Annotated in this window: 40 protein-coding genes, 2 tRNA genes and 2 pseudogenes (1 of these 44 running past the window's edge); 21 read left to right on the forward strand and 23 right to left on the reverse strand. The window is 41.6% G+C overall.

The genetic code is table 11. From position 1 onward, the window contains the following. Nucleotides 1-108 precede the first annotated feature (108 nt). The 4 genes and pseudogenes from AACX68_RS04395 to AACX68_RS04410 all read right to left on the reverse strand — a co-directional run bounded on the left by AACX68_RS04395 (nt 109) and on the right by AACX68_RS04410 (nt 2,830). On the reverse strand, nt 109-288 hold the full coding sequence (locus AACX68_RS04395) for a hypothetical protein (RefSeq protein ID WP_228858429.1): 180 nt from the start codon (nt 286-288) through the stop codon (nt 109-111). Between the two features lie 48 nt (nt 289-336). Beyond that, nucleotides 337-789 (reverse strand): hypothetical protein, encoded by a 453-nt coding sequence (locus tag AACX68_RS04400; RefSeq protein WP_228858430.1) that lies wholly within the window; start codon nt 787-789, stop codon nt 337-339. A 368-nt stretch (nt 790-1,157) separates the two neighbouring features. Next, nucleotides 1,158-1,304: pseudogene (locus tag AACX68_RS04405) on the reverse strand (IS1 family transposase); the annotation flags it as partial. A gap of 23 nt (nt 1,305-1,327) precedes the next feature. Beyond that, on the reverse strand, nt 1,328-2,830 hold the full coding sequence (locus tag AACX68_RS04410; RefSeq protein ID WP_255705270.1) for an 8-oxoguanine deaminase: 1,503 nt from the start codon (nt 2,828-2,830) through the stop codon (nt 1,328-1,330). 523 nt (nt 2,831-3,353) lie between these two features. Here AACX68_RS04410 and AACX68_RS04415 point away from each other — a divergent pair. Then, nucleotides 3,354-4,514 (forward strand): PrpF domain-containing protein, encoded by a 1,161-nt coding sequence (locus AACX68_RS04415; protein WP_228858431.1) that lies wholly within the window; start codon nt 3,354-3,356, stop codon nt 4,512-4,514. A 50-nt stretch (nt 4,515-4,564) separates the two neighbouring features. Here the strand turns inward: AACX68_RS04415 and AACX68_RS04420 are convergent, their stop codons facing one another. Then, the gene (locus AACX68_RS04420; RefSeq protein ID WP_228858432.1) at nt 4,565-5,335 is read right to left on the reverse strand and encodes an SDR family oxidoreductase; all 771 of its coding nucleotides are present in this window, start codon (nt 5,333-5,335) and stop codon (nt 4,565-4,567) included. A gap of 355 nt (nt 5,336-5,690) precedes the next feature. Between AACX68_RS04420 and AACX68_RS04425 the strand changes: the two genes are divergently transcribed. The 4 genes from AACX68_RS04425 to AACX68_RS04440 all read left to right on the forward strand — a co-directional run bounded on the left by AACX68_RS04425 (nt 5,691) and on the right by AACX68_RS04440 (nt 10,000). Then, nucleotides 5,691-7,685, forward strand: a complete 1,995-nt coding sequence (locus AACX68_RS04425; RefSeq protein ID WP_228858433.1) for a BCCT family transporter — start codon at nt 5,691-5,693, stop codon at nt 7,683-7,685. Between the two features lie 285 nt (nt 7,686-7,970). Beyond that, nucleotides 7,971-8,414 (forward strand): PTS sugar transporter subunit IIA, encoded by a 444-nt coding sequence (locus AACX68_RS04430; RefSeq protein WP_228858434.1) that lies wholly within the window; start codon nt 7,971-7,973, stop codon nt 8,412-8,414. 29 nt (nt 8,415-8,443) lie between these two features. After that, entirely contained in the window at nt 8,444-8,731 is a 288-nt protein-coding gene (locus AACX68_RS04435; protein ID WP_228858435.1) for a PTS sugar transporter subunit IIB, read from the forward strand. Nucleotides 8,732-8,743: 12 nt separating this feature from the next. Continuing rightward, a complete protein-coding gene (locus AACX68_RS04440; protein WP_228858436.1) occupies nt 8,744-10,000 on the forward strand; it encodes a PTS ascorbate transporter subunit IIC in 1,257 nt (418 codons plus the stop codon). A 156-nt stretch (nt 10,001-10,156) separates the two neighbouring features. Here AACX68_RS04440 and AACX68_RS04445 read toward each other — a convergent pair whose 3' ends face one another. The 5 genes from AACX68_RS04445 to AACX68_RS04465 all read right to left on the reverse strand — a co-directional run bounded on the left by AACX68_RS04445 (nt 10,157) and on the right by AACX68_RS04465 (nt 20,887). Next, a complete protein-coding gene (locus AACX68_RS04445) occupies nt 10,157-12,217 on the reverse strand; it encodes an SWIM zinc finger family protein (RefSeq protein WP_228858437.1) in 2,061 nt (686 codons plus the stop codon). Continuing rightward, the gene (locus AACX68_RS04450; RefSeq protein WP_228858438.1) at nt 12,214-13,365 is read right to left on the reverse strand and encodes a VWA domain-containing protein; all 1,152 of its coding nucleotides are present in this window, start codon (nt 13,363-13,365) and stop codon (nt 12,214-12,216) included. Before AACX68_RS04450 ends, AACX68_RS04445 begins: the two co-directional genes overlap by 4 nt. Next, the gene (locus AACX68_RS04455) at nt 13,362-15,932 is read right to left on the reverse strand and encodes a DUF5682 family protein (protein ID WP_228858466.1); all 2,571 of its coding nucleotides are present in this window, start codon (nt 15,930-15,932) and stop codon (nt 13,362-13,364) included. The genes AACX68_RS04450 and AACX68_RS04455 overlap by 4 nt, the downstream gene beginning before the upstream one ends. 66 nt (nt 15,933-15,998) lie before the next feature. After that, entirely contained in the window at nt 15,999-17,096 is a 1,098-nt protein-coding gene (locus AACX68_RS04460; RefSeq protein WP_228858439.1) for an ATP-binding protein, read from the reverse strand. Nucleotides 17,097-17,161: 65 nt separating this feature from the next. Beyond that, nucleotides 17,162-20,887 (reverse strand): DUF4132 domain-containing protein, encoded by a 3,726-nt coding sequence (locus AACX68_RS04465; RefSeq protein ID WP_228858440.1) that lies wholly within the window; start codon nt 20,885-20,887, stop codon nt 17,162-17,164. 349 nt (nt 20,888-21,236) lie between these two features. On the opposite strand from AACX68_RS04465, the gene AACX68_RS04470 reads away from it, so the two are divergent. Together AACX68_RS04470 and AACX68_RS04475 are read left to right on the forward strand one after the other, a co-directional pair. Next, complete coding sequence (locus tag AACX68_RS04470; RefSeq protein WP_228858441.1) at nt 21,237-21,332, forward strand: hypothetical protein; 96 nt, start codon at nt 21,237-21,239, stop codon at nt 21,330-21,332. 50 nt (nt 21,333-21,382) lie between these two features. Beyond that, nucleotides 21,383-21,835: a hypothetical protein gene (locus tag AACX68_RS04475; protein WP_228858442.1), complete on the forward strand. Its 453-nt coding sequence runs from the start codon at nt 21,383-21,385 to the stop codon at nt 21,833-21,835. Nucleotides 21,836-21,891: 56 nt separating this feature from the next. On the opposite strand, the gene AACX68_RS04480 is transcribed toward AACX68_RS04475, so the two are convergent. From AACX68_RS04480 to pgaA, 8 genes are all read right to left on the reverse strand, one after another. After that, nucleotides 21,892-22,869, reverse strand: a complete 978-nt coding sequence (locus AACX68_RS04480) for an EAL domain-containing protein (protein WP_339389277.1) — start codon at nt 22,867-22,869, stop codon at nt 21,892-21,894. A 347-nt stretch (nt 22,870-23,216) separates the two neighbouring features. Continuing rightward, complete coding sequence (locus AACX68_RS04485) at nt 23,217-23,702, reverse strand: OmpA family protein (protein ID WP_228858444.1); 486 nt, start codon at nt 23,700-23,702, stop codon at nt 23,217-23,219. After that, nucleotides 23,699-24,961 carry a diguanylate cyclase domain-containing protein gene (locus AACX68_RS04490; protein WP_228858445.1) on the reverse strand — a complete coding sequence of 421 codons (1,263 nt, stop codon included), beginning with the start codon at nt 24,959-24,961 and terminating at the stop codon, nt 23,699-23,701. Before AACX68_RS04490 ends, AACX68_RS04485 begins: the two co-directional genes overlap by 4 nt. Nucleotides 24,962-24,965: 4 nt before the next feature. Then, nucleotides 24,966-25,430 carry a YfiR family protein gene (locus AACX68_RS04495; protein ID WP_228858446.1) on the reverse strand — a complete coding sequence of 155 codons (465 nt, stop codon included), beginning with the start codon at nt 25,428-25,430 and terminating at the stop codon, nt 24,966-24,968. Nucleotides 25,431-25,831: 401 nt separating this feature from the next. Next, nucleotides 25,832-26,248, reverse strand: a complete 417-nt coding sequence (pgaD, locus tag AACX68_RS04500; RefSeq protein WP_228858447.1) for a poly-beta-1,6-N-acetyl-D-glucosamine biosynthesis protein PgaD — start codon at nt 26,246-26,248, stop codon at nt 25,832-25,834. After that, nucleotides 26,248-27,573, reverse strand: coding sequence for a poly-beta-1,6-N-acetyl-D-glucosamine synthase (gene pgaC / locus AACX68_RS04505; RefSeq protein ID WP_228858448.1), 1,326 nt, complete (start codon nt 27,571-27,573; stop codon nt 26,248-26,250). Before pgaC ends, pgaD begins: the two co-directional genes overlap by 1 nt. Beyond that, on the reverse strand, nt 27,566-29,602 hold the full coding sequence (gene pgaB / locus AACX68_RS04510; RefSeq protein WP_228858449.1) for a poly-beta-1,6-N-acetyl-D-glucosamine N-deacetylase PgaB: 2,037 nt from the start codon (nt 29,600-29,602) through the stop codon (nt 27,566-27,568). The genes pgaC and pgaB overlap by 8 nt, the downstream gene beginning before the upstream one ends. Nucleotides 29,603-29,612: 10 nt before the next feature. Next, nucleotides 29,613-32,114, reverse strand: coding sequence for a poly-beta-1,6 N-acetyl-D-glucosamine export porin PgaA (gene pgaA, locus AACX68_RS04515; RefSeq protein ID WP_228858450.1), 2,502 nt, complete (start codon nt 32,112-32,114; stop codon nt 29,613-29,615). Between the two features lie 760 nt (nt 32,115-32,874). Between pgaA and menF the strand changes: the two genes are divergently transcribed. The 7 genes from menF (at nt 32,875) to AACX68_RS04550 (ending at nt 40,761) form a co-directional block, all read left to right on the forward strand. Beyond that, nucleotides 32,875-34,185, forward strand: a complete 1,311-nt coding sequence (gene menF, locus AACX68_RS04520) for an isochorismate synthase MenF (RefSeq protein ID WP_228858451.1) — start codon at nt 32,875-32,877, stop codon at nt 34,183-34,185. 156 nt (nt 34,186-34,341) lie between these two features. Continuing rightward, nucleotides 34,342-36,051, forward strand: a complete 1,710-nt coding sequence (gene menD / locus AACX68_RS04525) for a 2-succinyl-5-enolpyruvyl-6-hydroxy-3-cyclohexene-1-carboxylic-acid synthase (protein WP_228858452.1) — start codon at nt 34,342-34,344, stop codon at nt 36,049-36,051. After that, nucleotides 36,048-36,836, forward strand: a complete 789-nt coding sequence (gene menH / locus AACX68_RS04530; RefSeq protein WP_228858467.1) for a 2-succinyl-6-hydroxy-2,4-cyclohexadiene-1-carboxylate synthase — start codon at nt 36,048-36,050, stop codon at nt 36,834-36,836. Before menD ends, menH begins: the two co-directional genes overlap by 4 nt. A 12-nt stretch (nt 36,837-36,848) precedes the next feature. Continuing rightward, nucleotides 36,849-37,706 carry a 1,4-dihydroxy-2-naphthoyl-CoA synthase gene (gene menB / locus AACX68_RS04535; protein WP_228858453.1) on the forward strand — a complete coding sequence of 286 codons (858 nt, stop codon included), beginning with the start codon at nt 36,849-36,851 and terminating at the stop codon, nt 37,704-37,706. Beyond that, entirely contained in the window at nt 37,706-38,701 is a 996-nt protein-coding gene (menC, locus tag AACX68_RS04540; RefSeq protein WP_228858454.1) for an o-succinylbenzoate synthase, read from the forward strand. The genes menB and menC overlap by 1 nt, the downstream gene beginning before the upstream one ends. Next, nucleotides 38,692-40,110 carry an o-succinylbenzoate--CoA ligase gene (gene menE, locus AACX68_RS04545; RefSeq protein WP_228858455.1) on the forward strand — a complete coding sequence of 473 codons (1,419 nt, stop codon included), beginning with the start codon at nt 38,692-38,694 and terminating at the stop codon, nt 40,108-40,110. The genes menC and menE overlap by 10 nt, the downstream gene beginning before the upstream one ends. Before the next feature lie 108 nt (nt 40,111-40,218). Beyond that, nucleotides 40,219-40,761, forward strand: a complete 543-nt coding sequence (locus tag AACX68_RS04550) for a YfaZ family outer membrane protein (RefSeq protein ID WP_228858456.1) — start codon at nt 40,219-40,221, stop codon at nt 40,759-40,761. Nucleotides 40,762-40,826: 65 nt separating this feature from the next. Here the strand turns inward: AACX68_RS04550 and tyrP are convergent, their stop codons facing one another. Next, nucleotides 40,827-42,032, reverse strand: a complete 1,206-nt coding sequence (gene tyrP, locus AACX68_RS04555) for a tyrosine transporter TyrP (protein ID WP_228858457.1) — start codon at nt 42,030-42,032, stop codon at nt 40,827-40,829. An 886-nt stretch (nt 42,033-42,918) separates the two neighbouring features. Here tyrP and AACX68_RS20095 point away from each other — a divergent pair. From AACX68_RS20095 to AACX68_RS04570, 3 genes and pseudogenes are all read left to right on the forward strand, one after another. Further along, nucleotides 42,919-43,113: a S24 family peptidase gene (locus tag AACX68_RS20095; protein WP_370630277.1), complete on the forward strand. Its 195-nt coding sequence runs from the start codon at nt 42,919-42,921 to the stop codon at nt 43,111-43,113. Nucleotides 43,114-43,297: 184 nt separating this feature from the next. Continuing rightward, the gene (locus AACX68_RS04565) at nt 43,298-44,449 is read left to right on the forward strand and encodes a type I restriction endonuclease (protein ID WP_228858458.1); all 1,152 of its coding nucleotides are present in this window, start codon (nt 43,298-43,300) and stop codon (nt 44,447-44,449) included. A gap of 25 nt (nt 44,450-44,474) precedes the next feature. Continuing rightward, a pseudogene (locus AACX68_RS04570) lies at nt 44,475-44,731 on the forward strand (tyrosine-type recombinase/integrase); the annotation flags it as partial. Between the two features lie 15 nt (nt 44,732-44,746). Here the strand turns inward: AACX68_RS04570 and AACX68_RS04575 are convergent. Both AACX68_RS04575 and AACX68_RS04580 read right to left on the reverse strand, forming a co-directional pair. Further along, nucleotides 44,747-44,822, reverse strand: a tRNA-Thr gene (locus AACX68_RS04575). Nucleotides 44,823-44,828: 6 nt separating this feature from the next. Then, nucleotides 44,829-44,916: transfer RNA gene (locus AACX68_RS04580), tRNA-Ser, on the reverse strand. Nucleotides 44,917-45,128: 212 nt separating this feature from the next. Between AACX68_RS04580 and rcsD the strand changes: the two genes are divergently transcribed. Next, complete coding sequence (gene rcsD / locus AACX68_RS04585; protein ID WP_228858459.1) at nt 45,129-47,828, forward strand: phosphotransferase RcsD; 2,700 nt, start codon at nt 45,129-45,131, stop codon at nt 47,826-47,828. Nucleotides 47,829-47,836: 8 nt separating this feature from the next. Continuing rightward, on the forward strand, nt 47,837-48,487 hold the full coding sequence (gene rcsB / locus AACX68_RS04590) for a response regulator transcription factor RcsB (RefSeq protein ID WP_099108352.1): 651 nt from the start codon (nt 47,837-47,839) through the stop codon (nt 48,485-48,487). 36 nt (nt 48,488-48,523) lie between these two features. Here rcsB and rcsC read toward each other — a convergent pair whose 3' ends face one another. Beyond that, a complete protein-coding gene (gene rcsC / locus AACX68_RS04595; RefSeq protein WP_228858460.1) occupies nt 48,524-51,376 on the reverse strand; it encodes a two-component system sensor histidine kinase RcsC in 2,853 nt (950 codons plus the stop codon). A 164-nt stretch (nt 51,377-51,540) separates the two neighbouring features. Next, entirely contained in the window at nt 51,541-54,180 is a 2,640-nt protein-coding gene (gyrA, locus tag AACX68_RS04600) for a DNA topoisomerase (ATP-hydrolyzing) subunit A (protein WP_228858461.1), read from the reverse strand. A gap of 209 nt (nt 54,181-54,389) precedes the next feature. Between gyrA and ubiG the strand changes: the two genes are divergently transcribed. Together ubiG and nrdA are read left to right on the forward strand one after the other, a co-directional pair. Then, a complete protein-coding gene (gene ubiG / locus AACX68_RS04605) occupies nt 54,390-55,124 on the forward strand; it encodes a bifunctional 2-polyprenyl-6-hydroxyphenol methylase/3-demethylubiquinol 3-O-methyltransferase UbiG (RefSeq protein ID WP_228858462.1) in 735 nt (244 codons plus the stop codon). A gap of 358 nt (nt 55,125-55,482) precedes the next feature. Continuing rightward, nucleotides 55,483-57,671: the 5' portion of a class 1a ribonucleoside-diphosphate reductase subunit alpha gene (gene nrdA / locus AACX68_RS04610; RefSeq protein WP_228858463.1), read on the forward strand. It continues 103 nt past the right edge of the window; 2,189 of the gene's 2,292 nt are visible here — the first part of the coding sequence; it begins with the start codon at nt 55,483-55,485; its stop codon lies beyond the right edge, outside the window.

Genomic DNA, 57,671 nt, shown 5'->3' on the forward strand with positions numbered 1-57,671 from the left:
GTATATGTGGCAACTCTTAGCGTGCGTTGAAGAATTTATGATTGCATTTTCATTAGGGCAACAACCGGGAATGAAAAAAATGAGTGTATCGTTATTATGAAAGCTTATTTATATGAAGATATAAATAGGCCAGATAATAAGAATAAGTTTAGCTAATTCTTTCCCTCCGATAGCCCCAAGTACCAAAGGAATAGCGAAAAGCCCCAAAGCCGCACGATTTTCTAACAGTTTTAATTTTATATCTATTTCCTGATCATGCTTTTTGATTTTATATCTGGATAATTTCATCACAATATCCGTTAGTGATTTTAGCGAAAAATATTATAGCATGGTTTATCAAAACTCTCTTTTTACAATAAGATACCCATTAAATCTAACAGCGCAATCATGATCATTCACTAATGCTGAAGCCAGAAAAACATTATGTTTGTGCTCTACATTTTCGTAGGTAAATTTTATGATAATATTTTTTGCATTATCTTCCCGAAAAGTATATGCATATTCACTTATGGTTGTAGGATCTTCACTATTTACTCCTTCAGATTTCTTTTCTTGTTCTCCATAATAGTTAGATAATGGTATTTCTACAGAGTTTGAATATAATAATTCCGATTTTGTTTTTTGCAGTATTATATCTTCTTTTTTAACTTTAAGGTCATTTAACATAAAGTTAGTCATATCAATTCCAACTGTATCATTAATGCTGATACAATTAACCGGTAACACTTTTGCGAAACTAGAAGTGCTGGTGAAAATTGATATTAGTGCGACAAATGGAAATAATTTCATTTTATAATAAGCTCCCTATCCCCAATTATACACCTGGAATATATATTAAGCCATTAAATATACTTTCCTTTAAGCTTTTTGTCATCAATGGTTAACATTACAACTTATATTATGGTTTATTTTGTATGTGCTTACTATATTCTTTTTTCTTGTAAATAATTGGTGTGATATTTTGAATTGTAACATTTTGAAGTTTATTTATTTTTTTCTTGTTAGAAGAAATATGGTGTATTAACACCAATGTTATTTTATTGCATAACCAGAAACAGCATAAAAATAACAACTTGATATTTATAAAGGGAATGAATAAACGATTATCTTGCTCAATCTATCGTGGTCGGTCTAGGAAAAAATTATGATTCGAATGGTTAGATTGCTTGTGAAATATCGTATTCACGCTCAATGAGCGTTACTATTACTTTGTCGTGTATTTCTTCGGTTTTGGAATAACCTATCGTTTTTTGATTCAGTCTCTTTATCCAGATACGGAGCGTGAGCTTAGTTCTCTCAATATAGGCCTCAATAAGTTTTTTATGGTTTAACCCTCAACCAGTTGGTAGGCAAGGCGGTTATGTTGCTCAATAATGACAGGAACATCCACGGTAGTTACTTTACCGTCTTCAACTACGATGCGGCCGTTGATGATGTTGTACGCTACTTTACCCGGGTTACAGAACACCAGCGCTGAGACCGGATCGTGCTGTGCGCCTGCAAGGCCAATGCCTTTGAGGCTAAACACAGCAATATCTGCCATCATACCCGGAGTCAGCGCACCTATATCATCACGGTTGAGGTTTTTTGCACCCCCAAGTGTTGCGATTTCCAGTGCTTCACGGGCAGTTAATGCTTCCGGGCCGAAACCTACGCGCTGTAATAGCAGCGCCTGACGTACTTCTGCCATCATATTTGAACTGTCGTTAGAGGCGGAGCCATCGACTCCCAGCCCCACATGCATTCCTGCGTCCAGCATATGCCGCACTGGTGCAATACCGGAGCCCAGACGCATGTTGGAACAAGGGCAGTGTGCTACGCCGGTGCCGGTACGGGCAAACAGCTTTATGCCGTAGTCGTCGAGTTTCACACAATGTGCGTGCCACACATCGTGACCAACCCACTCAAGATCTTCCACATACTGAGCCGGGGTTTTGTTGAAGTTTTTTTTGCTGTAATCGATATCACTGATGTTTTCTGCCAAGTGGGTATGCAGTGAAACGCCGTGCGCACGGGCAAGTTTTGCTGATTCACGCATTAATACTTCACTTACTGCAAACGGAGCGCAAGGTGCAACTACGATGCGGATCATCGCACCGCGCTTTGCGTCATGGAACTGCTCAATCACACGCTGGGTGTCTTTCAGGATAAATTTCTCATTCTCAACAAGGGAGTCTGGTGGCAGGCCGCCCTGTTTTTTCCCCATACTCATGCTGCCGCGGCAGGCGTGGAAACGCATCCCCATTTCCTGTGCCGCCTCAATACTGTGATCAAGTTTGATGCCGTTCGAATAGATATACTGGTGATCGCTGGAAGTGGTACAGCCAGAAAGCATCAATTCAGCCATCGCCGTTTTGGTTGCCACTTTCATCATCTCCGGAGTCAGTTTTTCCCAGATCGGATATAGTGCGGTCAGCCAGGTAAACAGCTCGCCATCTTGTGCCGATGGCACGACGCGGGTCAGGCTCTGGTACATATGATGGTGAGTATTAATCAGGCCCGGAATAACAATATGCCCTTTGAGATCGATAACTCTATCGGCTGTTTGCGGTACTTCGCTTTCCGTTCCGACAGCAACAATGATATTACCCTTAATAAAGACGCAACCTCTTTTAATTTCTCGCCTATCTTTATCCATGGTCACAACCATGTCAGCATTTTTCAGTAATAGCGTTTTTCCGGTTGTTGGTATCGCACCGGGGGATTTATCTCCGATAAAATATGACACCAGTCTTTCTTTTGCAGAGGCGGGAAGTGTTGTGAATAAGGGAACCAGCAGTGGGGCTTTTACTAATAGGCGACGTAGTTGGTCAGGTTCTTTATCCTTCATGACTACTCCTAATTTTAATAAGAGACATTAAATCTTATTGTTTAATAGTGAGATGCATATTCTTCTTATTTTAAAAATCAAACTTTGGTTGGGGAGTTTGTTATTCCTATATTCTATCACTCAAGATACATTGAGCTGTATATCATGTTTTTCAATAATCATACAACAATAAATTCGATGTTTTTAAATGGTTTTGATTTTATTGAAATATTTACTGTAAAAGTCGTTGATTTCAACAATGGTGGTTTTTTTATAAGATGTGTTTTTTAGCCATGTGCTTAACTCACTAAATATTAAACTGTTATCTGGTGTTATATGCATATATATTTATTGCATGTTGTTTCATTGAGGTTTTGTTTATTGTTAATGCAATATGATTTTCAATTTATTGATGGCTTTGCTATTTTTTCATCATTCAAGGTTTAAATAATTAAATTGAAAATGATGTCATGTCATTTTATTGCAATCCCACGTTTTTATGATTTTCAAGCCATGGTTTCAATTTATTGATAGTGATAGCTTTATGAAAAAATCATCTTTTCCAATTAAAATTCCACTCTATTATGTCAGGGGCGGGACGTCTACAGGTGTAGTTGTATTACAAAAATATTTACCAGAAAAAAGAGAATTAAAGGAAGAGATTCTTAGGCACATAATGGGTGTTCCTTTGCTAGGTACCGTTAAAGACAATACCCAATCACATGGATTAGGCCGAAGAGTGATTACCAGCAACAAAGCATTTATCATTGATATAGATGATAAATCTAAAAAAGTTATTAGTACGTTTGCCCAGCTTGAAAAAGATAGCAATACGGTATCATGGGAAGTTAATTGTGGAAATATGACTTCATCAATACCATTGGTGATAAGAGGTTTACCTGAAGAGAAATTGCTAATGCCTGATGGCAGGCTAAATATTTATAACACTAATACGCGTAAAAATATTTTATGTTCAATGGCTAATGTGTCTCCTGAATATCAATTAACATCTATCCCCGGTGTTATTGGGGATTTTCCGGAAGTTCATGTTTTATTTGAGTCTCCAGCCTGTTCAAAAACATCATCGATTTTTCCTACAGGAAATTTAATTGATATATTTAATAATATTCCTCTTACTTGTATCGATGTTGTTGTACCCATGATCATTATTAATGCAAAAGATTTAGGGATCACTGGTTATGAAAGTGTCAAGGAAATTGAAAATAATACATTATTACAAGAAAAAATTTTGGCAATAAGATCAGGGATGGGGAGTAAAATGGGCATTATTAAGAGTGATGGGGAATTAATGAATGAGAATGATTTAAAAAAATCTATAACTCAGCCAAAAATAGCGATTATTTCTCCACCTGTAAATGGAGGTGATATTAGCATCAGATATCTTACTCCCCAAAATGTTCATTCATCGGTTGCTGTTTCGGGTGGTTGTTGTTTAGCTGCTGCATGTTGTTTTTCTGGAACTATTGCCAGTGATATCCATTATTCCCGCAACGGTAGTGATAATGCTACGGTACGTATTGAACATCTGTCGGGGATATCTGAATTCAGTATTACTCTTGATGGTGAAAATATAGCGTATGCAGGTGCTCAAAGAAATGCCCAAATTTTAATGGAAGGTGAGTTTTTTATTTACAATCCGAGTAATGAATTAGAAAGAGTAATGAGAAATATGAATCACGGCTGATGAATTATCATCAACCGTAGGAGAATATGAATAATAAATTTTCAGAGCGATTATAACTGTTTCATATCTTCAAAAGTCGGTCCCTGAAAATAAATTGCACTGACATGGCAACTGCGGGGCTGGGTCAGAACAAATCGTATGGATTCCCATACCGAACGGCCATTCAACATTTGTTTACCCATTGTTGCGTGATCATCCAGAACTTCATCAAACCCATTAAGTTCAAAGTCGGGAGGGTATATCCCTGTCACGCGAATATTATCTTTACTTAACTGGTGTGAAATCGTGTTGCAGAAACCACTCATAGCATGTTTGGCTGCAAAAAAAGCCGGATGGGCGACAGAGCGAGTGAAGTTCGGGATACCACAAACTGATACCATCGCAATAATATCAGCCCCCTGAGACTGGCGCAGGCTTGGTAATAGCATTTTGGTCAATAACATGGAACCTGTCGCCCCAGAATTTATCGTGCTGATAATATCTTCATCACTATTATTCTCACTCAGATCACCCTCCAGCCACTGCGCAGCACTTAATATCAGTATATCGATGGGCTTACTGTCCTGTAGTAACTGATCGGCAAAATCGCGTACTGATTGTGCATCACTGGTATCGCACTGATAGCTTCTTGCGACTCCTCCTTCATTCTGAATAATTTCACAGGTCGCTTCAGCATTTTTTAATTGGCGAGCACAGAGGTCAACATGGGCACCCTCCCGTGCCAGCCAGACAGAAATAGCCTGCCCAAAATCACGTCCACCACCTGTAACTACAACTCGCTTGCCTTTTAACCCATTTGGTCTGTTTAACGCGTTTAACATGATGTTAACTTCCTTATGTTAGTTATTAACCTGAATGAGAAATCGTTGCACTATCAGTTAAATACTATTAATGAATTACACGAAAAATGAGGTTAATGTTTTTTGTTTTTAACTTATTAGCTATTGATGTTATTAATTTGTTAATGCCATTTTTTGTATAACTCTCTATAAGTACAGTTGGTCTGATTTTTATGTTAAGGTGATCGTGAACGTAAAAATTGAGTAAATTATGAACACAAGATATTTGCGTGATGGGTAACTCCTGATGGAGTTATTTTATTTTTTTGGAATTTCGACAAAATTTTTTTGAATGATATAGGAGATAGTGTCGGACACTAATTTTTGAAGGATGAGTATGAGTCAAGATAATACTGGACAGGTAGAAACGAAAACTTACATTAACCCACCAGTCTTTTTCTTCTCGGCATTTTTGATCATTGCATTGGTCGCATTTGCTGGTTTGAAACCAGAGCTTGCCGATAGGTGGTTTAAATCTTTGCAGCAAGACTTGTTTGTTAATGCTAGTTGGTTTTATATCCTTGCCGTTGCGTTGATTTTACTTTCAGTTACCTATCTGGGGTTATCCAGATACGGCAATATCAAGCTTGGCCCCGATCATGCTGAACCCGATTTCAGTTATTTTTCCTGGTTTGCCATGCTGTTTTCTGCGGGTATGGGTATCGGGCTGATGTTCTTTGGTGTTGCTGAGCCGGTGATGCACTATCTGTCACCACCGGTGGGTACTCCTGAAAGTATTGCCGCAGCTAAACAGGCGATGCAATTAACTTTCTTCCACTGGGGGCTACATGCCTGGGCGATCTATGCCATTGTGGCTTTAATTCTGGCATTTTTTAGTTATCGCCATGGATTGCCTTTAACCCTGCGTTCAGCGCTGTATCCGATTATTGGCGATAAAATTTATGGGCCGATTGGTCACACGGTAGATATTTTTGCCGTTATCGGGACGGTATTTGGTGTTGCGACATCTCTTGGGTACGGCGTTCTTCAGGTGAATGCAGGCCTTAACCATCTATTTGGCCTGCCTATTAATGAAACAGTGCAAGTTATACTGATCATTGCGATCACAGCTCTGGCGACTATTTCTGTTGTTTCCGGTCTGGATAAAGGCATCCGGATTTTATCCGAAGTGAATTTAGGTCTGGCTGTGCTCTTGCTTGTGTTGGTCGTTGCTTTGGGGCCCACTGTGCTGTTGTTGAAATCCTTTGTGGAAAACACAGGCGGATACTTTTCTGAAATTGTCAGCAAAACATTTAACTTGTATGCCTATGAACCTAAGTCCAGTAACTGGCTGGGGGGATGGACATTACTGTATTGGGGATGGTGGTTATCCTGGTCTCCGTTTGTTGGCATGTTTATCGCCAGAGTTTCCCGGGGACGGACAATCAGGGAATTTGTAACTGGTGTTCTGTTTGTACCCAGTGGTTTTACCTTGATGTGGATGACGGCATTCGGTAATAGTGCTATCGACCTGATCGCCAATAAGGGAGCCAAAGAATTAGCGGATGTCGTACAGACAGATGTTTCTCTGGCACTGTTTCATTTTCTGGAGTATTTCCCTCTGCCGACTGTTTTATCATTTATTGCAATGGTGATGGTGGTGATGTTTTTTGTCACTTCAGCAGATTCCGGGGCAATGGTAGTTGATACACTGGCATCCGGTGGTGCTCATCATACACCTGTCTGGCAACGAATTTTCTGGGCGGGGTTAATGGGCGTTGTGGCTATTTCCCTATTGGTTGCAGGAGGGTTATCGGCTCTGCAAACGGTAACCATTGCCAGTGCGCTTCCTTTTTCAATTGTGTTATTAATTTCGATATATGGCTTGCTTAAAGCATTGCGGATTGATGCCTATAAGAAAGATAGCCAACAGATGACGACGATAGCGCCTACGGCCAGCCGTAACCCGATACCGTGGCAGCGCAGGCTAAGAAATATTGTCTATTATCCTAAGCGATCACAGGTAAAACGTTTTATGAGCGAAGTTATCCAGCAGTCAATGAGTATGGTTGCCGGAGAGCTGGAAAAGCAAAATAAAGCGGTTTTGATTAATGATGAAGCTGAAGACCGCATTCATCTGGAAGTAGACTTTGGCGAAAATATTAGCTTCGTTTATGAAGTACGTTTACGGGGTTATATTCAGCCTGCATTTGCTCTTGCCGGTCTGGAAGATGAAGAAAGAATCGAAGAGCAAAAATATTATCGTGCGGAGGTCTACCTCAAAGAGGGCGGTCAGGATTACGACCTGATGGGATGGACGCAGGAGCAGATCATCCACGATATTTTGGATCAATACGAAAAACACATTCACTTTTTGCATTTAGTCCGTTAGCCAATAGTGGCTATTTATATGCATTAACATAACCTGCTAATCCCCGAATTTTAGATTCGGGGATTTTTTTACGTACCTCCCCATCGTTTCCCCATAATGTGATTTACTCCGTATTATTGTGATTTTTATTTCTTTCCGTCAGTAGGTTTGATTTGCACTGGCTATTCTTTTAATCATCGATGCCCTTTATGGAAATAACCGTCTGTTAACGAAATATACTGGATGGATTTCAAAATGCACTACAAAAAGGCAATTTGAAAGACGAAGAGTATACGGGGAAATTCAATGCTGAGAACCTTATTAACCCGCGATGTTATCCAATGGTTTCCTGATGTCAGAGATTGGCGCGAAGCCATTGAAATCGCCTGTCAGCCACTGATTAATAATGGTGCGATCCAACCTGGTTATGTCGAAGCGATTTATGAGTCCCATGAAAAATTTGGCCCTTATTACGTTGTGGGTTCAGGTATAGCAATACCACACGCCAGACCAGAACAGGGCGTTAATCGGCTTGCCCTGAGCCTGACATTAATAAAACAGGGTGTCAGATTTGGATCAGCAGAAAATGATCCGGTTAAATTATTGTTTGTATTTGCTACAACAAGTAATTACAGCCATATAGAAGTCATTGCTGAACTGGCTGGGTTATTTGATGATCAGGAAAAAATTAATCGATTAATGCAGGCCAGAAATCAGGATGAAGTTTTTTCTATTATTCAGGGGTATTAGCCACTATTTTTAGTTAACAGGAAAATAAGATGAATATAACCGTTGTTTGCGGTCATGGTTTGGGCACCAGCCTAATAATGGAAATGAGCATTAAAAGTATTTTGCAGGAATTAGGTGTTGAAGCCAGTGTCGGACATACAGATTTAGGCTCAGCAAAAGGAATAAAGTGCGATATTTTTGTTGCGACAAAAGATATTGCAGAACAACTGGCTGAGCAGCAGGTAAATGGAAAAGTTGTTGTATTAGAGAATATGCTCGATAAATCTGCAATGAAATTACGCTTGTCTGCGGCATTGCAAGATCTTGGCAGATTGTAACCGGAGACGCATATGGATTTTTTCCGCTTTCTGATGAATGACGTATTGGCAGAGCCTGTTGTTTTAGTCGGATTAATTTCCCTGATTGGTTTGGTATTGCAGAAAAAACCTGTGACCGAGTGTATTAAAGGTACAGTAAAAACCCTGCTCGGGTTTGTTATCCTGGGCGCTGGTGCGGGAGTTATCGTTTCTTCATTGAGTGGATTCGCTGTTATTTTTCAACATACTTTTGGTATTCAGGGTGTTGTGCCGAATAACGAAGCTATCGTATCAATCGCGCAGAAAAGTTTTGGCAAAGAGATGGCGATGATTATGTTTTTCGCAATGGTGATTAATATTCTGATTGCCCGCTTTACTCCGTGGAAATTCATATTTCTGACCGGCCATCACACATTATTTATGTCGATGATGGTGGCTGTTATTCTTTCTGTCGCCGGGATCCATGGTGTGGCACTTGTTGCGACGGGGTCAATTGTTGTTGGTGTTTCAATGGTCTTTTTTCCGGCAATTGCTCATCCTTATATGAAAAAAGTGACCGGTTCTGACGATGTAGCCATTGGGCACTTTTCCACGCTCTCTTATGTTCTGGCTGGGTTTATTGGCAGTAAACTGGGGAATAGGGAGCATTCTACAGAAGAAATGAACGTACCAAAGAGCCTGTTATTTTTGCGTGATACATCTGTTTCTATCTCTCTAACGATGGCGATTATCTTTCTTCTCACCTGCCTGTTTGCTGATCAGGAATTTGTGCGGCAGATCAGTGGTGGAAAAAACAGCATCATGTACTCTCTGATGCAATCGATCACATTTGCAGCAGGGGTTTATATCATTTTACAGGGAGTCAGGATGGTCATTGCCGAAATTGTGCCTGCATTTAAGGGCATATCCGACAAATTAGTCCCGAACTCCAAACCTGCACTGGATTGCCCGGTCGTTTTCCCTTATGCCCCCAATGCGGTACTGATTGGTTTCCTGAGCAGTTTTATTGCTGGAGTCATCGGCATGTTTTTACTTTATTGGCTGAATATGACGGTGATTATTCCCGGCGTTGTTCCTCACTTCTTTGTTGGCGCAACTGCGGGTGTTTTTGGTAATGCAACGGGAGGAAGAAGGGGAGCAATCCTCGGTGCTTTTGCTCAAGGCCTGTTAATTACATTCCTGCCGGTATTCCTGCTGCCTGTACTTGGCGATATCGGCATCGCCAATACCACATTTAGCGATGCTGATTTTAGTGCTGTGGGGATTTTACTGGGGCTGGTTGTTCGTTGATTTTGCCCGAACCTTTGGAAGTAATTTCTCTTTAATCAAAAGCCAGCCGGTAAAGGGAGTTAGCCTTTTTATCAAACCCGGCTGGTGATAATTGTATCTGTTAAAAAATTCAGCACGCTCCTTTCTTGCTTCAGAAGCTACATATTTCTGGATCTTCTATCTCAGCTGTATTGGTAACTGACTCTGTAACTGTTGTAATTGGTTACATAGCCATGTCAGCCGTAATAGTGATTCCGTTGCATCCTGTTTATTTAGTATTAGGTAATCACGCAAACAATTTGCCAGTAAGTCCATACCCAAATCTTCCGCAGTTTGTCGGCTAAGATCCAGCTGCTCTTTCTGTGAAATTGAAAGGGATTGCCTGCCTGTACAAGCTTGTGCTTCTAATACCGATAGAATTGGACGGCACAGTTTTTGCGATAATGTAGGATCTGAGTAATGTGCTGCGTTCTGTCGTTTTTTCTTTGCCATATATTCCTGGATATGACTGATAAATGTAGAGCGTTGTTTCTTACGTGGGTGAAAATCAAAATCAAGATAAAACCACGTGATATCATCACCTTTTTTTAGCCACAATGTAGTTGGGATAAGATCAATACGTTGTTCCCTTCGAGTGGGCTGCACACTGACTCCAATGATTTCCAACTCTTTTTTCGTAATATAGCGAAGCTCTTCAATGTGATTGTGTATTGCGTCTTCCCAGTAAAGCCGTAAGAAAGCGGAGTTACCCTTAGAATCATTTACTTCCCATATTATACATTGCTCAATTTCATACCAGACTAATGGCTGATAATTCTCTATATGCAGTAATAATGGCGAGAAAAAATCATCAGGTTGTCGTGAAAAATAATCTGGCAATTCATTCCAATCCTGTATACCAAAGTGAGTTCGTAAAGATTGATATTGCTTCAGATTGAAAGGCGTGTTCTGACTTGTGGCGTAACTGTCACCACTGGTCGCTAATTTTCCTTCATCCGATATTCTTGGGAAATGAAGTATGAAAGGTCGGCGCATAAGCTTATCAGCAGTTTGTTTCCAGACAGATAATGTTGACCAGACTCCATGACAGTTAAAGTGAGGATCGTGACGATTGGCTCTTGCCTGAGTACTTTGTAATAATTGTTTCTCTTCGTCGTTCCAGAAAGTAAAAGTTGCACCTAGTGCGCCACTGTTTGTTGTCCACCAGTCTGCACTGATAGGAATTAATGATAAGGTAGTATTTTTTTCATCATATTGTTTGCGTGGAATTCCGCGCAGTTTCATTAACTGGTCTGGTGCTGCGTGAGTCAGTTGATACAGATAAGCAGAAAGCTGGGCTAAAAAGTGTAAAATCCTTCCTTCGTCCATAGTGAAATGTTTATCTGCCAGCAGTTTTACTTGTCCGCTTAATCCTCTTAAATAAGAAGCTAACAATGGCAATCCTTCTGCTTTGGCAGACATGTTCAGTAGATGAAGTTGAGTGGCACTGCTACGACTGATATGGGATAAACCTTGTCGTAATAGTTCTTCTATGAACTGACTAATAATCGCTATGAGGTTTTTTTCATCCTTGCTGAGCGGCTGTTTTTCACTTGGTATAACATTTAACTCATCTGGCCATACCCAGGATTGCTGGTATTGTTTAAATAGTTTTACTACCGCAGCAAGATGAAGAGCCTTACGCTGGTTTTCAGGCAGAGAAGAAAGCATACCTTTATAACCGCTTTTCTTTAGGAAAATGATAGGTTCCTCAAACTCAGGCAGATAGATCTTCAGCTGGGAATCGATATCTTCTGTACGTATTTGTTTCTGATCTTGTTCCCATTGCTGTAACAAACGTATTGCCAGGCGGCAATTAACTTTACCTGTTAGTTTAATTAATTCCTCAGGGGAGAGGGAAAGTAATTCAGATATCAGCGACTCAGAAGATTGAAGTATAGTTTCATTTATCGGTTTTTCTTCTGATGCTTGTTCTGTACTGTTTGCTTGTAGCCACAGAACAGTTGCCAAAATATGTTTACAACAATCTGATGCGGGACAATTGCATTGTGCTTTTTGTATGCCCTGAGCATCTAAAACAACCTGTTGCCCATCGCTGTTAAAAATACCACCTTGCGGATCTATTAATGCAACTTTACCATTATCAACATCTTTACGTGCTCGCCGTAATAATCCCATGTTGGCGAAGACTGCCAAGGCATCTTCATCATAGTGGAGATAAATTGTCTGCCAACTCATTGCATCACCTCCGCGAGCCATTGTGCAAAGTGTTCCGGTGTTAACGCTGCGACGTGCATGCCCCTGTCTGCCAGTTTCTGAGCTATGGTTGAGTCATATGCAGGCATTGCTTCATCATCCAGAGCTGCGAGCCCTAGTAACTTAATTTGTTGGCTGTGCAGGCGCTGGGTACAATCCAGTAACCTAGCTAAGGAACCTCCTTCTTCGAAGTCGCTAATCAATGAAACAATAGTGCGTTTAGGGTTTTTGACTAATGTTTCACAATATTGCATCGCACCTGCAATATCAGTTCCTCCACCCAATTGCACAGTCATCAGTACTTCAACGGGATCATGGGCAAGATGGCTCAGATCAACAACCTGAGTATCAAATACCACTAGGGAAACGTTTATTGTAGGTAACGAGGCGAGAATGCTGGCACAAATTGCAGCATACATAATCGAGCTGGCCATTGAGCCGCTCTGATCGACACAGAGAATGACATCCCATGGCATATGCTGTTGCATCCGGGAATTGAAGTAAGGTGTTTCAATCAATAACTGTTTATTACTGGTATCATAATTTTTCAGGTTAGCGGCAATAGTTGCTCTCCAGTCAAAATTACGGCTGTTGGGGATAAGAGAACGACGAAAGCGATTTCTGCGTCCCGTCAGAGACTGGCGGAAGTTATTGCGTATCCGGTGTAGAATATCTTCCACTACTTGACGGATAATTTGCCTTACTGCTTCCCGGGTTTCTTCATTCATTTTCCCGCGTAGACTCATCAGCGCTTTTGCTAGTGCTTTTGTTGGTTCCATTGCTTTCAAAGCTTGTGGATCATTCAAAAAGCTATTGATTTCATAACGTTCTATTGCCTGTGATTGCATACGCTCGAACGTACTGTTCGGGAAAAGTTTACGGGCCTGATTGAGCCAGTTTACGGCGGCCAGTTGCGAAGCATCCAGTGAACCATGACGTCCTTGTCCCTGATGTAGCCCCCTGCGTTGATATTCTCTGCGATAGAGAAAATCGAGAGTTCGTTCGATTTTAAAATCTTCTGCATTAAATGAAGCTTGTCCCAGAGCATTATCCGCATATTGCCCGAGCACAAGGCGCCAGCGTTTTGCCTGCTGCTTTTTGTCATCAGGCATATCATCATGTTGGCTCATTTATATTTCCCTTTATCGGTATTAAACCATCCAAGCAATTGCTGTTCTGATAAACGGGTATGTAACTTCTGATTTAACCCAGTAGCTTCCAGCATCTCTTTCTCACTGAATTCGGTTTGCCATAGAGACAGTTCCTGTCTTGACAGACCGATTTCTCCAGCGATATAGCGAGACAATTCTTCATTTTGCTTTGGCGTTAGTTGGCTGAATGCAAAACGTAAATCGGGAAGTATTTGGATAAAACGTTGTTCATCCCACTGACTTAATAATCGATTTAAGTGATCAATTAATATTGGTGTTTTGATCACTAACTCAGGAGCAGTGCGCATAATGCCGACGAAATAGCCGATTGCTTTTTCAGGATCACTACCCGTACTGAAGGTTTTCTCTAGACTATCAGTCAGCAGATTTTCATCTATTTGATCGCCAAGATAACGCAGTGCATCAATTGCTCCTTTAAGCAGGGGAACTTCATCCAGTTTTCCATCCAGTCGGTTTAGTTGTTGGTAAAAATCGCTTTGATATGAATGGTTACTGTTTTGTATTTGGCTGATCATAGGCATAAATTCGATCAGTTCTCGCAATGATAAAAGAGCTTGCAGGTGGGTTTCCTGCTGTTGTTCATCACCCTGAGAGATTTGATCCAGACAGAAAAACGCCTGAGGTATAACCTGATATAACCTGTTCTCCAGTATGGATTGATCTGTAATATCAAAGAATGTTCGTCCACGCCATAAGTGTATTAACTGATGACCACAGGTGATTAGGGAGTCCAGACGAAAATCCTGTTGGATATACTTATCAAGTAATTGGAGAAGTATCGGAATACGTTGATGCAGCCCGATTATCACCGCTTGAGTCAGTAATGAGGTAACACTCTGGCTAGAGCGGCTTTGCCCCTGTTCTTCTAATCGCTTTTCCAGCATCAATAATTTGTCGAGTGCGATCGCTTCTAGCTGGCTGCCTTTTTCCGAAAGAGCAATAAGCTCACCTTCAACCGCTGGTGTCCATGCGTATTGCCACTCTTCAAATAAGAGATCAAGCTGATGCCCGGAGAGAAAATCAGGTCCGTTAGTCCGGTGAGCGAAATGGATCTCCAGGAATGCCAGTAAATGTAGAAAGCGGCTTCGTAAACGATGTTGTGGATTACGGTAGATATCCAGTTTGGTGATTTTTATCAGTGTGTCATCAAGTTTGAAACGAAAATTTTTCGCTTTTTCATAGGCTTCTGCGACTAAAGGTGGAGTGGTTGTACCCGTTGGGATAGAGCCAAGCAGATAACCAGAGAAGCATCTTTTGATTTCACTCCATAATTCATTCTGGCTGTCATCAAGACTACCTTTGATAAAGCTACTTTGTAATCCATCAAGTAAATCATAGCGTCCCGGACCTGCGTGACCTCTGAGTGCTGCCAGCCGCAGACTCTGCTCCGCGGCATGTTTTACGGTGAGATAGTTCGGGGGATTATCAAATGTTTTTTGCCGTATAGCTTCAGCAACATCAGTTAAAAATGCCACTCCCGTTTTATTGCGGTAAATTTGTGTTGGTTGATCTGGATATTGGTGATTGGCTTCTCTGTTCTGTCTTTGTTTAAGCAGGCTCTGCCAACTGCGCTGATAAAATGCGGGTGAAGGCATGCCTGAAGCATAGCCATTGAGTGCATCAAGACGATCAAAACTATAACGGATCAACCATGAGCTATCTTTCTCCCGCAACTTGAGCATCTTGTCGAATTGTTTTTGTCGGGCATCCGAAGGAATGAATTGTGTTTCAGAGAATTTCTCAAGTTCCTCCACAAGTGCCAATGTATGAAATCCACCTGTAACAACCAGAATTTTTGCATTAGGTTCATGCTGCTTAACTGTCAGGATATGCATCAGCATATGCGCTTCACGCTGTAACGATCTTTCTGCTTCCAGTACCTGAGGTTCATAATCCAGTCGGGCGAAAGCACACCAGATAAAAGTATCATAAAAGAGTTGTTGCCAGTCTGTGAGCGACTCTATTGAGCGTAGTTCAAACAGATGTTCCCAAACATCATCATGATCACGACAATGGCATTTTTTAGCTAACCGAGCGATAAATTGGCTATGTGCAAGGTAGCGCTCTTTCTGTAAGCTCCGGCTTTGAATATCGCGGTTATCTTCATCTTTCCATTGCGCCGCCCAAGGGAGATCTATGAATAGTAGTTTAGCTTGATGACTGTGCCCTATATGTAAAGCTTGCCACTCTGGTGAATATTCACAAAATGGAAAATACGCGGTGCAATGGCGTTTTTCTGTATTACCATTTTTATCAGCCGTTATTTGTTGTTCTGCCTGAGCCATGATAGCAACAGGAGGGCGGGTGTCTTTGTGTAACAACCCGGGAAGAAGAGAGTTAAAACTATCCGGTCCCTCAATGAGAATATAATCAGGTTTTACGGATTCAATCAGCGATACTACACCGTAGGCACAAGCAGGGCTGTGATGACGGATAGGTGCGAAATAGATATTCTGTTGTTGTAGTGATACCCATTTCTTTAGGGCGTTATCAATACGCTCAGGCAGATATGAAGGCAAAGGTATTGAAGAAATACTCACGATAATAATTCCTTTTGTTCACCAGAAGGCAGAGTATGCTCTGCCATTCTGTTACTGCCAAAATTCACGGGAAGCATTAAAAAATGCTCTCCAATCTTCATCCTGTTTGGCCCGTTCTCTTGCTATGTTATCCATGTAGTAACGCATCCGTTTGATATCATCAGGATTATCTTTTAAAACAACGCCGATCAACTGCCGGGCAATTGCGCCACCATTTAGTACATTATTTCCCAGATAGTGTGCTTCCAGAGCGCAGGCATAAGCGATATTTACTGCTTCCGCAGTAGACATAACAGCGTCTGGTGTTTTGATGTTGCCACCATCCTGAGTATTTCCTGAGCGTAATTCCTGAAAAGTGGTGACCAGTAATTCAATGACACTGGTGGGAATAGTTACAGAAGCAGCAAGATCACCTAGTTCTCTTTCTAATTGTGAATGGATGAGGGAAATTTCAAATGCTGGATCCTGAATTGGCTTCACGGTTTCAAAATTGAAACGACGTTTAAGTGCCGAAGACATTTCATGAACACCCCGATCGCGTAAGTTGGCTGTGCCAATCAGATTAAAGCCTTGTTTAGCGTTGATACGGGCACCTTCTCCCATTTCAGGTATCATTAGTTGTTTTTCGGACATCAGCGAAACTAACACATCCTGAATTTCCGGTGGGCAACGGGTGATTTCTTCAAAACGGACTATTTTTCCCTGTAACATGCCCTGATAAAGTGGTGAACCTATCAATGCTCTTTCTGTTGGCCCTTCCGCTAATAGTAATGCGTAATTCCACGAATATTTAATATGATCTTCTGTTGTTCCTGCAGTGCCTTGAATGGTTAATCCAGAGTCCCCACTAATTGCAGCAGCGAAGAGCTCGGATAACATGGATTTTGCTGTTCCCGGTTCGCCAACCAGCATTAGGCCTTGCTTTCCAAGCAGGGTTACAATGGCACGGTCTACCAACGCATCATCACCGAAAAATTTTGGTGTAATATTGAGTTCTTCATCACCAAGAATAAACTGACGCACTGCCCGAGGGGAGCGTAGCCAGCCTTGTGGTTTAGGATTATTTTTATCCGCTTTAGTTAGACGTTCCAATTCATCAGCAAAGTGAATTTCAGCACTTTCACGGATAATGTTTTGTTCAGGTAGCATTTTTTATCTATTTTTCCCTAAAATGATTCATTAATGGATGCCAATGAATGGCATCCCACTTATTATTACCAAGGAGTTTTCTTTTCCCATTCAGGGTCAAATCCTACACAGGATTCAGCCAGCTTCAGGTAATCTGAATAACTTTCTGCCAGTAAGATAGATGGAACATCTTTAAGCGTAATATTGTTTTTCTCCCAGTAATACAGGTGATTCTTGCTGAAACTTAAGCTAAACAATACCGCTGGGATATTTTCTTCAGGTACATAGCTACCACTGAATTCAATATTGACGTAGTAATTCAGGCTGGAGAAATGTTTATAATAATGATCGAATGAGCCTGCATCCTGTATTGGACCACGTTGATAGCCCATTTTTGTTAAAATACCACGCAGAGTGAAGGTATCAGTAACCCAGCCTTTACGATCTTCAATTTCGGTTTTTGTCAAATCCAGCTCAGGGACTTTGTTTTCCATTTGTGAGAAAAGGAACTTCACTTTGTAATCTTTGAAGTGAGCAAGCCACGCTTTGCGATCTTCTTCGCTGACTAATGCTGAATGTGCAAGCTGGATACTTGAATCATTTCGTAAAGAAATTTCATCATCGTCTAGATTCAGTAAGCAGCCGTCATCAGAAGGGCGGAATTGGTTGATGATCTCTCCATCTCTCACTTCTTGCCATACAAGTTGCTCGATTAATTTATGCATAACTGGATGAGTGAGAATATACTCCTGCCAATCACTGCTTTGCCATTGACGTTGAGCACACATGGCTTCATAGAGACGAGCCGTCTGTAATTCTATAACTTGTTTCAACTCTTTCTTGCTGGCAGTAAATAGTTTCTTCGTTTCTTTAATCTGTTCTTCACTCTCATTATTACGAGCAGCTGGCAGAGCTTTGATCTCTTTCCCTTCTGGATTAAACAAGGCTAATTTTTGTTTAGTATTCAGACGAGCAGTGAAAGTACGTTCTCCATATTCAAGTACCAGCGTACCTGTTTCGTTCAATCCTGCGCTTGGAATAGTTCTGTCAGCAAGTTCATCGGCACTCCAACCGTTACGCTCTGCGATTTGAGTGACTAATTCACGCGCTTTTTCCTGTATAGAACTAGTACGATAACGGCGAGAAAGTGACAGTAAAAGTTGAATAATCAGCGGGTCATTGCTGGTGGATATTGCAGTCAGAATGGCTTCAATCTGGGCACGACGCTGGTAATGATCACGCATGTAGTTACGTAAAACAGGGATTGCAACGTGCCCTTCAATATTGCAAATGAGGGCCAACATGCCTTTGTCACTGATTGCTGAGCCGCAATAACGTCGCAAAACTTCGTTTTTAATTTCTTCTATTACTTGCTCTAAGGTGAAATTTTCATATTTGCTGTAGTGCTCCGGGTAGCGCTTTACCCAAGACTTATAATTGTTTAAGCGTGATGGTGCTTCACGCTGCGCTTCATCCATAGCCTCCTCTAAGGATGGGCCTTTAACATCTTGAGCAACGAAGCTGTGTAAGATAAAACTGCCTATTTTTTGTTGGCTTTCGAGGGATAATAGATCGATATAACGCTGCAGTAGTGCATTGCCCGATGGCATTTTCAGTTTAACAGCAAGAACTACCCACCAATGGAAAATAGCGGGGTCGACGGGTTGTTTATTCTTCCAGGTGAGTGCTGGCAATGCATTGAAATTAAACCAACTTAGACTTGCAGGTGTTTTTCCTTTCAGCCCTTTTTGCGCTTCTTTTAATAATATCTCTGGTGACAGGTATCCAGAGATATCTTCACCAAATTCTTCTAATGCCGTAAGTAGTGCTGCACAAACAATTTCCCGTTTCTCTTTTTTTAGTAGTGCATAAAGATGGGGAATGGAAGCCGGATTTTTTATGCGAGTCAGCCACTCGATCGTTGTAATGCGGATTTCTTGCTTGGTCGATTTTAACCCTTCCTGAACTGTTTCATGAATATTTGTTATTCTTTCCAACAGTTGCTGGGCAGAAACTCGATGAGTTTTATTTTGACCTAAAGCTAATTCCATAATGCGAGGAATAAATTGTGTTGGTAATGCCGGATAGGTGGCGAGAACATCAATAGCACATGAAACTTCGAACATCCTATAACGGTTTTGACTTTTATTAGGCATTAAGCCTAATGCTTCAGCGATAAAATCCGGGTTTTGATAATAGAATGGCCATATTTTCTCAGGATGTGGAAAAAGGCGATGACCAACGGAGGATTCCAGACAAAATTCAGCAGTGGTTCTTGCGGAATTATTAAAATGACATTGTGCTAAGACGTCTTCGACATGGCGTAGTTCAAGATTAGCAATTATTCTTTCTGGTATACTTCCAGTAAAATGATAACCACTAAAACTCCGGTCATGCTCACTATTATGGGTAGCCAGACGAACAGCATGGAATAAAGTAAATTCAGGAAGGTTTGTGATTCTATTTTTATGCTTAATTACCTGAACTTCTTCTGAATTAAAATAACCTTTTTCACCATTGAGTTTATCGAGTAATGCACGGCACTTTTCATCGCTTAATTTACGCAAATCTTTATATTGTCGCTGAGCCCAGTTAGATGAATAATTAGAGGTTTTATTATCTTCTATTTCATATTCAGCTCTTTCTAATGCGTTAGCCAGCATCTCATGGAAATTAGTTACCAGAATTTCTCTGGCACTTTCTGGTAGTGGAGTGTCTTCCAATGGTGTAAAAGAGGGTAATTCTAACTTTTCCTGATTAATAGCTTCATCTATTACAGTAAAACGTAATAAAGCGCTTTCAATACCCTTGATAACAGATTTGCTTTTTTCGATTTTTAGCGCTTCTTCCAGAACATTGCGATTATCACCCTGACGTGCGAACAGGTCTGCGGCTTGTATGCGCTGTTTTGGGGTACCATTAAATAATGTATGGCTTAAATACTGCCTTACTATTTCAGACGGTAACGTATTCAGGATTGGCTCTGCAATTTTACGAACAGATTTATGTGTGCTAGTAGACAATAATACGATTACATCAGCAAAATGATCACGTAGTTCGTTATTATTATTTAGATAATTAACTAACTCGACTTGTCCATTTGCTGATAATTTTTCTACTAATATCTGGCGAACAAAATCTTGATGTTCGAAAATAAAATTTTTTAAATCAGTTATTTTATAAAGTCTATTCAGATTTTTCGTATGATTGTCTGCGATATCCTTGCGATCAAATATCGCAAATAGAGCGTTAGGGCCTGTCTTCTCTGTTCCTTCATTGATCATTTTAGCAATCAAAGCCATTGTCCACCCATTGCGTAATGCGATGTTAAGATTGCTGACATTTTCATAGGTGGTATGGAATGCATCGCCTAACAGATACAGTACCCATGATGGGAGTTCTGTTGTTGTCATTTTGATATTAATATCCTGACAAGCTGCAGCGATCACTTTAGCAAAACGGACAGTTTGTTCAGCAGTAAATTCTCCTCCGACTTTGGCATATAATTGATGACGGGCTTTGATTGATTGGGACATTACTTTGTCATACTGCCCAGTATTCACATTTCCGCTATACCACCAATCTAATGTTCCTGGTTTATTGAACAGAACAGCTGCTTTGATAGCATCTATCTTGTTTAATTCGTAAAGTACGTTAGGATCTCGACCTGTCAGAATATAATCAAGTGCTTTTTGGGGAAGTGTTTGCTCAAATGTAGCAAGAGGTAATAGAGCTTCTTGTAGATAGTTTTCTGTGGCAGAGGCGTCTTTTTTTCCAAAAATAGAAAGAATGTCGAAGAGTTTTTTTATCATGCCAGTTCCTTAAGCCGTGTATAGATAAACAGACCTATTTACCATGAAATAGAAAAAACGACAATTTTATTTTGTTGTTAACAAATTTATTACTTTTGTTGGCGTTAGCGTTAAGTAGATTTGATTTCTGAAAATCATATTTAACAACCTAATTGTATTATTTTATTTTTTGACTTTCAATTTTCTCAGTAATAAATTTTGAAATTATATTTTCAACTAATTAATTTATAAAACAGAAAAAGGATAAAATATGAATCAAAAAACACTTTGCCCATGCTGTGAAAGTGAGATTTCAGCTCTTCTGATGAATATACCCTTTGGTGATATTTGTAATTAGGAAGATAATCCGGTGCAACATAAACATCCTGACCTTGCCGGAGGTGCTAATTCTATGAGTTTAAATAAGGCCAAAAATGCCTTTAAACAAGGTGGAAGAGTAGAGTGATTTTATGTATTGTGATTTATAGTAAATTTGACGGAATAAAGAATGATAGAATGGAAAACTATAAAAAGTATACGATGGATAAAGCGGATAGAATGTTACAGCCTATCATTGGTGGTGAGCTTATCTTATTAAGTTATATCAGTTTTTCACTGGAGGGTAGATTTAAGTTTCTGGGTAAAATAGATGATTGGGAAAATCAATCCGATACCAAAATATTAACGGCCATGAATTTTAAAAGATACCTTTCAGATGATATCTTTATAATTAATGATAACTCTTATATAAAAGATGAAGTTTATTTTATGGATGTCAGATATGTCGAGTCATTTGTGAGTGATTATTTAAATAAAAACTCAGAATGTTTCTTCAATGGAGATGCTTTTTTTATTTCTCCTGCTAAAAAAACACTCATTGAGTTTCAACATGACGGTTATATTTTTTTACATCAATTGCCCATTCTGATTAGTGAGAATGAAAAGAAAGTAATTTCAGTAAAAGTATGATAAAAATCTATTTTCTATGAGTTTCAAGTTCACGGTTTTAAGTGTAGTCATATGATTTATTTTAACCATTTATTAACAAATTCTTCCGGTGATATAGGGCGATCAAAGTAATAACCTTGTAGGTAATTGACTGAATAGTTTTTCAGCTGATTTACCTGTTTTTGATCTTCAACTCCTTCCGCGACAATTTCTAAATTAAGCCGCAAAGCGAGGTCAATAATATTTTCAACGATATGCTTTGAAAACCTATCACTGTTCATTTTACTAATGAAATTATGGCCTATTTTTACCACATTAACGTTCAGTTTTTGTAAATAAGCATGATTAGAATGGCCTGTGCCAAAATCATCTAAAGCGATTAATACACCTAATTTATCTAATTTATTAAATAGTTCGATTGTATGTGCATCTGGCTCGAGTAATTCTCTCTCGGTAATTTCTAATATCAGATGGATTGCATCTTCAGGAAATGCCTGTAGAAATTCGCGGCAATCTTCAATTAAACCACTATCTTTATAATGTTTTGCACTGATATTGAAATTAAAGTGAAAATTTGGTGGTAGCTGATAGGCGAAAGAGGCAAAAAAATCACGCACTTGAGTAATTAAGTTATGTGTTAAGGGAATAATGAGGTCTGATCTCTCAATTTGTGAGATAAAATTTTTAGGCTCTATTAACCCTTGTTTTGGATGTTGCCAGCGAACAAGGATTTCACACCCGATAAGGGCGTTATTCTTACTACAGATAATGGGCTGAACATAAGGAATAAATTGTTTGTTTTTAATGGCTTTTTTAAATTGATAATCTGGAATAATAACAGTTTTGGTGTGTTTATATAAAACGACAGTGTATAAAAATATGAGCATTCCTAGTGTTAGCAAAACCCACTCTAATTCTATATCAGGCCTGATATTATTCCGATAATCAGAAAATACTTTCCATAATAGATTACCAGCACTCAGAGTGATGGCGATGAATAGTACCACAAATGCCCGATACAACGTTCGGTATGATTTAAAATTCAGCCCCATCATTTCTCCTTTTTGATAAAGCCCATTATCCAACAGTAGTCTTACTGCCTGGATTTGTAAAATTTTGTGAGCTTGCTGCTGATAAAAAAATGACTGTTTGCCTGAAAAATAACGCTGGCTATCTTACAGGAAGATATCGAATACAGGAACTATATATATATTTATATAGCAAGAATTGAACAACAAATTACGTAATCGGTGGCAGTAATTAAAATAAACAGATTATTGTTTCCATCCCTGGTAAAACAATTAAATTATTTTATTGATTAATGTCAATCTTTCGCCAGATTATTCCTTCTTTTATTTATTCCCCTCGTATTTTAAGTCATATCTTAAAATCTATTGGAAGTTTATTGTGATATAATCACAATCGCCACTCGACGGTTTTCTGCCCTTCCTTTTGAACTGCGATTATCCGCAATAGGCTGGCTTGGCCCCAATCCACGGGTTTCTAAGCTGGATCTGTTCATTCCTCCCCGTGTCAGGGCATCTGCAACTGTGTTAGCCCGTCTTAGCGAAAGCTGGTTGTTATAGCTTAATTCACCGTAGTTATCCGTATGACCATCAAGGCGTGCATGTTCAATGCCTGTTTTGGATAAAATAGCTGCCAGCTTCTTCAATTTTTCTTCCCCTGCAGGTTGCAAGTGAAATTGGTTGTTACCGAAGAGGACTTTTTCTGACAGACCAAATAGCCACCCTTCATCTGTTTGCTGAAATCCTTGTTGTTTGAGGACTTTGATTTGTTCCGTTGTCAGTTTGCCCGAATGTTGGCAGGCGCTGAGAAGAAAAGGGCCAATCAATGAAATCATTAATATAAAAGCGCGTTTTTTTATCATGATGAATTTCTCGATAAGTAGTTTACTTTTGTTGTGTCAGCGGAGTGCCAGCCCCCGCCACGTTGTTTGATGTGATACATGGCGGCATCCGCTTCAGATAGCAACTGTTCTGCTGTTAAAGCACCATTTGACAGAGCAATGCCAATGCTGAGCGTGATACGTAGCTGTTGACCGCTGGGAAGCTGAATCGGGGTATCCATCGCGTGAATGATATTTTTAGCGATCCTTTCAGCATCTTCTAAACTGGCTGAAGGTAATAAAATGGCAAATTCATCACCACCGAGGCGGGCGACAGTATCTGTTTTCCGGACTTTCGTTTTTAACGTATCTGCAATTGTGATCAGAACGTGATCGCCTGCTGCATGCCCATAAACATCATTGACATATTTGAGTCGATTACCGTCAATAAATAAAATGGCAGCACTTTCCCGCATGAACTTGTCATTCATCACTGTGGACAGAACACGCTCAAAAGTCGCCCGGTTGGGTAATGTCGTGAGAGAATCGTGTTGTGCCTGCCACGTCAAAGCAGCTTTTTCAGTTTGTAAATGATGCTGCCACTCTTCCAGTTCTTCCAGCAGGTGGTTAAAAACCTGACTGAGTTCATGTAGTTCTGCAATTTGAGCGGAAGGAACCCGCTGAGAAAATGCCCGCCGCTGGCGGACATCATGGGCAACACTGGCAATGTTTTGTAGTGTTCTGACAACGCCGTCATGCATGCGCAGGGAAAGGTAGAGTGAAAGTATGGCGCTGATCAGTAGGCAGGCAAACAGTACCAGTAAAGCCTGATAGACAAATTTGGTAATGTGTTCACTATTGCCGGTTAACCAGACTGAACCCACTTGTTGTTGGTGGTGATAAATAGGAAATGTGGCGGGTTCAGGAAATATCCAGTATTCAATCAGTTTTTTAAAATTACCGGTGCGTGTTATCTGGTTGGTATGCCAGCTAGCTAGGATTTGATTTTTTGCATCGAAAATTTTTGCTTCGGTAAAACTATCGTGGGCAGCAATCATTTCCAATACTTTGTTTGCAGCCGTTTTATCATTAAATACCACCGCTGCCTGTGCGGTATAGGCTATTGTCGATGACATCTGTTTCAGATTATTTTCAGCATATTTCTGCATGGCAAAGAGTGCCAGTAAAGAAAGAAATAGACCAACAACCGATAATGTAACCACAGTAATGATTAGATGGATACGGTGAACTGTCTGACGTAATGTCGGGCGTGATGGCATTAATGAATAACGCTTTTTCATACAGTTATTCCGCCTTACGAGCCAATTGCAGGACATTTGGATCTACGCGTATACCACTGCGAGTCAAAATATCGAGATTAAGGTTAAATGTTGTTTGTGTGCTATCTATATTGAGACAGAATGCACTGCCGATTTCACAATGTTGGTTTTGTTCAGCGATCGTTAGGAGTGGTTTATTATTTTTCTGATTAAATACTTGATGTTGAAGTATAGGGTCAATCTGACCGTAATAAATAATATCACACGTATCGACTAATTGTTCTGTATTGAAATTTAGAACTTCTACCCGTAATTCTATTTCATCAGTAAACATATTAATATTTTTTAAAGCACGAATGTATTTAGAAGGGGGTACCAGACATAAATGTAATGTCGGACGTGTGACTGGCCAATATGTATAACTGATAATGCCAGAGACAACACGCGCAACATTTTCATTTATTTTTATTTTCTCTTTAGTTTCAGGCATAGCTGTTACTATTGAATTACATATCACCATGGTTATACATAAAACCGTCAATACCCGTAAAAATAATTTGGAAGCACAATGTTTGACAACACAGAGGGTCCATTCAATTAAACACATAACGGGATCCCGTTTTTATCTTTCATATTATTAACAGTCATTAATATACACTTAGCTTTTCAAGTCGCCTCTTTGTTGGCTTTATTTAATCATTTCAGTTACTTTTATTATTAATGTATGGTTCACAGGATTGTTATTCTAAATATATTGGGTATAGAACCTATCTCATCATAGTATTCTGTACAAAATTATTAATCACCGATTGTAAATGGTCGTATATGAGATAGGTTGCAAGCCATTTAAATTATAGGGGAAAGAGTTATAAAAACTATTTCCTTTGTTGATTAATTTGGTTTTTCAGCGACTCCTATTATGTGCCCATGATTATCATAAGTGATATCAGACACTTTTCCTTGATTTAATCTGCCTATTATTCTTTCTTCCAAAGAAAAGCTTGTTGCAATCTCATCATGGTTTAACGCAGGCCGATGGCGACGGCGTTCAATACGAAAACGAATTTGATTATACTTTGCCCAGCCGATCAGAAGGAATGCATTGAATATAGCGACAATGATATAGAGGGCAATTGAGCTTAACTCCGAACTGAATATATACATGACAGGCTTAGGGCCATGATGGGGCGAATTAAATAACCCCGAAATAAACAAATAGATAAATCCACACCAGGCTAAAATAGTCAGTGTGACATCAATAAAACGAGGTAATAATTTCTGCTCTGTAAATATTAAGGGATCTTTCATTATTCTATTCTCTCTATTCCACGATCAGGGCTTTCCCAACGAGCACGTTTACGGTGGACTTTAAGCATAACTTTGGGAAAAGAGACCAGTGTCGTAAACAGGTTCAGCATCCAATATACGACTGGATACCAGATCACCCAGAAAAGTGATGATGCAACGTGTTTTTCATAGCGACGTTCAATTAACAGGCTGACAGTAAACTGAATCAGACAGGTTGCGGCTAATACCAACCCGGTATATCCGGGCGGGAAGAGGGTATAAACCCGAATGGTTTCAGGTAATGTGATAAACATGCCGAGGAAAAACAATATAATTGAAAGGGCAAAGGTAAATGACCAGATTACCGAACAGCAGAATTCGGCAAATAAAACCCACATACGGCGATATTCCCATGCCCAGAGTTTCCGCAGATTTTTGAGAAAGACTTCTGCTCCGCCCTGTGCCCAGCGTAATCTCTGTTTCCATAATCCACGAAGTGTTTCCGGCATCAGGATCCAGCAGATAGCCCGAGGCTCAAAGAAAACAGACCAATGACGTAATTGTAGTTTCCAGCTGACATCAATATCTTCTGTAATCATGTCGTTGCTCCAGTAACCCACATCGGCAAGAGCACGGCGGTTAAAAGCAGCGACCACACCGGAAACGGTAAATACCTGACCGTAAATTCGCTGAGTTCGTTTGATAAGGCCAATAATAGAAGAAAATTCACCTACCTGAATTCGGCCAACCAGAGTAGAGCGGGTACGGATCCGGGGGTTACCGGTCACCGCACCAACACGGGGATGGTCAATCATCGGTTTTACCATCCATACCGCAGCATCACGATCTAACAGAGCATCACCGTCAATACAAACCAGATAATCACTGTTGGCAGCGGCAGCACCGGCCTGAAGCGCGGTGGCTTTCCCCTGATTCTGTTTCAGATGTATCACTCTCAGGGCGCTATGCTGTTTCGCCATATCATCGAGTTCATGGGCGGTGCTGTCAGTTGAACCGTCATTGATTGCGATCACCTCAATATTGGAATAGCGCTGATTCAGTGCTGCCTGTAGTGTCTCTCGCACATTCGGGCCTTCGTTATAGCAGGGGATCAAAATAGATATCAGAGGCTCGCCCTCCAGATGGGGCGGCTCATCACTTTGTTTCCAGTGTCTTTCACGATAAAACCAGAAATAAATTCCACCTGAAATCCAGATGGCAGACATAAACAGGGGCCAGAAAAACACAAAGTTCAGCATAACTTCACCGGTAAAAGTGACAGCAATACCGATGGGAATACTCAAAACAATACAGAGCACAATAAAAGCGAGAATACGGTCAATCATTGAGTGGATACCATTCTGAGGAAAGAACAGGACGGATCGAGTTCATTTCTGGTTGATTATTAATAAAGTCATCAGGGTAGTAACCAAAATTTTGGGCACCATTAAGCTGTAACTGGCGCATCCATTCAGCGAGTTGTTCGCCTGATATCATTCTTTTATCGGATGGTTTGCGCCAGTCTACGGCTTGCAGTTCAAATACCGTTTTACTCAGTGCATCCGGGCGCTGACCGACAGCTTTTACTAAACGGGATAGCCACTGATTACTTTTTGACAGCGGGATATTTTCCATTAATGGCATTGCCATCGGTGCAACCCAGTCATAATGGGCAAGAAAATCATCCAGATTCTGGGCAAACCACTCTTCGCTGTCCGGTTCCAGAATCGGCAGCGCAAAAATATTACGGGCAGTTTTTACCTGATAACCCCGGACGGATTTAACGGCTTCAGTGAGTTCCTGAGTGAAATCGGTCAGGTATCGGCTTTTGAAGCGGCTCCAGCGGGCGAATTGTTCCGGGTCCTGACGAATTTCGGCAATGGAGGCAGGAAAACCTTCCCGCTGATAAACCCTGATTGCATCCGGGCCGGCATCCTCAAAGTCTGACATGATGGCATCATCGTGATACAGCACACCCTGAAAAATGGAATGAGCAGCTAAATCCTGATAAATCTCTTTAATTCTGCGGCGATTTTCTAGGTTATAAGGCGATAACCGACGGTATTGTGCTTTGTTAACGGATAACTCACCGCTATTTTTGTCGTAGCTCAATACGCGGGGCAGGGAAGGCTCTAATTCAAATGCCAGAACCGGCATCCATGCGTAGACATCAATATTTAACCGGCTGTGTATCTGCCAGGAAACCCGGTTAAATAAATCAGCCCGCATTGGTAACCAGCGATTAGGGAAGTAGAGTTCACGCACAGTGCCATCGCCTGTAGGATCTGCAAAAGCCTGTAGGAAAACCGTGTTAATACCGAGGTCGGCAACACGCTGTACCAGTTTGTCGAGATTACTTGCTTGCTGAACAGGATCAGGATCATAAACATAATCCAGATCAATATGGGCGATACGCAGCGGGAATTTATTCTGAACCTGAATAACCTGTTCAGCGAACTCTTTCAGGGTTGGGTTATTTGTCAGCAAGATCCGCGGAACATTATCCAGATTTTTGGCATTAGCCAGACCGGTGTCGAGAGTCAAAGCCAGTTTATAGCCGTATTGCTTTGCTATATCCAGCGTGACACCACTGTCAATACCATAAGGCCAGACCCAGACACGCGGCTTTTTACCTGTAGCAGAAATGATCCGCTGCGTGATTGTCCTGACATCCTGTTCCATACGCTGACGGAATGCCTTTTCAGTTTCATATTTGCCTGTTTTGCGGTCATAGATTCGGGTAGCAGCGGCAGGTTCGGTATTCCCCTGTGGATTACCAAGAGCACCATAATGATGCTGATAAGTATGTGAGCCAATTTCCACCAGACCGGAACGGGACATTTCGGCAACCTGTGCCCAGGTGGTAAAACGTTCCCGCGGTACTTGCAGGCCACCAAAATTTACCGGCTTCCCTGCGGGAGCATCAACCCAAATACCGACGGGAGCCAGAATAGCAGGCCAGTGATAGGCTTTCAGTAAAGGAAAAACCCGGTGATAGAAACTGCTGTAACCATCATCAAAAGTGAGTAGTACGGCTTTAGATGGTAGTGGTGTTCCCCCCTGATTAGCCACGAGGATCTGATCAACGGTAATAGGTTGATAACCATTGGCGTGCAGCCAGGCAAATTGATCATTCAGCGCACTGGTACGGACGGACATAAAACGCTGATCAGCACCATCATCTTCAACATCATGATAAGCCAGCACGACAAAACTGTTATGAGGCCAGGGGCGTTCGTTCATCGATAAAGGGCGTTCCGCTGGTGGAACGAAATCAGGTTTTCCGGCATGGGCCATGACACTGAGCTGAGAAATAAACAGGCTAACCAGCAAAGCTGAAATCATTAACCAATAGCGAATTACGTTAAAAGTCATAGAAAATCCTTTAGAACCGATACGTTAAATCAAAAGCAGCTTGCAGGTTTTTTTCGCGTCTACCGTCATAAGGGCGTTTATCCAGCGTGAGCCGCACGCCTGCATCCACAACATCATTCCACTTAATACGTTGCCCATAACTGACCGTAGTTATCAGCCCTCCGCCATAATCTTTCTGCCAGTACTCGCCGATACCTGCCGTGAGTTGCTGGCTCCAGACGGTCTGATAATGCCGGTAAATGATGTGATCCGCTTCCAGCGCCGGAAGCAGGGTAAAATCATTTCTGGGATTGAAATAAGGGGTATTTTGCTTGCTGTTATGTGTTGTGCCGACTTCCAAAGTCGCATCGAGTTTCAGGTAAGGAGCGGTATAGATGCGTTGCATTCCGTTAATGGCATAAGCAAACCGGTTATTACCATCGGAAAAAAAGAAAGGCGCAAAACTGGCACTCCACTGGCTGCGTTCGCTATATCTCCAGCGACTATAGATTTGCCCGCCATTAGCGTAAATATTATTGGTGAATGCCCGCAGGGGAGTATTTCGTGCCAGCCGTTCTGCTGAACCGCCCAGACGCCATTCATCATTAAAATCGTACCATCCGGTAAAACGCAGGCCGACCTTATTACCATGACGATAATTCCGGCCAGAAACCTCACCCTCCAGCCAGATATCCCGTGCCCGCCATTCTAAACCGCCACGTAAATCACGGTTTAATCCACGGCCTTCGCTGAACTGAGCGCGGTTATATGCACCACCGGCAAACAGACGCCAGTTATCGTTAATAGGTGGGCTATAAATAACAGCATCAATGTCTGAACTGCTTTTACCGCTGGTGGGGCTGTCTGAATCAATGCCCTGATTAACCCTGACACGCAGCTCTGACATATGATGAACATTGCGCAGGCGGTTAAAACGTTTGCCCAGTACATTCTCTGGTGCGCGGGAGATGACATCATCAGCCAGTAAATCAACCTGTTTCCACTCTTGTAGTGCTAAAGCGGTATAACCTTGCTGGATTTCCAGTGATAAATTACGGTGATCAAGCCCTTCAGCCTGTTTTAACTCACTTTCTGCCCGACGAGGCCAGCCTCGATCCAGCCAGATTGCCGCCAAATCGAGACGCAATTTTTGGTTGGAAGGGGCTGTACGGGCTAAATGCGTAAAACGCTTTTCTGCCTCAGGTAAATCTTCATTAAGTTGTGCTGATTCCGCCAGAAATTGTTGCCCTTGCAGCCAGCCGTCATTAGGAACCCGGATTGGAGAACCGTAAACATTCACCATATAAACATTACGTTGTTTGATATTGGCAGCGAGTTTTTGAGCTTCATTTAGGTGCTCGCTTTCCACATCGGAATAAAAAAGAACGCTGTCATCTTCCAGTGTGATATGGGAAGTCGGAGTTTCTTTATCAGGGTATTTCCCGTTCGGGTAACTCAGCGGGCGCAGAATGTTTCTTGCTTTATCCGGCTGGCGAAGATTCAGATAGGCTGCCGCAGCCCATTTATGGGCATAATCCGGTATTTCTGTGTTCTCTTCTGTTGATGAAAGCTGTTGCAGGAGTAAGTATTCTTCAATAAGCTCCTGTGTCCGGAAACGGGCGAGTAATGCCCCAAGACGATCAATTCGGGCACGTCGGTAATCCTGCTGGGCATCTGGCTGTTCACGCCACTCATTTAGCATCTGCTCATAACGGACAAGTGCTCTGTCAGCAATATCAAACCGCTCTGTTTCACTGCGATTAGGGACTATGGCAAGACGAACTAATTCAGCCGCTGCATCGGCTTCCAGCCTGCGTTGTTGGCCCGGCGATAACTCCAATTTCGAGGCATATTGTTGTTCTAAAAGCCATGCCGGGCCATTGACACGGTTGTTTTTCAGACTGAACAGGTAATCGTGAGTGGTATTTTTATCATTGGGGAAACGCTCATGGGCGGTGGAGAGCATTTGCATGGCATCCCATGTGCGCCCGGCAGCTTCATCAACATAGGCCATTAAACGGTAGTTATCGGCATTGGGATGTTGTGCCAGTAACCTTTTTGCCAGCCGCCGAGCCTCACTGTCTCGCTTGGCATCTGCCAGCGTCATAATCAGGCCTGCTTTTAGATCGTGGTTTTGCTCTTCAAGGACAGAAGCCAGATGCCATAATTGGACGGATTGTGTCCACTGGCGCTGATTGCGATAAGACCGCGCCACAGCAGCAATACCTCTGGCGGGTAATTCCATGGAATGATAGCGTTGCCAAAGTTCAATCACTTCATTATCTCGCCCGGCCCAGCCTGCAATTTGTAACCAGTCAGCAACCTGAGAAGACGAAAGTTTCCGCCGCTTTTCTTCTTGACGAATATATTCAAGCATGGGGATGGTATTGCCATTTCTGGCTTGCAGGATTAACTCGTCATAATCCGCTTTTGCGGCTTCTGACGTTATTAGACAGCTTAGTGATACGAATAACGATAATAGTTTATACCGATATCTATGAAAGCCTATCGGCTTAAAATAAAGATATAGCACGACATCCCCTTTTATACTGCTTATTTAGAAAACAGCAGAATCAGACGAAGTAAAATTGAATTTAGATTAAGAGAAAATTTTTGTTTCTTCATTTTTGAAGAGGCGAAATAATACGTATTGTGTGACTTTATATCAATGGGTAATTCATGAAAAGCAATAAATAAAATATAATTACACTTAGAATAAGTAATATCGTATTGTTACATTTGTTGGTAATAATTAAATTAATATTAAAATCAATGCGTTGTTATTTTAAGATTTTTCTTATGGTGTTTTTTAATTAAATATATTCATTAAATTAATGGATGATAAAATATATTTATTAACAGTATTGATATTCTTTATTGATGATTCGTTTTACTGTTTTTAGTAAATCGTGACTGTATTTTTCCTACTTTTATCTTCATCAATTTCCTGAATGTGGTCTATATTATTTTATGACGGTTATTTTATAAAAAATATCCGTTTTTATAATTAAATGTGGCGTTTAGGCTTTGTGTTGTTTATTTTTAAAATAAAACATCTTTTTATCTTCGAGGGATGATGCATTATCGATGGTTTTATCCATTTGAATGAATGATATTGTGTACGATTTTTTTGAACAAAAAACACAGAAATTCGGTAAAGAATAGCGAATTTAACATTAAATACCTTCCCACGAAATTAACCTCAGCAGCAACCATACAAACAATAAGTGCTTTAATAATTCCGGCTGGTTCGTATAATCCTGCCTTTTATTATGTTGTTAGTGAGGAAAGTTGTGGATCAGATTGCCAGTATCATCGCTAATGTATGCGAAACTCTCGGTGCCAAAAATATTAGCGAAGTGGGTATTCAGTCGTTCCGTTTTCCCCTTTCTGTAACCGGTGATACAGACTGGCTGGAATGGTTGGCTGCTCAGCCGCATTACCCGCAATTTTACTGGCAACATCGTGATGGACATGAAGAAGTTGTTGCCTGTGGGCAAATCCGTCTCTTCAGGGATGCCGCTCAGGCAGAGAATTTCTTAAACCAACATACCCAATTTCCCCAAATGCGTATTTGGGGCCTGAACGCATGGGAAAAGGAAGAAAGTACAGATAATGAAGAAAGTTATCTGTTCTTGCCAAGAATAGAAATACGTCGCTGTCATAAGGCCACTTATTTATATCTGAATATTGATGGGCAGGCTGATATTGACAATATTTACGCGTTTCTCAGAACAATTGCACCCCACCAGCCATTTCAATCATCACGAGTAACGATTTTAAATACCACGCATCGGCCTGAAAGTGAGCAGTGGAATACACTACTGGAGCAGGCGCTGGATGCCATTACCCGCAAAAAAATGGAAAAAGTGGTAATGGCCCGCAAAACAGAACTCATGCTGGATATGCCTTTGCAGGCAGGACAATTTATGGCGGCCAGCCGTGAGGTGAATCATCACTGTTATCACTTCATGCTGGCTTTCAGTGATACGCAGGCCTTTCTTGCTTCCACGCCTGAGCGGCTCTATTACCGTCACCAGCAACAGTTATTTACTGAGGCTCTGGCGGGAACAACAATAAATTCTGACGATGATCAAAAAGCAAAAGAGCTGGGGCAATGGTTATTAAAGGATAAAAAGAACCAGCATGAAAATTTGATTGTGGTGGATGATATCTGCCAGCGTTTACAGGGCGGTGTGACCTCAATCGATGTTGCTCCACCTGATGTTATTCGTTTACGTAAAGTACAACACCTGCGCAGACATATTAATGGTTTTTTAAATCAGGTCTCGGACAGTGATTGCCTGAGTCGTTTACAACCCACCGCTGCTGTTGCTGGTCTGCCACGAGAAGCCGCCCGGCAGTTTTTAGCTGAGAATGAACCTTTTCGCCGGGGTTGGTATGCCGGATCTGCTGGGTATTTGGGGCTTGAGCAGAGTGAATTTGCCGTTTCGCTGCGGTGCGCATATATAGATGGCGCTTTATTGTCATTGTATGCCGGGGCAGGGATTGTTTCCGGCTCAGACCCCGAACAGGAATGGATAGAAATTGAAAATAAGGCAGCAGGGTTACGCTCATTGCTCAGTAATTTATCTATGGAATAGCTGCATGAAATGATGCATGGAGTATTGTCAATAAAATGATATTTCTTTGAACTATCACAAGGAAAGTGTTTTTAAGGGAATGAGAATGGCGAATATCTTATATAATTCATTTTCTTAAATAATGAGTTTTCTTTTTAAATAAGTCTTGAACATCCTATGTCAAACAGCGCACTGAACCGTCGTTGGGCGGAACTTTTACTGGAAGCACTGACCCGCCACGGTTTGCGTCATGTGTGTATTGCTCCCGGATCCCGTTCTACTCCACTGACACTTTCCGTTGTAAAACTTTCCGTTGTAAAGAAAGCTGCTGCCCAGAACGGTAAGCTGATCTGCCATACTCACTTTGATGAGAGAGGGTTAGGCCATCTGGCGCTGGGGCTGGCAAAAGCGAGCGGGGAGCCCGTTGCTGTCATCGTGACATCAGGAACCGCAGTTGCCAATCTCTATCCTTCCCTGATTGAAGCGGGTTTAACCGGAGAACGGCTGGTATTTCTCACCGCAGACAGACCTCCGGAGCTGATTGACTGTGGTGCAAGTCAGGCTATTCGCCAGCAGGGTATTTTTGCCTCACATCCGTCACAAACACTCACTTTGCCGCGCCCAACCACCGATATTTCAGCCAGTTGGCTGGTCTCTGTTATTGATAATGCGATGTCTAATCTCAGGCAGGGAGGGTTGCATATTAACTGCCCTTTTGCAGAGCCTTTGTATGGTGATGATGATCAATACCAGTCATGGTTACAGACGCTGGGAGACTGGTGGCAGGGAGATCAGCCGTGGCTTCGGCAATCAATGATGACTGTGACAACTAAAGTTACCGACTGGGATTATTGGCGACAAAAACGGGGTGTTGTTCTGGCAGGGAGAATGAGTGCTGAAAAGGGGCAACTTGTTGCACAGTGGGCAAAAGACATGGGATGGCCATTAATTGGTGATGTCTTGTCTCAGACAGGCCAGCCTTTGCCCTGTGCTGATTTGTGGCTGAATCATTATCGTACACAGGAAATTCTGGCAAAAGGCGAGCTGGTTATTCAGTTTGGCTCCAGCCTGACCGGAAAGAGATTATTGCAGTGGCAGGCGGAATGTCAGCCAGAGGAATACTGGATTATCGATTCTATTGCGGGAAGGCTTGATCCTGCCAATCATCAGGGACGCAAATTGACCTGTGATATCGCGGCGTGGTTACAAGCGCACTCTGCACATGCGGATCACCCTAATGCTTTTTGGGCGAATGAACTGGAAATATGGTCAGAAAAGGCATCGGAATGCGTGGCTGAAAAACTGTCGGGTAAATTCAGTGAGGCTGCGGTTGCACATCAGTTGCATCAGTTATTACCGGAAGAGGGACAACTCTTTGTTGGCAATAGTCTGGTTGTGCGTCTGATTGATGCGCTGGGGCAACTCCCTGTCGGTTATCCGGTTTACAGTAATCGCGGAGCCAGTGGTATTGACGGGTTAATTGCAACTTCAGCCGGAGTGCAACGGGCAACCGGTAAGCCCACGCTGGCAATTATCGGCGATATTTCGGCACTTTATGATCTGAACAGTCTGGCTTTATTGCGGGAAGTTTCATCACCGATGGTACTGATTATCGTCAATAATAATGGCGGTCAGATTTTTTCATTACTGCCTACACCACAGGAAGCACGCCAGCAGTTTTACTGTATGCCGCAAAATATCCGTTTTAACCATGCCGCTGCTATGTTTGGCCTGCATTATAGCGCTCCACAAAGTTGGCCTGAGTTAAAACAGTCCGTTGAACAGGCATGGCTACAAAATGTTGCAACGGTCGTAGAATTAAATGTGACAGATAATGAAGGTGCGATGTGCCTGCAAACGTTATTAAAACAAGTGGCGGAACTGTGAAGCTGGCCTGTCAGACATTCAATACGGACAAACAAGGCCCATGGCTGGTTTGGTTGCATGGTTTGCTGGGATGTGGCTATGAATGGCAGCCCATTATCAGTGCCTGCAACCAGTATCCTTCTTTGGTCATTGATTTGCCCGGTCATGGTCATTCTGCCGATATGCCGCTTGTGGATGTTTTTGCGAAAGATGGCCTTGCAGAGATGAATGCGCTACTGAGCAAAACCTTACTTGCGTACCAGATCCATGATTATTGGTTAATTGGTTACTCACTGGGTGGCCGGATTGCTATGTATCACGCAACTCAAGCTCAGGCAGTGCAGGGTTTAAGGGGGATTCTGGTAGAAGGCGGAAACCCGGGGCTGTTATCTCAGGAGGAACGTGAAGCCAGATTATTACATGACAAAAACTGGGCACAGCGCTTCCGTTCAGAACCTATAGCGGCAGTTTTAGCGGATTGGTATCAACAGCCTGTATTTGCAGATTTACCTGCGGCGCAACGTCTCAGGCTCATTCATCTTCGTAGCCAGAACCGGGGCAACAGTATTGCAGATATGCTGGAAAATACCTCACTTGGGCACCAGCCGTATCTGCTCCCGGAATTACAAAAACTGGCAGTACCTTTTATTTATTTATGCGGTGAACATGATCAGAAATTTAAGGGAATAGCGCAGCAGTTTGCATTGCCATTAAAAATAATTTCTCAGTCCGGACATAATGTCCACAGTAGTAATCCTGCGGGTTTTTCAGCCGCAGTGAACCACTTTTTATCACTTTTTGGCTAAGGACGTTTAATAATGCTCTACCCATGCGAAGAAAAATTATATGCGCCGATTGACTGGCAAGACTGTTCAAATGGATTTGAAGATATTCTGTATCATAAATCTACCGATGGTATCGCTAAAATCACAATCAATCGCCCACAAGTGCGCAATGCCTTTCGTCCTCTGACGGTTAAAGAGATGATTCAGGCGCTGGCAGATGCACGCTATGACGATAGCATCGGTACAATTATTCTGACCGGAATGGGAGAAAAAGCCTTCTGTGCCGGCGGCGATCAGAAGATCCGTGGTGATTACGGCGGTTATCAGGATGATATGGGAACACATCATCTGAATGTACTGGATTTCCAGCGTCAGATCCGTACTTGTCCAAAACCAGTTGTTGCTATGGTCGCCGGATACTCCATTGGTGGCGGACATGTTCTGCATCTGATGTGCGATCTGACCATTGCCGCAGATAATGCGATTTTTGGACAAACCGGCCCTAAAGTCGGCTCTTTTGATGGTGGTTGGGGTGCATCTTATATGGCCCGGATAGTCGGGCAGAAGAAAGCCCGTGAGATCTGGTTCCTATGCCGCCAGTACAATGCTCAGGAAGCGCTGGATATGGGGCTGGTTAATACTGTTGTTCCTTATACTGAGCTGGAAAAAGAAACCGTGCGCTGGTGCCGTGAAATGCTGGAAAACAGCCCGATGGCGCTGCGTTGCCTGAAAGCTGCCCTGAATGCAGATTGTGATGGACAGGCGGGTTTGCAGGAGTTGGCTGGGAATGCCACCATGCTGTTTTATATGACTGAAGAAGGGCAGGAAGGGCGTAACGCATTCAATGAAAAACGTCACCCTGATTTCAGTAAATTCAAACGTAACCCATAATGCGTAAAGCAACTCTTTATCACTACAGCCTGCCGATGGAGGCAGGTGTTATCCTGCGCTATCAGCGCCTGAAAACCCGCGATGGTTTTCTGGTTCATATACAGGAAAATGAGGAACACGGCTGGGGAGAAATTGCCCCGTTACCGGAATTCAGCCGTGAAACACTTGAGCAGGCAGAACAAGCCGCAGTAGCGTGGTTAACGCACTGGTGTCAGGCAGGAAAAGGCGCAGAGAAAGAACCGGAACAGAGTGAATTACCTTCTGTTGCATTTGGTATCAGTTGTGCACTTGCTGAATTGCGGGGTGAATTGCCGGAAGAAGCTGATTATCGCAAAGCACCATTATGTACCGGCGATCCTGATGATGTGATCCTGCATCTGGGAGAAATGACCGGACAGAAAATTGCGAAAGTGAAAGTAGGTTTATACGAGGCTGTACGGGATGGCATGGTAGCGAATGTTTTGTTGGAGGCTGTGCCTGAACTCCGGTTAAGACTGGATGCGAATCGTAGCTGGACACGCACTAAAGCGGATGGATTTGCCAAGTATGTCAATCCGGATTATCGCCAGCGTATTGCTTTCATTGAAGAACCTTGTAAAACCCGTGAGGAGTCACTGGATTTTGCCCGCGAAACAGGTATTGCTATCGCATGGGATGAAAGTGTCCGGGAAGACGGTTTCACGGTAAAAGCTGAAGCCGGTGTTGCTGCCATTATCATCAAGCCAACTTTGGTTGGCAGTATTGACCGTTGCTGTCAATTAATTACTGAAGCTCATCAGGCAGGATTGGAAGCGGTTATAAGCTCAAGCATTGAAACCAGTTTTGGTCTGACGCAACTGGCCCGTTTAGCACACTGGTTAACGCCGGATACACTCCCGGGATTAGATACTCTGAATTTGATCCAGTCACAACTTATTCGTTGCTGGCCAGACAGTGACATCCCTTGCCTTGAATCAGACAAACTGGAAATCGCATGGAGCCATGAATGTCATTAGCGTCGTTTAACCAATGGCCGTGGCATCACTGGGCTGTCTGTGCTCCGGAAAAACAGGCTGCCTTGTTGTATGGAAAAACCCTGACATGGCAGCAGCTAGCGAAAAAAATTAATACTATTGCAGATTATTTCCGGCAACAGGGGGTATCAGAAGGCAGTGGAGTGATCCTGAGGGGGAAAAATAGTACTGATTTATTACTCTGTTATCTTAGTGCACTACAATGCGGGGCAAGAGTACTGCCACTGAATCCTCAACTTCCCGAATCATTGCTGGTGGAGTTACTTCCCCGGCTGAATATGGCATTTGTGGCTGATTTTACCGATTCCCCTTCATCGGTTATTCAGGCAAAAGAACTCAACTGGCAAACTAAATTTACAGTTACGTCAGGAAAATATGTTATATGGGACTTAAATTCATGGGATAAGCATCGCCCGGCCAGTATGATCCTGACCTCAGGATCTTCCGGGCTACCTAAGGCCGTTGTGCATTCTATGGAAGGTCACTTTGCCAGTGCAAAGGGTGTTCTTTCCTGTATAGATTTCAGTTCACATGATCGCTGGTTATTGTCACTGCCCTTATATCATGTTTCAGGTCAGGGAATACTCTGGCGCTGGTTGCTGAAAGGCGCAGAACTTGTATTAGAAAACATGCATTCTCTGGATAGGGCTTTATCCGGTTGTACTCATGCCTCATTAGTGCCAACGCAATTGTGGCGCTGGCTGTCTCAGCCACGTGAACATAAACAGACTCTGAAAGATGTGTTACTGGGCGGGGCAATGATACCGCAGGAGCTTGTTCAACAGGCCGGAAAACTGGGCATTCGCTGCTGGTGTGGTTATGGCCTGACTGAAATGGCTTCAACAGTCTGCGCAAAGCGTGCAGATGGTTTACCGGGGGTGGGAACACCATTGCCGGGAAAAGAGATCCGTTTGCAGGATGATGAGATACAGATCAGGGCAGACAGCATTGCGATGGGGTATTGGTCTAATGGGAAATTACAGCCTTTGCTTAACGAAAATGGCTGGTTTTCCACCCGTGATCGGGGCACCTTTGAGCAGGGAGAACTGCGTATTCTCGGGCGCCTCGACAATCTGTTTTTCAGCGGTGGAGAAGGTATCCAGCCGGAAGATATTGAGCGAATCATTAACCAGCATCCTGAAATTCAGCAAAGTTTTGTTGTTCCTGTACCTGATCCTGAATTTGGGCATCGGCCTGTCATGGTAATCGAAACAAACTCTCCTAAACTTACAACAACACTTGCTAGCTGGCTTTCGGATAAACTTGCCTCATTTCAGCAGCCTGTAGCCTGTTACTTACTGCCTGAGCAGCTAAAGAATGACGGAATAAAAATCCCACGGCAGCAGGTTAAACAGTGGGTGCTGCAAAAATACGTTACCTGCATATCTTGATTAATCTAGATAGTTTATTAATTTTATAGTTTATAGCGTTTACTGAATTCCAGTAAAATGGCTTGCAACAAGTAGTGGCAATTACCAATTAGAGAAGAAGGAAACGATATGAAAGGTTTTATTGCTGTCAGTGCTGCTGGTCTGCTCTTTATGACTGGTACAGCAAATGCAATTTCTGTAAATGTTGAGGCAGGAAAGCACTATACCAGTACATCTGCGGGAATTGGTGATAAAAATGCGGGGTTCTCCCTTAACGGAAACTGGGCCCGCAGTGATCATAATGGTCAGTTGGGTAGCCTGGGACTGGCCTTTGCTCTGCCTGTTGGTCCGCTGACAGCCAGTGTTGGCGGTAAAGCTCTCTATTTGTCGCCAAAAGTCGGAAAAGATGGCGCTGCATTAGCTGCTGGTGTTGGCCTCAGCGTAGCGGTAACACCATCACTGTCCTTATATGGTGAAGCGTATGGTGCTCCATCAGGTTTTACTTCAGGTATTGACTCTTATACAGAAGCTAACGGTGGTGTCCGTTATCTCCTCTTCAGACCACTGAGTGTTGAAGCGGGTTATCGCGTAATTGATCTAAAAGGAAAAGGCGGAAATCGCAGTAATAAAGTGTCAGATGGTTTTTACTTTGGCGCAGGCGTGAATTTCTGATATTTCCAATAAAATTATCCGCATCTGTAAAGATGCGGATATGCCTTTCTCAGTGGAGTAATGGATTAGCCAAGCTCGGGCAGTATGCCTGTAACAATGCCAACCTGAATAGCAATAACAGAAATACCGCATAAGAAAATAAGGACGAGTGCCGGGTTACCACCTTTCACACGATATCCTCCCTGATTTTCTTTGCGGCAGCGCCAAACCAGCAGGCAGGGAAGTAACAGAGCCAGAATTGACAGCGCAACGGCAGCAAAGGTCAGCGCCATCACAAAGTTAGGGTAGAACAGGGCGCAAAGCATAGGAGGTACAAAAGTTATCAGGCCGGTTTGCAAACGCTCTTTGGCATGATTGCGGCGTTTTAGCAGGTCAGCAAGATAGTCAAACAGACCCAGAGAAACACCCAGAAACGATGTCGCCAGTGCGAGATCAGCAAACAGATGAACAGCAAGTTCAACTTTTGGTGATGCAACAACTTCTCGGACAGCCTGCAATAATCCATTCAGTCCTGACTGTTGTGCCAGAATCCCGACGAAGGTATTGGAAGAAATAGCACCAAGAGTCACTAATTGCCACAGGATATAAGCACTCAGCGGAATAGCACTGCCGATAAGGAATATCTTCCGCAGCTTATTTGTATCCCCTCCCATATAGGCAACGATACTTGGCACACTGCCATGAAACCCGAACGAAGTAAAAATCACCGGAATGGCTGACAGAACAAGCCCTTTTTCTATTGGCATGGATATCAGGTTGATTTTATCGACATGAGGCATCATCACACCAAGAACGAGCACCAGAAAAATGACTTTAGCAGTAAATAGCAGGCGATTAATTAAATCAACAGATCGGGTACTGATGCAGACGACACTTCCGGCGACCAGTGTGAATATAATGATCCCGATAGAAACAGAAATATCTTTCTCTAACCAGGCAGATAAACTGGCAGCCAGTAACTCCCCGGCACCACTGATATAGGCGGTTGTCAGAGCATACATCAGAAATAGCATGCTGAACCCTGTTAACACCTGCCCACCGACGCCCAAGTAGCGTTTTGCAATAGTTCCCAGCCCGGTATTGGCTTTATTATATTGATAAACTTCTACCAGCAGGAGTGCGGTATAACTCATCAAAGCCCATAGGCCAACTAACATGGCCAGTGTTGTACTAAAACCTACACCTGCCGCAGCCAGAGGCATGGCGAGCATTCCTGCCCCAATCGTCGTTCCGGCGACGATAAAAATACTGCCAGTAGTGCGATTCTTCACGCGATCCTCGTCTCTGAATATATTGATAAAATAGTAATAAGACTGGCAGGTTAAAGTATTGATGTATGGCTGTCAAATTCGTGATACATGCATTGTAAATAAATAATTACACTGTGTGATAAAACTGAGAAGTAGGTTAAAAAAGTAAATTGAATAAATGAATCTAATTTTGAATTGCTGTACCTGTGGAAACCCGCCGAAAAGAAAAAGAATTCTAGCAATAGCCTTTATATTACAGATTACGGCTGTTATTTGTTTAGCTTTATTAGTGCTTTAGTTATCGCCATCTGAACTGAGAATAACGTATGGTAGTATGCCTGAAAGTAGAAAAGAAAAAACCCGTGCTCCTGAGATAACGGGTTTTTTCTTAATACAGTGTCAGTCGTGTGAATTGAACGGATGACTTACTGATTACTGTTCTTACCTAGCGAATTACTTTTCGGTTAATAACGCCCAGACGCATCACAAAAAGTAACCAGCTAATTAACAGTAATAACCCACCACCTACTACTGTTAGCCTGATCCCTGATGTTCAATATTCGAGTTAATGCTGGAACACCTCCAGCTTTCTTGATCATTACTTCCAATGCACTCATATGGATTCTCCTTTTTCGTTAATAGTTATAAAAAAACACAATAACTACTTTAAAAAGTAACGCCTTATTTACTATGAAAATAAAAGCCTCGCTTGTATATTTGAGACATGAAAACGATGCATGAAAGAATCAAGCGAGACTCGCAAAAAAGATATAGGTCAAGTATCGTCCGAAGGAGAGTGGTCAAACATTGCGCCGTGGGATAGTAAACGTTATTAGATGGCGATGAAATAGAAGTCTCGTTCTTAAAAGATATTGAGTTAGCCTGCGGCAATGGAAGGTGTATTGGCGTGGACCATAATGGTTTTAAGTTGAGATTTATTAAAGCTACATTAAGAAAAATTGGCGCACCGAGTGATGGCTCCACAATTATTTGCTTTCCGGCAAAGGGTGACAGCATGGAACCAGTTATTCCGGACGTAACCGTAATAGGAATCGATATCTCCAACAAGATAGTTATTGATGGTAAATTGTATATAATTTAACAAGATGGCCTGAAACGACTTAAGTGTCTTTATAGGCGACCAGGCGGAAAAATACTCATAAGAAGTTATAACTGCGATGAGTACGAAGATGAGGTTGCTGATGAAAACCAAGTGAACATTATTGGTAAAATGTTTTGGTATTCCGTTTTAGATTTCTGAAGTTTTAACTTACTGAGGTTATGGAATGGATAATTTTAAGATAAAAATAAAACATCATGTTGACCACGTTAAAAACGTTGGACAACACTGCACCACCGAAGAAACAACTAAGCAAGCATTGATATTGCCTTTTTTAGATATTCTTGGGTTTAGTCCGTATGATCCGCAAAAAGTTAAAGCGGAGTACGGAGCTGACTTCCCGGGAGTTAAGGCAAATGAGCGAGTTGATTATGCCTTGTTTTGTCAGGGGGTTCCTGTGATGTTTATCGAGGCAAAAGGATACAGCGAAAAACTGGATAACCATTGCCCGCAGTTATCCAGATACTTTAACTCCACTCCAGAAGTAACCATTTCAGCAATTACAAATGGCTTAGAATGGCGTTTTTTCACTGATTTAAAACAAAAAAACGTAATGGATCCTAATCCATTTTTGCGCATCAAAATGGATGAAGTGAGCGATGCCGATGCAAGTCAGCTTTTTCGTTTTAGGCACGATAAATTCAAACCAGAAGCACTAAGGACTCTTGCAGAAGAGAGCGTTTATTTATCCGCATTTACGAAAACGATTAGTGCTAGTCTGAGAGATATAGATGGTGAATTCGTGAGATATGTTGCAAGCAGATCTAACGTAGAGCGCCAGCTAAATCAGAGATTTATTGAATCCATTACTCCATTAGTAAAGCAGGCAGTTGAAAAATCTGTTAGTGCGATGGTAGTTTCCGGTCTTTCAAATAAACATACTCCAATTGATGGAGTTCAAGATGAGGTAGAGCCTCAGGAAACACTGAAAGAACCAGATGAAATAGTAGATCCAGATAATCCAAATATTGTGACTACGAAAAACGAGTTAACGCTATTTGAGAAAGCAAAATCAATTGTTGGTGAGTCTGTTGATTTGCAATATAAGGATACGGAATCCTACTTCAATGTCCTTTATCAAGGTAAATCAAATAGATGGGTAATAAGATATTTCGATAAGAAGAATAAGCCTTATATCCAGATCCCTATTGAATTAACTGACATATTGCTTAACGAAATCAACAGGGCCGGACTCTCAGCCAGTAACTCACGAATATTTATAGAAATGCCTGAAGATATTTTAAGGATAACAGGCATCATCCTTGATGCTTTTGAATTCGTGAAAAATGACGATAATTTTAGGAAAAAACCTCAATAATCATAATGGCCACCACATTGGTGACTTGCGTCGAGCGGGTATTGAAAATTTCCGATTCCATGACCTGCGTCACACATGGGCAAGCTGGCTTGTTCAGGCTGGAGTACCTTTGAGTGCATTGCAGGAAATGGGGGTTGGGAGTCAATTGAGATGGTGAGGCGGTATGCGCATTTAGCGCCCAATCATTTGACAGAGCACGCTAAAAAGATCGATGCCCTGATAATCAGTCATGACACAAATATGACACAAGAGACTATCAGGGCATTCGGGACAACGTCATAACACGTTGATTTTATTTGGTGCCGGCTACCGGAATCGAACTGGTGACCTACTGATTACAAGTCAGTTGCTCTACCAACTGAGCTAAGCCGGCGAAATTTGGCGGAAGGATAGAGATTCGAACTCTAGGATGGTTTCCCATCGGCGGTTTTCAAGACCGCTGCCTTCGACCGCTCGGCCATCCTTCCATGGCGCGAGATTATGCCTATATCTCTGGGATGTGTCTAGCCCCCGAAAGGAAAAAATTGTTATTTTTTTACTGTTTGCTCAATCTTCGAACGCTGGTGGCCTTTTTATCCGCTAACCTGCTAGTATTAACACAACTCAATGACTTATTTTATTGCAAATTGAATTAAATTTAACCATAAATATCTTCACATGAAAGGTAGCCATTCAAAGAATGTATAAACAAGCACCTATTAAGCCATCTGCTATCCCCCGTTTTTATGCACTGTTTATTATTCTGCTTTTTACGTCTCTATTTTTATTTGGGTATAACTATTTTGATAGTTGGTTGATGGAGAAAAAATATGCCGTCAGCAGTGTGACAGCTAAAATGCGATTGCAGATTAAAGATTATCGCTACCATGCAGGGCGTATCTTCGAACAGTCTAATTCTCAGTCACTATCTTCTCTGGGGACTGTACCTACACTGGGAGTAGGCCCTAATATTTATTGGCTGGAAAACAATAGCAAAAATATCGATGCAATTATTTTTGGTAGTTACAATGATTCAAGTGTGCAACTGGCTCAGAAATTATCCCATTATCTTGAAATCCTCTGGGGTTCGCGTAATGAATATGAATCTATGTATTACCTCAATGGTAAGGATAACAATTTACTACTGGTGACAACGCATCCTATTTTAAAACCGGAAATCAGATTTAAGGAAAGTTATCTGACCCTGACCTCTGATTTTAAGCGTTCTGAAATGCTGGCTCAGTCAATAGCGCTGGATGAAAGAGAAAGTATCTCATCTATTCATTCATTGCGCGGAGAGAATATTTATTTCTATACCTATAAAGCCGCATTCAACTCACCTGGGCAATTAACCACCGTTATCGCCTTTGATCTACCAATTAATAACCTCCTGCCGGTTGATATGTCAGCGGCAAATTTTCGGCTGAACTCAAACAATGAATATGATCTTGACAAGACAAGTAAAGTTGATGTTTCTTTAAACGGTTTTTGGCTGGAATTTTCTCAGTCACTGAATATTGTGCCATATAAATTGATATATCAGGTTCCACTGAAAGCACTTGTTGTAGATTTATTGCTCAGAAATATTTGGCTGTTACTTTCGATATTGCTTTTCTTATTGCTCTCATTCAGTGGTTTATTTTATATCCGTCGGCGATATATCACGCCTAATGCATCAATGGATCAGGAACTGAAAATCAAAAACTCTTTGGAAAATGATATTGTTTCCAATATACCCATTGGGTTGCTGATTTATGATTTTTCATCTAACCAACTGATTAGCAGTAATAAAATTGCCGAAAAACTATTGCCTTATCTTGATTTGGATAAGGTTAAAATAATGGCAGAACAGCATCATGGTGTTATTCAAACCTCGATTGAGGATGCGGTTTATGAAGTAAAAATGTATAGCAGTAATCTATTGCCTGAAACATACCTTTTCTTATTTCAGGGCCGGGATCAGGAGGTAATGATCAATAAACGGTTACAGCTTGCTCAACGAGAATATGAGAAAAGTGTATACGCCAGACGTTCAATGTTGCTAAATATTAATAATGAAATAAAAGAGCCTATTCAGGAGCTGAACGATCTTGTTATTCAATTGAAAGAGAAGTCACAAGATGAAGATATCCAATATTCATTGGATAGGTTGCTGTTAAAATCAGAATATATTACCGATTGGGTTGAAAATATTTCATTACTCAATGGGTTAGAATCAGATGACTGGAAGCCTGCTAATGAGATATTCTCTTTATCCTCGCAACTGGAAAATATATTAAAAATATTTCTTCCAACGCTAAATGCTAAGAGTCTGAAGGCTTATTATCATTTTAACATTCCTCATGAGTCCATATTCAACGGTGATGGGCAAGCAATAAGTAAAATAGTTTCATTATTATTAAATTATGCTATTACAACAACCAGTTATGGGAAAATATCACTTAACGTCAGTACCTCCGGTAAATATAACAGCCACATACAGATTGAGTTAATTGATAGCGGTTCAGGTCTTAGCGAGAAAGATCTGAATAGTTTAAATTACCCTTTCTTACATAAGTTAGCAGAAGATAAATATTATACAAATTCTGGGTTAGCCTTTTATTTGTGCAATCAGTTATGTAAAAAGATGGGAGGAAATCTTCAAATTAACAGTAAACTGGGACTGGGAACGCATTATGTTGTTAGTTTGCCGTTATCTCAACAAGATGAAGATATAGAGACCCCGCAACTATTGGAAGGGGTTATTGCCCTAGTAGATATCAGTAATCCTGAAATTAAAAAAATAATCCATAATTATCTTGATAATTATGGAGCAACATATTTTGAAAAAAGCACAGAAAATGTTACGGAAGAATACGATATTATTCTTACTGATAAACAGAACAAAACAAAAAAGCCAACTATATTATTAGTAGGTAATTTAGTAGGGTTTAAGCAAATGCAAGCTGGTTTGGTTCAGTGTAATTACAATTTTGTTGGTGATGTTATCAATGCGATATCGCTGCTGATTGAAGAAAATTTCAGCTTAATTGAGTCTGACGAGATCGCCTCTGATCTGAAACCAGAATCAGATTTTGTTCAAAATGTAGATAGTAATATTTGTAATACCCTTAAAAGTTATCACACGCAGCTGGTAGACAGTAATTATAGGAAATTATTTATAGAGACGGTACCGATGGATGTTACTAAGCTGTATACTGATATGGAACGCTATGACTTAATATCACTTTCGCAAACGGCACACCGCCTTAAAGGTGCGTTTGCTATGTTAGACTTTAAATTGCTAAAAACATTATGTGAGGCGTTGGAACAACACATAGCAGACAATAATGAAGTAGAAATCAAAAGTAGCATCAGCCGTATTGATTCCTTTGTCACAAAGCTGTTGCAGCCAAGGTAACCAATAATATGAATAACCTTAATGTCATTATTGCCGATGACCATCCTATTGTTTTATTTGGCATCCGCAAGTCACTTGAACAAATTGAGTGGATTAATATTGTCGGTGAGTTTGAAAATTCAACTACACTGATTAATAGTTTGCCACATATAGAAGCAGATGTTCTCATAACGGATTTGTCAATGCCCGGTGACAAATATGGCGATGGCATCACCCTGATAAAATATATTAAACGCCATTATCCGACACTGGCTATCGTTGTTTTAACGATGAACAATAATCCGGCTATTTTAAGTGCAGTACTTGAACTTGATATTGAAGGGATTGTTTTAAAGCAGGGAGCGCCAACCGATTTGCCTAAAGCACTTTCTGCGCTACAAAAAGGTAAACAATTTACACCTGAAAGTGTTTCTAAATTGTTAGAAAAAGTGAATGCTAATGGTTACGGAGATAAGCGTTTATCTCCAAAAGAGAGTGAAGTGCTGCGTTTATTTGCTGAGGGGCTACTTGTTACAGATATTGCAAAGAAGCTTAATCGTAGTATAAAAACCATTAGTAGTCAGAAAAAATCTGCAATGATAAAACTGGGAGTGGATAACGATATTGCGTTACTTAATTACTTATCTTCAGTCACTATTGACAATGATATGGTTAAATAGCCTATTTGTTATTTCTTTCAGTATAGGATCGGTGATTTATGTTGCCGATCTTATATGTGCCACTAATGTTTCTTTCAATTTTGTCAGTGATACTGGTTTTAGTAAACAATAATCCATACCGACATCAGCACAACGTTGCCTTTCCTCTGCCATTGCATTCGCTGTAATCCCAATGATGGGTTTAGTATATCCTTTACTTCTTAAATATTTTGTGAATTCATAACCACCCATATTGGGCATGTTAACATCGGTCAGAATAATATCAGTTTCGTTATTTTTCAGATATTCAATAGCATCAAGCCCGTCATTAGCCATTGCTGTTTTGAGGCCTAGTGTGCTTAATTGTTCAACCAGTAAATGCCGATTGATAGGATGGTCATCAACAACTAAAATCCTAATTTTATTTAGTCTGTCATCTACTTTGACTGGCGTTGTTATTGTTGAAGCAGAAGACATAGGCATATAATTATTGTCTGATAGCAGGCTATTAATAAAAGCAGCAAAATTGCTAATCTGGTAAGTGTTATGCAACCAGTAATTATTATGGGTGTTTTGAGGTTCCCCGATATGCTGTTCTGATATTTCAATGCGATAATGGACAGAATTATTGGGCTCCATAGGGAGATCACTGACTAAAAATTCAGAATCAATGGCTTTATTTTCATCATATAAAGCAATTTGAAAATGTGCCTTTGTAAGCAAGTTGTACAGATATTTTTCTAAACAATCATTGTGAATATCTAAGACGATTTTTTGTTGAGCATGCTTTGGAGAATAGGTGTTAGTCTGGTATTTATCCTTATCATATCTTGCACCATATAACGGAAGCCGGATAGAGAAAATACTGCCAACATATTGTTGGGATACAAACTCAATATCACCATCCATCAGGTTGATTAATTTTTCACAAATAGCTAAACCCAATCCGGTACCTTGTGATGCATTCTCTTTATTGGTACTGGTTTGAAAAAATGGTTCAAATAACTGCGCCTGTAATTTATTTTCTATTCCTAGCCCTGTATCTTTGATACTGATATACATATAGCCGTGTCTTATCGCGATGGATATAACAATGCAGCCCGTTTCTGTAAATTTAATCGCATTATTTAACAAGTTAGAAATAATTTGCTGAAGCCTCACCGGATCGTTATTAATGTAGTCAGGTACATCTGGTTCAATATAACAATAGAATCCCAGATTTTTTTTCGCGATAAGGGGGAGGTAATTTGAAATTACATGAGATATGACTTCTTTACAGCTGAATTCTTTGGCATCAATTTTCAATTGATTAGATTCTATTTTGGAGAAATCAAGAATATCACTAATAATCTTTAACAGCAGTGATGATGAATTATTCATTGTCGATAATAACCGGGCGGTTTCCGGTGACAATGGATAGGATTGTAGTAATTCAAGATTCCCGATAATGCCATATAATGGCGTCCTTAATTCATGGCTCACTGTTGCCAGAAACATTGATTTTGCCTGATTGGCCTGCTCTGCGGCTGAGGCCATTTCCTGTAATGATTTCTCCATTTTTGCCCGGGTACTGATATCAATCAGAACACAGATTGCGACTTCTTCATTGCGATAGCGTGAATGCACAAAACTAATTTGCAGATGATTATTATTGCTGGTGACAACATCAATGTAGCTGCTGCTTTTATCACAAATGATATCAATAATGCGTTTTTGATCTTCAAATGTCAGCATTCTAGTATAGTTATGTGCAAGTTCATTACTTAATATATTAGCACCATCACTAATCCGTAAAATACTGATGCCGACAGGAGCTGAGGCAACGATTTTATGGTTAAACTGCTCATTCTCTTCCAGGCGAAGAGCATTATTTTCAGCAGGAGAGAACATTTTTCTCTCAAATAACCAGACAAAAAAGATAATCAGAATCGCAGAGGTGATATTAAGAATAATGCTATTAATGATTTTATGTTTGAATGCATTAAAAATATTCATTAAGGGTTCTGAATATACCACACTGAATGATGAGGGTGCTAAACGTCGTTTTAATAATAAATGAGAAAAGTTTTCACTATAGCCAAAATAAGGCACTTGCGTATTGTAGCCAATCGTGTTGGATGTATTACCATTCCTTGCAGGATAATATAATTCAGGCTTATTATAATGATTTAGTAGTGTAAGAGTAATATTCCTGTCATGATCGGGGATAAAAGTATCCAGCCTGATAGATTGTTCGACGCCTATCATTGCAATCATTTTCCCATTGCTATAAATAGGAGCAAGGATATAAAAGCTACCACTGTCGGAACTTGTATTTGGAGCTGCCCAATAGATATTTTGATTTTTTCCTTTCTCTTGGTCAAATATCAGACGTCGGTAATTTTCATAAACCATTTTTTTTAGTATGTCAGGATCGGTTATTGTCCCGCGAATTGGAGAATTCATCATGCACATACTTTGAATATCGACTACAAAAACCTGATTAATGCCCTGTGGCATAACAATATTATCTTTCCAAAAGAAGAACAGCTCATTTAATGATTTTAAGTAGTGGTCTGTTTCATTACTCAGAAAATCACAATTAGAATGTATACTCAGCGGTGTATACAAAAAATGGGAGTTATTATGTGGCAGGTTAATAATCAGTTTTTTTTCATTCTTCTGGGATAAATATTTTTCCGTCATATATTGGAGATCATGCAGAGTACCAGTCGTATTCCGAATATAGGAGAACATTATATCGTAGACAGTATTATAGTCCTGACGAATATCTGATTTACCCTTATTAAAAATATTAGCCAGATAGAAAGTGGTTAATAACGCGCCTAATGCCCATAACATAAAACCAAGTACCCGAAAAAGGTAGCGGGATATCTTTAGTGATGTATGAAATGAAGATAGATATCTCAAGAGGTCGCCTGATAAAAATGTGGTCAATAATAACTGTTAACAGCATATACTAGTGTAGCAGGGAATACAAAGTAGCATTTGGTACTAAAAAAAATCACATAAAAAAGCAGGTATTTTTTATACCTGCTTTTCTTAATGTATCAGTGGTTCAGAAAAAGAGGATGTTATTCCTGATTTTCTGCTCCATTACTTTCTTCATCAGAAGGCGTGATTATATCACTGTCTTCATCTTCATCATCAGGTTCAGCTACACGCTGCAAGCCAACTACTTTTTCATCTTCTGCCGTGCGGATCAAGGTAACCCCTTGAGTATTACGGCCGACGGTGCTGACTTCAGACACTCTGGTGCGTACCAATGTTCCCGCATCAGTAATCATCATGATTTGATCGGTTGGTTCAACCTGAATTGCCCCAATCACATTACCGTTACGTTCACTGACCTTGATCGAGATAACGCCCTGAGTTGCACGGGATTTGGTTGGGTATTCTTTCTCTGCGGTTCGTTTTCCATAACCGTTTTCTGTCACCGTCAGGATCTGTCCTTCTCCGCGAGGAATAATCAGGGAAACGACTTTATCTCCTTCAGCCAGTTTAATACCCCGGACTCCGGTTGCTGTACGTCCCATTGCACGGACGCCTTTCACGCGAACCGTACCATCTTCCAGCGTTTCTTCCTCTTCTTCAAGGAAACGGACAACTTTACCCTGTGCAGAGAACAGCATGACTTCATTACTGCCATCAGTGAGGTCAACACCGATCAGTTCATCGCCTTCATTCAGATTAACGGCGATAATACCGGCGCTACGCGGACGGCTGAATTCGCTGAGTTTAGTCTTCTTAACAACGCCACTTGCAGTTGCCATGAAGATATTCAGACCTTCTTCATACTCACGTACTGGCAGAATAGCGGTAATGCGCTCGTCCTGATCTAATGGCAACAGGTTGACGATTGGTCGGCCACGGGCACCGCGACTTGCTTCTGGCAACTGATAGACTTTCAGCCAGTACATTTTGCCTTTGTTAGAGAAGCAAAGAATTGTATCGTGAGTATTGGCTACCAGCAGACGCTCAATGAAATCTTCTTCTTTGATACGTGCTGCGGATTTACCCTTACCACCACGGCGCTGGGCTTCATAATCAGACAGAGGCTGGTATTTTACGTATCCCTGATGGGAAAGTGTGACCACAACATCTTCCTGATTGATCAGGTCTTCAATGTTAATATCTGCTGAGTTTTCAGTCAGTTCAGTACGACGTTTATCGTTATACTGCTCTTTGATGGCAAGTAACTCTTCCCGGATGACTTCCAGCAGACGCTCAGGGCTTTCCAGAATGAACATCAGTTCAGCGATAACTTTCAGCAGCTCACGGTATTCATCAAGCAGCTTTTCGTGCTCCAGACCGGTCAGTTTCTGCAAACGCAGATCCAAAATAGCCTGAGCCTGTTGTTCGGTCAGATAGTACTTGCCGTCACGGATACCAAATTCTGGCTCCAGCCACTCAGGACGAGCGGCATCGTCACCGGCCTGAGCCAGCATTGCTGCAACATTACCTAATTCCCATGCCTGAGAAATGAGGTTTGCTTTCGCTTCAGCAGGAGTAGGAGCACGGCGGATCAATTCGATAACCGGATCGATATTTGCCAGCGCAATAGCCAGTGCTTCAAGGATATGAGCACGATCGCGGGCTTTGCGTAGTTCAAAAATCGTTCTGCGCGTGACAACTTCACGACGGTGGCTGACAAATGCAGAAAGAATTTCTTTCAGATTAAGCAGCTTAGGTTGACCCTGATGCAGAGCAACCATGTTGATACCGAATGAAACCTGCAACTGGGTGAGAGAGTACAGATTATTCAGAACAACTTCACCGACCGCATCACGTTTTACTTCGATAACGATGCGCATACCATCTTTATCGGATTCGTCACGTAACGCACTAATCCCTTCGATACGCTTATCTTTCACCAGTTCAGCGATTTTCTCAATCAGGCGAGCTTTGTTTACCTGATAAGGGATTTCATTGACGATAATGGTTTCGCGGCCATTTTTCTCGTCAGTTTCAACTTCTGCGCGGGCACGGATATAAACTTTACCGCGACCAGTGCGGTAGGCTTCCTGAATACCACGACGACCATTAATAATGGCTGCTGTCGGGAAATCAGGCCCCGGGATATATTCCATCAGGCCTTCAATACTGATATTTTCATCATCAATATAAGCCAGACAGCCATCGATCACCTCAGACAGGTTATGAGGCGGTATATTAGTTGCCATGCCGACCGCAATCCCTGATGAACCATTCACCAGTAGATTGGGGATACGGGTTGGCATTACATCGGGAATTTGCTCAGTGCCATCATAGTTAGGCACAAAGTCGACGGTCTCTTTTTCCAGGTCTGCCAGCAATTCATGGGCTATTTTTGACATGCGTACTTCGGTATAACGCATCGCAGCCGCAGAGTCGCCGTCAACTGACCCAAAGTTCCCCTGACCGTCAACCAGCATATAACGCATGGAGAATGGCTGTGCCAGACGAACGATCGTGTCGTAAACAGCGGTGTCGCCGTGTGGATGGTATTTACCGATCACATCCCCAACAACGCGGGCAGATTTTTTATAGGGTTTATTCCAATCATTTCCCAGTACATTCATCGCAAAAAGTACACGGCGATGTACGGGCTTCAGTCCGTCTCGAACATCTGGCAGTGCGCGTCCAACAATAACGGACATCGCATAATCCAGATATGAGCTTTTCAGCTCTTCTTCGATATTGACCGGGGTGATTTCTCTGGCAATGTCGCTCATGGAGCCACTGTCCCTCATACTCCGAATTCAAAGGCTTAGAATTATACCACAAATTGACAGTTTTATAAAAATCAGATGCGGGTATTTCAAGATTAAGGTGTGTATAATAGTTTCTTATCACACATCCCCATAATACTGTTACATTTTCTGTGAATCAGTTTTCTGTGAACCAGTTTTCTGTGAAGCAGTTCCTAGGAGCGATATTGCTGATGAACGCTAAAACCCCCGATTCACACACTCAATCACATGCCAACGTGGATCAACAGGAAATCGAAAAATTTGAAGCAGTTGCTTCCCGATGGTGGGATCTTGACGGCGAATTTAAGCCATTACACCGTATTAATCCATTACGTTTGAACTATATCCTGCAACGAGCCGAAGGGCTTTTTGGTAAAAAAGTACTGGATGTCGGATGTGGTGGCGGAATACTGTCAGAGAGTATGGCACGTGAAGGGGCAGATGTGATCGGTCTGGACATGGGTTTTGAACCATTGCAGGTTGCCCGGCTGCATGCATTGGAATCCGGTATGTCGGTGACTTATGTGCAGGAAACCGTGGAAAGTCATGCCGAACAGCATCCGCACGCCTATGATGTCGTTACCTGTATGGAAATGCTGGAACACGTCCCCGATCCGGGGTCGGCTATTCGCGCTTGTGCCAAACTGGTTAAACCTGGCGGCCATGTGTTTTTTTCCACCATTAACCGCAATAGAAAAGCGTGGCTAATCGCTGTTATCGGCGCTGAATATATTTTGAACATGGTGCCAAAAGGAACACATGATGCGAAAAAATTTATCCGCCCTTCGGAGCTAATTGGCTGGCTGGATAAAACTTCCCTGAAAGATCAACATATTATTGGCCTTCATTACAATCCGTTAACAGATAAATTTCGTCTTGGACACAATGTGGATGTGAATTACATGCTTCATACCCAATCCGCTTAACAAGATCAATTAAAGGATTAATAAAACAACAAATAGATACTTTTTTTAAGTTTTTATTTTTGAGTTTCTGCCGATAGGTTTGCGAAAGTAACATCAAGTAACTACGCAGGTTATCGGCTTTTTGACAAAATTAATCCTCAAGTTATCCACAAAACTTCCCGATCTTGTACACTTGATAAAATGCGAAATTAACATTATCTTGTTATTACAGTTTTATTTACCCCCTATATATTGTGTTTCTGGACGTTTCACTGCTACTAGTTCCCAACTGGCTTTCAGTCTTCTTGGGGGCATCGTGCTGTCAACGGACAGGAAAAACAATTCAAGGCGAGATACGAAAAAGAAGGTGTATTTCCTCATGAACCAGAGTCTGCTAGTAACCAAGCGTGATGGGCATAAAGAACAAATTGATCTTGATAAAATTCACCGGGTTGTTGCCTGGGCTGCCGAAGGGCTGAAAAATGTCTCAGTATCACAAGTAGAGTTGCGTTCCCAGATTCAATTTTATGACGGTATTAAAACATCCGATATCCATGAAACCATGATTAAGGCTGCTGCTGACCTGATTTCAGGTGATGCCCCGGATTACCAGTATCTGGCAGCGCGTTTAGCCATTTTTAACCTGCGCAAAAAGGCTTATGGTCAATTTGAGCCGCCAGCGTTATATGACCACGTTGTACGTATGGTCGATTTAGGTAAGTATGACAAACATTTGCTGGAAGACTACTCCAAAGAAGAATTCGAGCAAATGGACAGTTTTATTAGCCATCTGCGTGATATGGATTTTTCCTACGCAGCTGTTAAACAACTCGAAGGCAAATATCTGGTACAGAACCGTGTTACCGGTGAAATTTATGAAAGCGCCCAGTTCTTGTATGTACTGGTAGCTGCATGCTTGTTTTCCACCTATCCGAAGGAAACACGTCTGGATTATATCCGTCGTTTTTACGATGCGGTTTCTACTTTTAAAATTTCATTACCAACGCCGATTATGGCGGGAGTTCGTACTCCAACCCGTCAGTTCAGCTCCTGTGTTCTGATTGAATGTGGTGACAGCCTTGATTCTATCAATGCAACATCCAGTGCGATTGTGAAATATGTATCCCAGCGTGCAGGTATTGGAGTGAATGCAGGCCGTATCCGTGCATTGGGCAGCCCGATCCGCGGTGGTGAGGCTTTCCATACTGGTTGTATTCCCTTTTACAAGCACTTCCAGACAGCAGTGAAATCCTGCTCTCAGGGTGGTGTTCGTGGTGGTGCGGCGACATTGTTCTACCCAATGTGGCATCTGGAAGTAGAAAGCCTGCTGGTGCTGAAAAACAACCGTGGTGTTGAAGGAAACCGTGTTCGCCATATGGACTATGGTGTGCAGATCAACAAGCTGATGTATGAACGCTTGATCAAAGGGCAAGACATTACTCTGTTCAGCCCGTCCGATGTACCGGGGTTATATGATGCTTTCTTTGCTGATCAGGATGAATTCGAACGCCTGTATACGCAATATGAAAATGACAGCAATATCCGTAAAGAGCGTATCAAGGCAGTAGAGCTGTTCTCTTTGATGATGCAGGAACGTGCTTCAACCGGCCGTATTTATATTCAGAACGTTGACCACTGTAATACACACAGCCCGTTTGATCCGGCTATTGCGCCTGTTCGTCAGTCGAATCTGTGTCTGGAAATTGCTCTGCCGACCAAACCGTTGGATAACATTAACGATGAAAATGGCGAGATCGCATTATGTACGCTGTCTGCGTTCAACCTTGGAGCTATTGAGAATCTGAGTGAGCTGGAAGAACTGGCAGATTTGGCTGTTCGCGCACTGGATTCCTTGCTGGACTATCAGGATTATCCGATTGTTGCGGCTAAACAGGGTTCAATGGGGCGTCGTACACTGGGTATTGGTGTCATTAACTTTGCTTATTATCTGGCGAAAAACGGTGTTCGTTATTCTGATGGCAGTGCGAATGGTTTGACGCATAAAACATTTGAAGCTATTCAGTATTATTTGCTGAAAGCTTCCAATAAGCTGGCTAAAGAGCAGGGAGCATGTCCGTGGTTTGGTGAAACAACGTATTCACGGGGCATTCTGCCGATTGATACATATAAAAAATCGCTGGATACATTGACCAATGAACCATTGCATATGGACTGGGAAGCTCTGCGTAGCGATATCCTGCAATATGGTCTGCGTAACTCAACTTTATCAGCGCTGATGCCATCGGAAACTTCTTCACAGATTTCCAATGCAACAAATGGTATTGAACCACCAAGAGGTTACGTCAGCATTAAGGCATCAAAAGATGGCATTCTGCGCCAGGTTGTACCGGAATATGATCGTCTGAAAAGATCTTATGAATTGCTGTGGCAAATGCCAAGCATTGACGGTTATCTGCAATTGGTAGGGATCATGCAGAAATTTATCGATCAATCTATTTCTGCCAACACTAACTATGACCCAGCGCGTTTCCCTAACGGCAAAGTTCCGATGAACCAATTGCTGAAAGATTTACTGCTCGCTTACAAATATGGCGTGAAGACTCTGTA

It is taken from the genome of Xenorhabdus sp. PB61.4 (genome assembly GCF_963894935.1).
Taxonomy (GTDB): domain Bacteria; phylum Pseudomonadota; class Gammaproteobacteria; order Enterobacterales; family Enterobacteriaceae; genus Xenorhabdus; species Xenorhabdus stockiae.

Bases quoted from the DNA above. Each gene is read 5' to 3' on its own strand.
- AACX68_RS04395 (WP_228858429.1), bottom strand. From the start codon at position 288: ATGAAATTATCCAGATATAAAATCAAAAAGCATGATCAGGAAATAGAT.
- AACX68_RS04400 (WP_228858430.1), bottom strand. From the start codon at position 789: ATGAAATTATTTCCATTTGTCGCACTAATATCAATTTTCACCAGCACT.
- AACX68_RS04410 (WP_255705270.1), bottom strand. From the start codon at position 2,830: ATGAAGGATAAAGAACCTGACCAACTACGTCGCCTATTAGTAAAAGCC.
- AACX68_RS04415 (WP_228858431.1), top strand. From the start codon at position 3,354: ATGAAAAAATCATCTTTTCCAATTAAAATTCCACTCTATTATGTCAGG.
- AACX68_RS04420 (WP_228858432.1), bottom strand. From the start codon at position 5,335: ATGTTAAACGCGTTAAACAGACCAAATGGGTTAAAAGGCAAGCGAGTT.
- AACX68_RS04425 (WP_228858433.1), top strand. From the start codon at position 5,691: ATGAGTCAAGATAATACTGGACAGGTAGAAACGAAAACTTACATTAAC.
- AACX68_RS04430 (WP_228858434.1), top strand. From the start codon at position 7,971: ATGCTGAGAACCTTATTAACCCGCGATGTTATCCAATGGTTTCCTGAT.
- AACX68_RS04435 (WP_228858435.1), top strand. From the start codon at position 8,444: ATGAATATAACCGTTGTTTGCGGTCATGGTTTGGGCACCAGCCTAATA.
- AACX68_RS04440 (WP_228858436.1), top strand. From the start codon at position 8,744: ATGGATTTTTTCCGCTTTCTGATGAATGACGTATTGGCAGAGCCTGTT.
- AACX68_RS04445 (WP_228858437.1), bottom strand. From the start codon at position 12,217: ATGAGTTGGCAGACAATTTATCTCCACTATGATGAAGATGCCTTGGCA.
- AACX68_RS04450 (WP_228858438.1), bottom strand. From the start codon at position 13,365: ATGAGCCAACATGATGATATGCCTGATGACAAAAAGCAGCAGGCAAAA.
- AACX68_RS04460 (WP_228858439.1), bottom strand. From the start codon at position 17,096: ATGCTACCTGAACAAAACATTATCCGTGAAAGTGCTGAAATTCACTTT.
- AACX68_RS04465 (WP_228858440.1), bottom strand. From the start codon at position 20,887: ATGATAAAAAAACTCTTCGACATTCTTTCTATTTTTGGAAAAAAAGAC.
- AACX68_RS04475 (WP_228858442.1), top strand. From the start codon at position 21,383: ATGGAAAACTATAAAAAGTATACGATGGATAAAGCGGATAGAATGTTA.
- AACX68_RS04480 (WP_339389277.1), bottom strand. From the start codon at position 22,869: ATGATGGGGCTGAATTTTAAATCATACCGAACGTTGTATCGGGCATTT.
- AACX68_RS04485 (WP_228858444.1), bottom strand. From the start codon at position 23,702: ATGATAAAAAAACGCGCTTTTATATTAATGATTTCATTGATTGGCCCT.
- AACX68_RS04490 (WP_228858445.1), bottom strand. From the start codon at position 24,961: ATGAAAAAGCGTTATTCATTAATGCCATCACGCCCGACATTACGTCAG.
- AACX68_RS04495 (WP_228858446.1), bottom strand. From the start codon at position 25,430: ATGCCTGAAACTAAAGAGAAAATAAAAATAAATGAAAATGTTGCGCGT.
- pgaD (WP_228858447.1), bottom strand. From the start codon at position 26,248: ATGAAAGATCCCTTAATATTTACAGAGCAGAAATTATTACCTCGTTTT.
- pgaC (WP_228858448.1), bottom strand. From the start codon at position 27,573: ATGATTGACCGTATTCTCGCTTTTATTGTGCTCTGTATTGTTTTGAGT.
- pgaB (WP_228858449.1), bottom strand. From the start codon at position 29,602: ATGACTTTTAACGTAATTCGCTATTGGTTAATGATTTCAGCTTTGCTG.
- menD (WP_228858452.1), top strand. From the start codon at position 34,342: ATGTCAAACAGCGCACTGAACCGTCGTTGGGCGGAACTTTTACTGGAA.
- menB (WP_228858453.1), top strand. From the start codon at position 36,849: ATGCTCTACCCATGCGAAGAAAAATTATATGCGCCGATTGACTGGCAA.
- menC (WP_228858454.1), top strand. From the start codon at position 37,706: ATGCGTAAAGCAACTCTTTATCACTACAGCCTGCCGATGGAGGCAGGT.
- menE (WP_228858455.1), top strand. From the start codon at position 38,692: ATGTCATTAGCGTCGTTTAACCAATGGCCGTGGCATCACTGGGCTGTC.
- AACX68_RS04550 (WP_228858456.1), top strand. From the start codon at position 40,219: ATGAAAGGTTTTATTGCTGTCAGTGCTGCTGGTCTGCTCTTTATGACT.
- AACX68_RS04565 (WP_228858458.1), top strand. From the start codon at position 43,298: ATGGATAATTTTAAGATAAAAATAAAACATCATGTTGACCACGTTAAA.
- rcsD (WP_228858459.1), top strand. From the start codon at position 45,129: ATGTATAAACAAGCACCTATTAAGCCATCTGCTATCCCCCGTTTTTAT.
- rcsB (WP_099108352.1), top strand. From the start codon at position 47,837: ATGAATAACCTTAATGTCATTATTGCCGATGACCATCCTATTGTTTTA.
- gyrA (WP_228858461.1), bottom strand. From the start codon at position 54,180: ATGAGCGACATTGCCAGAGAAATCACCCCGGTCAATATCGAAGAAGAG.
- ubiG (WP_228858462.1), top strand. From the start codon at position 54,390: ATGAACGCTAAAACCCCCGATTCACACACTCAATCACATGCCAACGTG.